This window comes from Variovorax sp. PBL-H6 (assembly GCF_901827155.1).
Classification (GTDB): domain Bacteria; phylum Pseudomonadota; class Gammaproteobacteria; order Burkholderiales; family Burkholderiaceae_C; genus Variovorax.
Genome location: NZ_LR594659.1, coordinates 4,048,476 through 4,104,760, shown reverse-complemented (window position 1 = coordinate 4,104,760; position 56,285 = coordinate 4,048,476). Strand labels below are relative to the sequence as shown.

The following is a 56,285-nucleotide window of genomic DNA, read 5'->3' as shown; positions in this document are numbered from 1 at the left end:
CGCCGGCGCAGTACGAGATGGACCATGCCGGCAATGTTGTCGAGCAACTGGTGCGGCCGACCGGCCTGATCGACCCGGAAGTCGAGGTCCGTCCCGCCACCCACCAGGTGGACGACGTGCTGCAGGAGATCAGGCTGCGCGTCGAGAAAAACGAGCGCGTGTTGATCACGACCCTGACCAAACGAATGGCCGAGCAGCTGACCGACTACCTGGGCGACAACGGCGTCAAGGTGCGTTACCTGCACAGCGACATCGATACGGTCGAGCGCGTCGAGATCCTGCGCGATCTGCGGCTCGGTACCTTCGACGTGCTCGTCGGCATCAATCTCCTGCGGGAAGGCCTGGACATTCCCGAGGTTTCGCTGGTCGCAATCCTCGATGCTGACAAGGAGGGCTTTCTACGCGCAGAGCGCTCGCTGATCCAGACCATCGGCCGCGCGGCACGCAACCTGAACGGCAAGGCCATCCTCTACGCCGACCGCATGACCGAGTCGATGAAAAAGGCAATCGGCGAGACCGAGCGGCGCCGTGCGCGGCAGATCGCCTACAACCAGGCGCACGGCATCACGCCGCGCAGCATCGTCAAGCAGGTGCGCGACCTGATCGACGGGGTGTACAGCGAGAAAGCGGGCAAGGAGGCCGCCAAGCTCGACCTTGAGCGCGCCAAGGTCGAGGACATGTCGGAAAAGGACATGGCCCGCGAGATCAAGCGGCTGGAAAAGCTGATGCTCGAACATGCGCGCAATCTCGAGTTCGAGAAGGCGGCGAGGGTACGCGATCAGCTGGCGCAGCTGAGGGAGCAGGCATTCGGTGCCCCCGGCAAGGACAACGTTGCTCCTTGAGCGCTGGACAGCGCACCGCCAGTGGGCCTCACGGACTGCAATCGGGTTTACCCGAGCAGACCTGAGGGCCTTCTGTTATACTTGACAGAAATAGTCAGGCAAAAAGAACTTCGCGATGAAGGACCGGCTCCTACCGATGGATCACCAGCGGACATGGGCCGGAAAGGGCGGAGACGGCGTCACCAAAGCCCACAACGCCAAGGTGTCTTTTCAACGGTAAGCACTCGAAGGAGCTTGCGATGCGTCTCACAACCAAAGGCCGTTTTGCGGTCACAGCCATGATCGATCTGGCGTTGCGCCAGAATACCGGCCCGGTCACCCTGGCCGCAATCAGCCAGCGTCAGCAGATCTCCCTGTCGTACCTCGAGCAGCTCTTCGGCAAGCTTCGGCGGCACGAGCTGGTCGAGTCGACTCGTGGCCCCGGGGGTGGTTATTCGCTGGGTCGCAAGGCATCGGAAATCACGGTGGCCGACATCATTGTTTCCGTCGATGAGCCCATCGACGCGACGCAATGCGGCGGCAAGGAAAACTGCCTGGGCGAGGCTGGCCGTTGCATGACCCACGAGCTCTGGGCTTCGTTGAACCAGCGGATGGTCGAGTTCCTGGATTCCGTCACCTTGCAAAAGCTGGTCGACGACCAGATCGCAAAGGGCGTGCAGATCGAGAACAAGCCGGCCGTCAAGCGGGCGATCTCGAGCCAGCCGGTGGTGAAGCCGATCCGGGTCAACGCGCCCAATTCGGTGTTCGCCCTCGGCAACGCCTTCGCCAAGTCCTGATTCGGCGGCGCCGCACGGCGCCGCGTCCAAGATTCCCAGAGAACGTCAACCCCACGCCAGCCCGAGCCAGCCATGGATGTCACTCCCCATTTCCCGATCTATCTCGACTACGGCGCCACAACGCCGGTCGATCCGCGCGTTGTCGACGCGATGATTCCGTGGCTGCGCGAGCACTTCGGCAATCCGGCGTCACGCAGCCACGCCTGGGGCTGGGAAGCGGAGGAGGCGGTGGAGAAAGCGCGCACCGAGGTGGCCGACCTGATCGGCGCCGATCCGCGCGAGATCGTCTGGACCTCAGGCGCCACCGAGTCGAACAACCTGGCGCTCAAGGGCGCAGCCCATTTCTACAAAGGCAAGGGCAAGCACCTGATCACGGTCAAGACCGAGCACAAGGCGGTGCTCGACACCATGCGCGAGCTCGAGCGCCAGGGCTTCGAGGTGACCTACATGGACGTGCAGGAAAACGGCTTGCTCGATCTGGACGCCTTCAAGGCCGCGATCCGTCCCGACACCATCCTGGCGAGCGTGATGTTCGTGAACAACGAGATCGGCGTCATCCAGGACGTTGTGGCATTGGGAACGATCTGCCGGGAAAAGGGCGTGATCTTCCACGTCGACGCGGCGCAGGCCACCGGCAAGGTCGAGATCGATGTCAAGGCGCTGCCGATCGATCTCATGAGCCTGGCTTCGCACAAGACCTACGGCCCCAAGGGCATTGGTGCCCTGTACGTGCGCCGAAAGCCGCGCATTCGGCTGGAAGCGCAGATGCACGGTGGTGGCCACGAGCGCGGCATGCGCTCCGGCACCTTGCCGACACACCAGATCGTCGGCATGGGCGAGGCGTTCCGCATTGCCAAGCTCGAGATGGAGCAGGACATCGCCAAGGCGCGCGCGCTGCAGCAGCGCCTGCTCGACGGCCTCAAGGACGTCGAGCAAGTCTTCATCAACGGCGACCTCGAGCACCGCGTCCCGCACAACCTCAACATGAGCTTCAACTATGTCGAGGGCGAGTCGCTGATCATGGGCATCAAGGGCCTTGCGGTGTCCAGCGGCTCGGCCTGCACCTCGGCCAGCCTGGAGCCCAGCTATGTGCTGCGCGCGCTTGGTCGCAGCGATGAGCTCGCGCACAGCAGCCTGCGCATGACCATTGGCCGCTTCACCACCGAGGAAGAGATCGATTACGCGGTCTCGACCATCAAGCACAACGTCGCCAAGCTCCGCGAACTGAGCCCGCTGTGGGAGATGTTCAAGGACGGCATCGACATCAGCGCGATCCAGTGGTCGGCGCATTGAACAAAGACTGAGAGGTACCCCATGGCATATTCATCCAAGGTCATTGACCACTATGAGAACCCCCGCAACGTCGGCTCCTTCGAAAAGGGCGATGATTCCGTGGGCACGGGCATGGTCGGCGCACCGGCGTGCGGCGATGTCATGAAGCTGCAGATCAAGGTCAACCCCGAGACGGGCGTCATCGAAGACGCGCGCTTCAAGACCTACGGTTGCGGCTCGGCGATCGCTTCTTCCTCGCTGGTGACCGAGTGGGTCAAGGGCAAGACGCTCGACGAGGCGGCCGCGCTCAAGAACGCGCAAATCGCCGAGGAACTGGCGCTGCCTCCGGTCAAGATCCATTGCTCGATCCTGGCGGAAGACGCTATCAAGGCCGCGGTCACCGACTACAAGGCCAAGCGCGGCGCAGCCGTCGGTACGACGACGGAAGCCGCAAACTGACATGGCTGTGACCCTGACCGAAGCTGCCGCGCGCCACGTCACCCGCTACCTCGGCAAGCGAGGCAAGGGCGTGGGCGTGCGGCTGGGCGTCAAGACCACGGGCTGCTCGGGCCTGGCCTACAAGCTCGAGTACGTGGACGAGATGGCGCCCGAGGACGTGGTCTTCGAGGACCACGGCGTGAAAGTGCTGGTCGACCCCAAGAGCCTTGCCTACATCGACGGCACGCAGCTCGACTTCGTGCGCGAGGGGCTGAACGAGGGTTTCAAGTTCATCAACCCGAACGAGCGCGACCGCTGCGGCTGCGGCGAAAGCTTCCGGATCTGACTTTCCACCGGCTTCCCGTCCAAGCCGCCACCACCCGGTCATGGGCTGGCGGCTTTTTGACGCCATGAACCTGAACGACACCGATTTCGAACTTTTCGCCGTGCCGGCGAGCTTTGCGCAGGACCGCACCACGCTCGACGCGCGCTGGAAAGAGCTGCAGCGCGAGGCGCATCCCGACCGCTTCGCAGCCCAGGGTGCTGCGGCGCAGCGTGTAGCCATGCAGTGGTCGGTGCGCGTCAATGAGGCCTACCAGCGGCTCAAGGACCCGATCAAGCGGGCGAGCTACCTGTGCGCGCTGAACGGCCACCCCATCGATGCCGAGAAGAACACAGCGATGCCACCCGAGTTCCTGGTGCAGCAGATGGAATGGCGCGAGGAGCTCGACGACGCCCGGGACGCCGCTGCTTTCGACAAGCTCCGCGCGGAGGTGGATGCCGCACGCGCCCATGCCCTCTCCTCGCTGGACTGGTTGATCGACGAAAAGCGCGACCATGCTGAGGCCGCGAAGCAGGTGAGAGCCCTCATGTTCATCGAGCGCTTTGCCGAGGACATCGAGGCCAAGTCCGAACCGTTGGGACAATAGCGTCATGGCATTGCTGCAGATTTCAGAACCCGGCTACGCGCCCGATCCGCACCGGCGGCGCATTGCAGTCGGTATCGACCTCGGGACCACTCACTCGCTGGTGGCGGCCGTTCGCAACGGCGTCGCCGAGTGCCTGCCCGATGCCGAGGGACGCGTCCTTCTCCCCTCGGCCGTGCGTTACCTCGACAAGGACCGCCGCCAGATCGGCTTCGAGGCGCTGGCCGCGCGCGCGGCCGATCCATCCAATGTCATCACCTCCGTGAAGCGCCTGATGGGCCGCGGTGTGCAGGATGTCGCCAACCGCGAGGCCATGGCCTACCGGCTGGGCGGCGATGTGGGCATGGCCCAGGTGCAGACGGCAGCCGGTTCCAAGTCGCCGGTCGAGGTGAGCGCCGAGATCCTCGCAACCCTGCGCTACCGCGCCGAGGACACCTTCGACGACGAGCTCTACGGTGCCGTGATCACGGTTCCGGCCTACTTTGATGAAGGCCAGCGCCAAGCCACCAAGGACGCGGCCCAGCTCGCCGGCATCAATCTGCTGCGCCTGATCAGCGAGCCGACGGCGGCTGCGATTGCCTACGGCCTCGACAACGCGAGCGAGGGTGTCTATGCGGTTTACGACCTCGGCGGGGGCACCTTCGACATTTCCATCCTGCGGCTGACGCAAGGCGTATTCGAGGTCATTGCCACCGGGGGCGATTCGGCGCTGGGGGGGGACGACTACGACCATGCGCTGGCGGCGCTGGCGCTCGCGCAGACCGGCTTCGAGGTCCGGAGCGATGCGGACAAGGCTGCACTGCTCGTTGCCTCGCGTGCAACGAAGGAAGCCCTCTCCGCCTCGGACGCAACCCTCTTCTCGGCCGTGCTGACTGGCGGCAAGCTGGAGCGGGAGGTCTCGCGTGCGCAGTTCGAAGCCGCGACCGCCGGCCTCACCGCCCGCACCATCGCCGCGGTGCGCAAGGCACTGCGCGACGCCCGACTGCGGCCGGCCGACCTGCAAGGCATCGTGCTGGTCGGCGGCGCCACCCGCATGCCTCAGATCCGGCACGCCGTGGCCGAGTTCTTCGGACGCGAGCCGCTGACCAACCTGAACCCTGACGAGGTCGTCGCGCTCGGCGCCGCGATCCAGGCGAACCAGCTGGCCGGCAATGGCGGCACCGACGATCTGCTCTTGCTGGACGTGATCCCGCTGTCGCTCGGTATCGAGACCATGGGCGGACTGGTCGAGCGCATCGTGCCGCGCAACCAGACCATTCCGACCGCGATGGCGCAGGACTTCACGACCTACCAGGATGGGCAGACTGCGCTGGCGTTGCATGTGGTTCAGGGCGAGCGCGATCTTGTCGCCGATTGCCGGAGTCTCGCGCGCTTCGAGCTGCGCGGCATCCCTCCGATGACCGCGGGGGCCGCGCGCATTCGGGTTACCTTTACCGTCGATGCCGACGGCCTGCTCAGCGTCAGCGCGAAGGAGCAGGGCAGCGGCGTGGAGGCGAGCGTGACGGTCAAGCCTTCCTATGGCCTGTCCGACGATCAGATCGCAAACATGCTCCAAGACAGCTTCTCCACCGCGCAGCAGGACATGCAGGCGCGCGCGCTGGTCGAGGCACGCGTGGACGCCGACCGCATGCTTCTGGCCACGCAGAGCGCGCTCGATGCCGACAGCGACCTGCTCGATGGCCAAAGCCGCGAAGCTATCGAAGCGCTGATGAGCGCTTTGCGGGCCGCACGCTCTGCCGATGACGCGGCCGCCATCGAAGCCGCGACCCAGGCCCTGGCCGACGGCACCGAAGCCTTCGCTGCGCAGCGCATGAATGCGGGCATTGCTCGCGCGCTCGCGGGCCGGCAGATCGAATCCCTCTAGAAGCCTCAATGCCAACGATCAAGATACTTCCCCATGCCGAGTACTGTCCCGAGGGCGCCGAGATCAGCGCTCCTGCCGGCACCTCGATCTGCGAGGCGTTGCTCGAGAATCACATCAACATCGAGCATGCCTGCGAGATGAGCTGCGCTTGCACGACCTGCCACGTGATCGTGCGCAAGGGCTTCGAATCGCTCAACGAATCGGAGGAGGGCGAGGACGACCTGCTCGATCGCGCCTGGGGCCTGGAGCCGCAATCGCGGCTCAGCTGCCAGGCGATACTCGCCCAGGCCGACCTCACGGTCGAGATCCCCAAGTACTCGATCAATCACGCCAAAGAAAACCACTGATGACGCGCCAAATCGTTCTCGACACCGAAACCACGGGCCTTTCGGCCGAGAACGGCGACCGCATCATCGAACTGGGGTGCGTGGAGCTGTTCAATCGCAAGCTCACCGGCAACGACCTGCACATCTACTTCAATCCGCAGCGCGAGAGCCACGATGACGCGCTGAAGGTGCACGGGCTGACGACGGACTTTCTGCGCGACAAGCCCAAGTTCGCAACGCTGGCGAACGACGTGGTCGAGTACCTGCGCGATGCCGAGCTGATCATCCACAACGCGGCCTTCGACGTCGGCTTTCTCAACAAGGAGTTCGAACTCGCCGGACTGCCCCCGTTGCGCAGCTTCGTCGGCGATGTCACCGACACACTGGCGTTGGCCAAAGCGGTCTACCCCGGCAAGCGCAATTCGCTCGATGCGCTGTGCGACCGTTTCGGTGTCGACCGCTCGAACCGGACCTTCCATGGCGCCAAGCTGGATGCGCAACTGCTGGCCGACGTCTACATCAATCTGACGCGCGGCCAGGACGCGTTGCTCATCGACGTTGCCGTCAACGAGCCGGTGCAGGGGGCGATCGTCGCGGTCGACCTGCGCAGCTTCATTCTGCCGGTGCTTACAGCTGCCGATCACGAACTCGCGGCGCACGAAGAGCTGCTGCTGCAGCTCGACAAGGCCAGCAATGGCCGGACGATCTTTCGGCAATCGGCCGAAATTGCTGTGGCATAATCGCAGGCTTCGCGCCAAGCGGCGCTGAAAAAATCCACCCGGTGTGACGCGCAAATCGCCGTCGTCCTGTCGGGAGGGGCGGTTAGCTCAGGGGTAGAGCACAGCATTCACACTGCTGGGGTCGGAGGTTCGAAACCTCCACCGCCCACCAACTTCCTTTCTCCTTCTTCCTTTCTGCTGGCTTGTCGGCCGGTCCCGACGCACACTGCGGTTTCGCGCCGCTTGACTCGCGCTCGAGTCCTTGTAAATACGGCGATGAAAGGAGAAAGCCCATGGCAACCAGCCCCGATCTTCCTCAGCCCATCACCTCGGACCCACCCGATGTGCCGGACCTGCCGGTCGAGCCCGATGAAGGCCCCGCCAAGCAGCCTGAACCATCCGATCCTGAGAAGCCGTTCTCGATCCAGCCCAAGTGAGTGCGGGCCGCTAAGCTCGCGGCATGGACGAAATCGATTGCGCCGTCATTGGTGCCGGCGTTGTGGGCTTGGCGGTTGCGCGTGCACTCGCCCTTGCAGGCCGTGAGGTGATCGTGCTGGAAGCCGAGGGTGCGATCGGCACCGGCACGAGTTCACGCAACAGCGAGGTGATTCACGCCGGTATCTACTACCCCGAGGGCTCGCTCAAGGCACGCCTGTGCGTAGAGGGCAAGCAGATGCTCTACGAGTACCTGGCACAGCGCGGGCTGCCGCATCGCCGTTGCGGCAAGCTCATCGTCGCCACGACACCGGCGCAGGTTCCGGAGCTGAGCGGGATTGCCGTCAAGGCTGCCGCCAATGGCGTTCACGACCTGATCATGCTGACGCGCGAGCAGGCGCGTGCGATGGAGCCGCAACTGGCGTGCGTTGCCGCGCTGCATTCGCCGAGCACGGGCATCGTCGACAGCCATGCGTTGATGCTGAGTTTGCAGGGCGATCTGGAGAGTGCCGGCGGCATGTTGGCGCTAAAGTCGCCAGTGGCTCGCGCTCAATGCGGCAGCGGAGCCATTGTCCTCGTCGCAGAGGACGGAACCATGCTGCGCTGTCGCAGTGTCGTCAATGCTGCCGGCCTGGTCGCACCGGCGCTCGCGCGGCGCTTCGAGGGGCTCCCCGCGAGCGCCGTCCCGCCGTCCTATTTCGCCAAGGGCAACTACTTCACGCTGGCCGGCCGAGCGCCCTTCAGCCGCCTGATCTACCCCGTGCCAGAAGCTGCCGGGCTGGGCGTGCATCTGACCCTCGACCTCGGAGGCCAGGCCAAGTTCGGCCCCGACGTCGAGTGGGTCGACTCCCCTGGCGATCTGGTGGTCGATCCGCGGCGCGGCGAAGGCTTCTATGCCGAGGTGCGCAAGTACTGGCCAGCCCTGGAAGATGGGGCGCTCATTCCGGGCTATGCCGGCATTCGGCCCAAGATATCCGGCCCGGGGGAGCCGCCCCGCGATTTCCTGATCGAGGGCCCCGCTGCGCACGGCGTCCCAGGCCTGGTCAATCTCTTCGGCATCGAGTCGCCGGGGCTCACCAGCAGTCTCGCGATCGGAAGCCATGTGGCGGCTTTGCTGCCCTAGGCGCACGCGGGCATGTACCATGGGACGCCACGCCACCGTCCGGCGTGAAGTCGCCGGCGCGGTGCCGGCGGGAATCACAGAGGGAAGATTTCAATGACTGCATCCTCCAACCTCGAAGCGGCGGCGAATGCCGTGGCGGAAGACATCGCCAGCGACGTCCGCGGCGTGCTTTCCAGCAAGGAACTCGACGCCCTGCCGCACATCAAGGCCTTGCGCCAGCGCATCGACAGCAAGCTGGCCATTGCGCGTGAACTCGCCGCCGAGAAGAGCAAGCTTGCGGCCAAGAAGGCGCGCGAGGCGGCCACCACGGCCAATGCCTACGCCCACGACGAACCTTGGCAGATCGCCGGCGCGGCACTGGCGGTGGGCGTGCTGGTGGGGCTGCTGCTTGGCCGCCGCTGAGCGCGAGCGGTCCGCGCGCCGGGGGCGGCACGAATGAGACTGCTGTCCTTGCTTGGGCTGGATAGGCGTTTGCGCCGGCTGCGCATCGCCGCCGGCGAGGGCGCCCTGGCCGCCGAGGACCGTGCAAAGCTGCTGAAGCTGGCGTGGGATGAGGAACGAGAGCGATTGCGGCAGGTGTTGGGCCTCATGGTTGCCGTGATCGGGTTGACGACCGTGACAGTGGCGCTGCTGTCGGTCGCGGTCGTCGTGCACTTCTGGGACACGCCGAACCGCGTCCCCGCAGCTTGGGCCGTGGCGGGGGTGTGGACCGCTCTGTGGCTGGTAGCCGTCGTCGCGCTGATGAACACGCTGCGGCGGGCATCGATTGCCTTCGAGCCGGCACGCCGCGAATTCGAGCGCGACTGGGAATGGGTGCAGGCGCATTTCCACTTGGGCGATGAGGACGAGGAGCGTGCGCGTGAGCGGCCTCTCACCCGCGAGGAACTGCTTGCACGGATCGCGCGCCAGCGGGAGCGGATTGCGACGCTCGAGGCCCCAGCGCCGGAGCCCGCAGAGCCAGCACCCGACGAGTCTGCCAGCGCTGCCGCGCTGCGGATTGCACGCGAGCACCCGGTTGCGACTGGCGCCGCGGCGGCTGCAGCTGCCGTGGTGATCGGCCCGCGCCGCCTGTTGCGCTGGGCGGCGGTGATCGGTCCCGTGCTGTGGCGAATGCGCTGAGCGCCGTCGCTCAGCGGCCACGCCGGCGCAGTGCCTGGGCAGCCTGGCGCACCAACGCAGGCCCCTTGTAGATCAGGCCCGTGTAGATCTGCACGAGGTCGGCGCCAGCGGCGATCTTGGCCTCGGCATCGGCCCCGCTGAGCACCCCGCCGACCCCGATGATCGGGAAATCGGCGCCCAGGGCCGATCGCAGTTGCCCGATCACCCGGTTGCTGGCCTCTCGCACCGGCGCTCCAGAAAGGCCACCGGCCTCGTCCGCATGCGGCAGGCCGGCGACGGCTTCGCGTGCCAGCGTGGTGTTGGTGGCGATCACGCCATCCATGCCGTGCCGGCGCAGCGTGGCAGCAATCACCTGGACCTGCGCTTCTTGAAGATCCGGCGCGATTTTCACGAACAACGGTACCCGCTTGCCGTGGCGCTGCGCCAGCGCCTCGCGCTTGTCGGCGACGGCGCCAAGCAGCGCATCGAGCGCCTGGTCGCTCTGCAGCGAGCGCAGATTGGCCGTGTTGGGGCTCGAGATGTTGATCGTCACGTAGTCGGCATGCGGGTACACGCCGTCCAGGCAGACCAGGTAGTCGTCGACGGCGCGTTCGATGGGCGTCGCAGCGTTCTTGCCGATGTTGAGGCCCAGCAGCATCGGCGCCTTGCCGGCATCGCGCCGGAAACGTGCGCGCTGCACATTGGCCACGAAGGCGTCCAGGCCTTCGTTGTTGAATCCCAGCCTGTTGATGAGGGCGTCGCGTTGCGGCAGCCTGAACATGCGCGGCTTGGGATTGCCGGGCTGCGCTTTCGGCGTCACGGTGCCGACCTCGACGAAGCCGAAGCCCATGGCAGCGAAGGCGTCGATGCAGCGGGCGTTCTTGTCCAGTCCTGCGGCCAGGCCGATCCGGTTTGGAAAACGCAGCCCCGCCAGCGTCAGGCGGTCGTCCACCCGCGGAGCGGCGTAGGCACAGGCGAGCGGTGTATTCTGGGTGCGCGCCAGCGCATCGAGTGTCAGCTCGTGGGCGTGCTCAGGGTCGAAACCGAAGAGGAAAGGTCGGGCGAGCGTGTAAAGCGAGGAGGGCAGCAGCAGGGACATCGGATAATTGCGGGCTTCGTCAGCCCAAGGATTGTCCCCGATGAATTCCCCCGCTTCCGCTCCGGCGCCGTCCCAGGATGAGCAGAAGGCGCAGGTCGGCCGCGCCGCACTCGCCCATGTAGGGCGAGGAGACATCGTCGGCGTCGGGACCGGGTCGACGGTGAACAAGTTCATCGACGCGCTGGCCACCATCAAGGACGACATCCGCGGTGCGGTGTCCAGCTCGGTGGCATCGACCGAGCGCCTGCGGGCGCTGGGCATCCCGGTATTCGACAGCAACGAGGTCGAGGAGCTCGCCGTCTACATCGACGGCGCCGACGAGATCGATGGGCGCGGCTACATGATCAAGGGCGGCGGCGCGGCGCTGACGCGCGAGAAGATCGTTGCGGCACAGTCCCGGCGCTTCATCTGCATCGCCGACGCCTCCAAACGCGTGAACACCCTTGGCGCCTTCCCGCTGCCCGTGGAGGTGATCCCGATGGCGGCACGGCGCGTGATCCGCCAGTTCGCACGCCTTGGCGGGGTGGCCCAGGTGCGCGAGAAGGACGGCGTGGCCCTGGTCACCGACAACGGCCAGCACATCATCGACGTGACGGGGCTGCGGATCACCGATCCACTGGGCTTCGAGTCGGAAGTGAATCAATGGCCCGGCGTCGTGACCGTCGGCGTTTTCGCGCACCAGCGCGCCAACATCTGCCTCCTGGGCACGGCGTCCGGCGTGCAGACGCTGCGCTTCGACTGAGCCCGGCGGCTGGAAATCAGAACTTGATGCCCGCCGGGTTGCTCGGCGTCGGGGCGCTTGCGGCGGCCGGCGCAGGCGCCGGTGCCGGCGCCGGCGCCGGCGCCGGGCTGGGTACGGCGGCGGCGGCAGGTGCAGCGGGCGCCGCCTGCAGGGCCACCAGCGGCTGTGCGGGCGGATTGCGGTAGCCCGCCGGCAGCTGGGCGCTCTTTGGATAGCCGGCCGCGTCGAGAAATTGCGACCACTGGGCATCCGAGAAGCCCTTGAGCTGCTGCGAGCCGATGGTGAGGAGCGGCAGCGAAACCTGGCCGCTGAGGCGCTGCAGCGCTTCGATGTCCTCGTTCGTCCTGACGGTGCGTTCCTCGAAAGGAATGCCGCGCGTCACCAGCAGCGAGCGTCCTGCGCCGCAGGGGTTGCATTCCTCGCTGGTGTAGATCGTGACGGGGTAGCGCTGCGCCACCTGCCGCAGCTCGTAGGGGAGAGCCGGCCCGGCACCGCCGGCGCTGGCGCCGCGCGGCGCGGCGGGCTGGGCATCGGCCGCCGGCGGCTGATCGGAGAAGGTGACCTTGCCGTTCTTGTCGACATGGCGATAGACCGGCTGCGCCAGCGCAGTGCCAGCGGCGAGCAGCAACAAGAGCGCGGAGCTCGCGAGACGTGGGTGAAGCATCATGGGTGGCTTTGGCTTTCGTGATCCAACGTCGCGGAGTATCTCAGGGCGGGTGGGCAGACCGCCAGATCAGGCCGGCTGGGCCACGGTCATCCCCTGGTGGCGCAGCAGCGCGTCGAGCTGCGGCTCGCGGCCGCGGAAGGCCTTGAAAGACTCCATCGCGGTGCGGCTGCCTCCAGCCTCGAGGATCGCCTTGCGGTAGCGACGGCCGGTCTCGATGCTCGGCTCGCCATTGGCGCCAGCGGTTTCCTCGAAGGCCGCATAGGCGTCGGCGCTCAGCACCTCGGCCCATTTGTAGCTGTAGTAGCCTGCCGCATAGCCGCCCGAGAAGATGTGGCTGAAGGTGTTTGGCGTGCGGCTGAAGGGCGGCGATGGCATCACCGCGACCTCGGCGCGCACCTTGGCGAGCAGTGCCATCACGTCGCCCGGCTTCGCGGTGGCCGCGTCGTACTCGGTGTGCAGCAGCATGTCGAACAGCGAGAACTCGATCTGTCGCAGCGTCTGCAGCCCGCTCTGGAAGTTCTTGGCCGCGATCATCTTGTCGAACAGCGTGCGCGGCAGCGGCTCGCCGGTGTCGACGTGCGCGGTCATGTGCGCGAGCACCTCCCACTCCCAGCAGAAGTTCTCCATGAACTGGCTGGGGAGTTCCACGGCATCCCATTCCACGCCGCTGATGCCGGAAACGTCGCGCTCGTTCACCTGCGTGAGCATGTGGTGCAGCCCGTGGCCGAACTCGTGGAACAGCGTGGTCACGTCGTCGTGCGTGAGCAGCGGCGGCTTGCCGTCGACGCCTTCGGCGAAGTTGCAGACCAGCTGCGCCACCGGCGTCTGCAGCGATCCGGTGTCGGGGCGCAGCCAGCGGGCACGCACGTCGTCCATCCAGGCGCCGCCGCGCTTGGCGGCGCGGGCGGACGGATCGAGGTAGAACTGGCCGACGATCTGCGGACCTTCCGAGGTTTGACGCTCGATGCGGTAGAACTCGACGCTGCGATGCCACACCGGCGCGCTGTCGCGGCGGATCGAGACCTCGAACAAGGTTTCGACGATCTTGAACAAGCCAGCCATCACCTTCGGTGCCGGGAAATACTGCTTGACCTCTTGTTCGCTGAAGGCGTAGCGCGCTTCCTTGAGCTTCTCGCCGATGTAGCTCCAGTCCCAAGGCTGCGGATCGTCGATGGACAGCTGCTGCGAGGCGAAGACCCGCAGGTCGGCCAGGTCGCGCTCGCCGAAAGGCCGGGCCTTGGTTGCGAGGTCGCGCAGGAACTTGATGACCTGATCGGCCGACTCGGCCATCTTCGGCACGATCGAGAGCTCGCCGAAATTCGGGTAGCCCAGGAGCTTTGCCTCCTCCTGGCGCAGCGCGAGGATCTCGCGAATCAGCCCGGTGTTGTCGAGCGCCGGATCGCCGAACTCGCTCGCCCGCGTGACGTAGGCGCGGTACAGCTTCTCGCGAAGTGCACTGCTCTTGGCGAACTGCATGACCGGCAGATACGAGGGCATCTTCAGCGTCAGCTTGTAGCCCTCCTTGCCTTCGGCTTCCGCCGCCGTGCGCGCGGCGCTGATCACATCCTCGGGCAGTCCGTCGAGCTCTCCGAGCTTTGCGTAATAGGCAAAGGCATCTGTGGCGTCCAGCGCGTTCTCGCTGAACTTCTGGCTCAGCTCGGCCTGGCGTTCCTGGATCTCGGCGAAGCGCTTCCTGGCCTCTCCTTGCAGCTCGGCGCCACCAAGCACGAAGTTGCGCACCGCGTTGCGATGCGCCTGGCGCTGCTCCGCATTCAGCGTCGTCGGGTCGATGGCCTTGTACTTGGCGTAGAGCCGCTCATCCGAGCCCAGGCGCGTCCAGAAGGCTGTGACGCGGGGCATGGCCTCGTTGTAGGCGACCCGCAGCTCGGCCGTATCGGCGACGGCGTTGAGATGCCCCACGGCGCCCCAGGCGCGGCTGAAGCGTTCCGAAGCGACATCCAGCACCTTCGCGATCGCGTTCCAGTCGGACGGGAACTCGGGCGCCGTGACCGTTTGCAGGGCGGCCTCGGCGTCGGCCAGCAGCACATCTACTGCGGGGGCGACATGCTTCGGCCTGATCTGATCGAACAACGGGAGATCCTGAAAGTCGAGGAGCGGATTGGTCATGGTCTGAAGCAGGTGGCGGTCGGTTCGAGAGAGTTCAAGTGCGCTCGGCTGCTTCGAGCGTGTTGACGAGCAGCATCGCGCGGGTCATCGGGCCGACGCCGCCCGGCACCGGCGTGATCCAGCCCGCCACTTCGCGCACGGCCGCGAAGTCGACGTCGCCGCAGAGTTTGCCTTCGTCGTTGCGGTTCATGCCCACGTCGATGATCACAGCGCCTGGTTTGACCATGTCCGCCGTGAGCACATTGCGCTTGCCGACCGCTGCGACCACCACATCCGCCTGCCGCGTGAAGGCACCGAGGTCTGGCGTGGCGCTGTGGCAGATGGTGACGGTGGCGCTCTTGGCCAGCAGCATCAGCGCCATCGGCTTGCCCACGATGTTGCTGCGGCCGATCACCACCGCGTGCTTGCCCCGCAGCTCGTAGCCGATGGATTCCAGCATCTTCATGCAGCCGTAGGGCGTGCAGGGCCAGAAGCCCGGCTGGCCAGTCACCAGCGCTCCGGCGCTGGCGACGTGGAAGCCGTCCACGTCCTTGGCGGGGGAGATCGATTCGATGACGCGGGCCGCGTCGATGTGCCTGGGCAGCGGCAATTGCACCAGGATGCCGTGGATGGCCGGGTCCTTGTTGAGCGCATCGATACGCGCGAGCAGGTCGGCTTCGGACAGCGTGGCCGGATGACGCTCCAGCACCGAATGCAGGCCCGCTTCCTCGCTATCCTTGACCTTGTGGCGCACGTAGACCTGGCTGGCCGGGTCCTCGCCCACCAGGATCACCGCAAGCCCCGGGGTGACGCCCCGCGCCTTGAGCGCTTGCACACGGCGCGAAACATCGGCCCGGGTGCGGGCCGCCAGCGCATTGCCGTCGATCAATTGAGCTGTCATCGTTTTCGATTCTCCAAGTAAAAACGCCCGCTTGCGCAGGCGTTCGATCTGATTGTGGCTATGGTTGCGATGGCCGTCAGGCTTTGGCCGGCGCCGCCTGGCCCAGGGCAATCTTGAGCAGGTCCGCCACGGTGTTGGCGTTGAGCTTTTCCATGATGTTGGCGCGATGCGCCTCGACCGTCTTGATGCTGATGCCCAGGTCGTCGGCGATCTGCTTGTTGAGCCGCCCGGCGACGATGCGCTCCAGCACCTGGGCTTCGCGGCCGGTCAGCTTGGACAGCAGTGCGTCGCGGCTGGCCGACTGCTGGTGTTGCGCGAAGGCGCCGCGCGCGTGTTCGAGCATGCGTTCGACCAGCGCCACCAGGGCCTCGTCGTTGAAGGGCTTCTGGATGAAGTCCATCGCACCCTTCTTCATGCTGTCGACCGCCATCGGGACATCGCCGTGGCCGGTGATGACGACGATGGGAAGCGGCGAGCGCCGCTCGATCAGCCGGTCCTGCAACTCGATGCCCGACATGCCGGCCATGCGGATGTCGACGATGAGGCAGGCGACCTCGCGGGGGTCGTAGCGCGAGAGGAAGGACTCTGCCGAATCGAAGCAGCGAACGCGGTAGTCCTTGCCTTCGAGCAGCCATTGCAACGAGTCGCGGACTGCTTCGTCGTCGTCGACGACATAGACCGTGCCCTTCTTCGGAATCAGACTCATGCGGGTACTTTCGCCTCGTTGCTTGCTACGGAATCAATAGCGTCCAACACCGGAATCCAGAAGGAAAAACGGCATCCGACCACGTCCGGGCCATTGTAGATGTTCTCCGCGCGCATCCGGCCGCGGTGCGACTCGACGATGGTGCGGCAAAGGTTGAGCCCGATGCCCATGCCTTCCGGCTTGGTGGAGAAGAAGGCCTCGTAGAGCCGGTCCATCACTTCCGGCGCCAGGCCCGTGCCGGTGTCCTGTACCGAGAACTCGATGGCGTTCTGGCCCTCGATGACCTTGGGCAGCACGCGCAGCTCGACGCTGCGGCGCGCCAGCGGCCGTTCGGCCAGGTCGATGGACTCGGCCGCGTTCTTCAGCAGGTTCACCATCACCTGCTCGATCAGGATCGGATCGACCCGCACCACCGGCAGCCGCGCAGCCACATAGTGGTTGAGGCGCACGTTGCGGCGCCTGAGCTCGATGCCCGCGAGCTCGACCGCCTCGCTCACCATGGTCGAGACCTCGGCCGGCGTGCGATTGGGCTCGCTGCGCTTCACGAAGGAGCGGATGCGCTGGATGATCTGGCCGGCGCGCTGCGCCTGCTTGGAGGTCTTGTCCAGCGCCGCGAGCAGGGCGTCCGAATCGATCTGCTGGCCGCGGATGCGCGACATCATCCCGTTGCAGTAATTGGTGATCGCGGTCAGCGGCTGGTTGAGCTCGTGGGCCACGCTTGACGCCATCTCGCCCATCGTGATGAGGCGGCTGGCAGCCTGCGCCCGGTCGGCCTGTGCGGCCGACAGGTCTTCGGCCATCCGGCGCGGCGTGATGTCGGTCGCGATCACCAGCTGCGCCAGGCGGCCATCGACCCAGGTCAGGTAGCGCGAGCGCACCTCAAGCCACTTGCCCAGCTCGGGCACGAAGATCTCGTTGTTGGCCGGCTGCGCCGCGGTCAACTGGTCGATCGGCAGTCCCGCGAACGGATCGACATCGTCGAGCGCATCGTCGTGTGCGTGCGAGGCCGGCACGCCGGCCTGCGCCACCATGCCCAGGTGACCCACGGTGTCGGAGCCGAACCAGAGCCGGTACAGCTTGTTGGCGAACAACAGCTCTTCGCTGCCGAGCGGCGCCACCGAGACCGACGCGTCCAGCGCTTCGAGCACGGTCGTGAAGCGTTCGTATGACGCCGAGAGCTGCTCGCGGATGCGCGTCGGTTCGGTGATGTCGGTCATCGACGTCATCCAGCCGGTCTGATGGCCGCGCGCGTCGATCAGCGGCGAGACGTAGAGGCGGGCGTTGAAGACCGTCCCGTTCTTGCGCTTGACGCGCACCTGGAAGCCGCCAGGCAAGGCGCGGCCGTGCAGCTCTTCCTCGAGCCGCTCGTTCATGATTTCGCGGTCGGATTCCAGCCAGTAGGGGAAGGGCGGCGTCTGGCCGACCAGCTCGCTTTCGTCCCAGCCCGTCATTGCGCAGAAGGCGGCATTGACGTAGGTGATGCGGCCCTCGAGATCGAGCACGCGCATGCCGGTGAGCATGGAGTTTTCCATGGCGCGCCGGAAGTTGGTCTCGGCCACCAGCGCCTGCTGGGCCTGCAGCCGCCGCCGCGTGTGGCGCCAGGTGCCGATCAGCATCCAGCTCGTGAGCACGCTGAGCGCGCCGACCAGCCAGAACAGCCCGTTGCCGACCACGCCCTGCGACGTGCGATAGGCCTGCGCCCGCAGCACCAGCGCATTGCCCACCGGCGACACCGGCACCTCGTATTCGTTGGTCTGCTCGGTCCAGGGCAGGAGGCGGGCCTCGGCCTCCCGGGGACTGGCGACGGTGTTGCCGGCGATCAACCCGCCCTTGGCGTCGAGCAGCGACACCGCATAGCGCGCCGAGACTTCCGAGGGCATGCCGTAGCGCAGGATGCCGTCGATCGAGAACTCGCCCAGCACTTCGCCCGCGAACAGCCCCTGGTCGAAGAAGGGGATGTGCAACTGCAGCATCGCCGTCGGATCGCCGCCCGCCACCGGTTGCGAGAACACCGGCTGGCGCAGCTCGCGCGCCAGTGCGTAGTTGCTTTCGATGTCGCCGGGCCGCAGCACGTCGCCCACCGCGTGCTGCTGCACCGGATGGACGCTGGGCGCCGCATAGCCGGACTTGAAGCGGCGGCGGTCGTCGATCCAGCTGATGGCCTGCAGCTCGGGGAATTGGCTGACCAGCGACTCTGCCCGGCTCGTGAACTCGGTCGCGTCGATCTCGCGGTTGGACGCATCGCGCGCAAGCCGCATCAGTTGCTCCTGCCGCTCGAGCAGGCGCAGGCGCACCCGCTGCTGGGCGTACTCGACGTCGCGCTTCACCGACTCCTGCTCGCGTTCCAACTCCTCCGCCCGGAGGTACCAGAAGGCCGCGACGATCGCGGCCAGGAACAGCAGCACCGCCGCCAGCGGCGCCAGCATCGCCACCGCGTCCTGCAGCACCGGCGTTTGCCGGCGCCACCAGCGCCGCCACCAGGACAGCGGCGATGCCTTGACGGCGCTGCGCGCCACCGCGATCGGGGAGGAGAAGGGCATCGCGCGAGTGTAGGGGAAGGCCCTCGACGGGCCTCGGGTGTGTTCCAGTGACATGGCTTGGAATGGGGCCGGAAGCGTTCGATTCTGCATTTATGAAATTCGATGAATTTCATATTAAGAAATCGATACGCATCATTTGAAATTGCGATATTTCTGTGAGAAACTCCCGCGCGCTGCCGGATCCGGCACTAAATTACCCAGCCACACCCCTCAAAAAGGAGACAAGCATGTCGGCAATTCCCGAGAACCGGTTCGGTTCCGCTGCGAACGACACTGACGCCCAGGAAACCCGCGAGTGGATGGACGCCCTGTCCGCCGTGATCGAGAGCGAGGGGCCCGATCGCGCGCACTTCCTGCTCGAGCAACTGCTGGAGCACGCGCGCCAGAGCAGCATCGACAAACCCTTCTCTGCCAACACCGCGTACGTCAACACCATCGAGCCCGACCAGGAAGAGCGCTGCCCGGGCAACCTCGAGATCGAGGAGCGCCTGCGCGCCTACATGCGCTGGAACGCGATGGCCATGGTCGTCAAGGCGAACCGCCACCATCCGCCCGAGGGAGGTGACCTGGGTGGCCACATCGGCTCCTTCGCCTCGCTGGCCAACATGTTCGGGGCCGGATTCAACCACTTCTGGCATGCCGAGAGCGAGAACCACGGCGGCGATTGCCTGTACATCCAGGGCCACGTCTCGCCCGGCATCTATGCGCGCGCCTACCTCGAAGGCCGCCTCAACGAGGAGCAACTGCTCAACTTCCGCCAGGAGGTCGACGGCAAGGGCCTGTCGAGCTACCCCCATCCGAAGCTGATGCCCGAGTTCTGGCAGTTCCCCACCGTCTCGATGGGCCTCGGCCCGCTGATGGCGATCTACCAGGCCCGCTTCCTCAAGTACCTGCATGCGCGCGGCATCGCCAATACCGAGAACCGCAAGGTCTGGGTGTTCTGCGGCGACGGCGAGATGGACGAGGTCGAGTCGCTGGGCGCCATCAGCCTGGCGGCCCGCGAGCGCCTGGACAACCTGATCTTCGTCATCAACTGCAACCTTCAGCGCCTCGATGGCCCGGTGCGCGGCAACGGCAAGATCATCCAGGAACTGGAAGGCGAGTTCCGCGGCTCTGGCTGGAACGTGGTCAAGCTGATCTGGGGCAGCAGCTGGGACACGCTGCTGGCGCGCGACAAGGAAGGCGCGCTGCGCAAGATCATGATGGAGACGAACGACGGCGACTACCAGTCGTTCAAGGCCAACGACGGCGCCTATGTGCGCAAGCACTTCTTCGGCCGTGATCCGCGCACGCTGGAGATGGTCGCCAAGATGAGCGACGACGAGATCTGGAACCTGCGCCGGGGCGGCCACGATTCGCAGAAGGTCTATGCGGCGTTCGCGGCGGCCGTGAAGCACACCGGTCAACCGACCGTACTGCTGATCAAGACCGTCAAGGGCTTCGGCATGGGCAAGATCGGCGAGGGCAAGAACACGGTCCACCAGACCAAGAAGCTCGGCGAAGAGGACATCAAGACCTTCCGCGACCGCTTCAACATCCCGATCCCCGACAGCCAGATCGCCGACCTGCCTTTCTACAAGCCGGCCGACGACACGCCGGAGATGAAGTACCTGCACGAGCGCCGCAAGGCGCTGGGCGGCTACCTCCCGCATCGGCGCACCAAGGCCGACGAGAGCTTCACCGTGCCTTCGCTCGACGTCTTCAAGGCGGTGCTCGAGCCCACGGCCGAGGGTCGCGAGATCTCCACCACCCAAGCCTACGTTCGCTTCCTCACGCAGCTGCTGCGTGACAAGGCGCTGGGCCCGCGCGTGGTGCCGATCCTGGTCGACGAGGCGCGCACCTTCGGCATGGAAGGCCTCTTCCGCCAGATCGGCATCTACAACCCCGATGGCCAGCAGTACACCCCGGTCGACAAGGACCAGGTCATGTACTACAAGGAGGACAAGGCGGGCCAGATCCTGCAGGAAGGCATCAACGAGGCGGGCGGCATGTCGAGCTGGATCGCGGCGGCCACCTCGTACAGCACCAACAATCGCATCATGGTGCCCTTCTACGTGTACTACTCGATGTTCGGCTTCCAGCGCATCGGCGACCTGGCCTGGGCCGCCGGCGACATGCAGGCACGCGGCTTCCTGCTGGGCGGCACCTCGGGGCGCACCACGCTCAACGGCGAGGGCCTGCAGCACGAGGACGGCCACAGCCACATCCTCGCCAACACGATTCCGAACTGCGTCAGCTACGACCCGACCTTTGCGCACGAGGTCGGCGTGATCCTGCACCACGGCCTGAAGCGCATGGTCGAGAAGCAGGACAACGTCTACTACTACCTCACGCTGCTCAACGAGAACTACACGATGCCCGGCCTGCAGCCCGGCACCGAGGAGCAGATCATCAAGGGCATGTACCTGTGCAAGCAGGCACCAGCGGTCAAGGCTGCCAAGGGCAAGGAAGCGCCGTCCGTGCAACTGCTCGGCAGCGGCACCATCCTGCGCGAGAGCATCGCGGCGCAGCAACTGCTCGCAGAGGACTGGGGCGTGGCCGCGTCGGTGTGGAGCTGCCCGAGCTTCAACGAGCTCACACGCGACGGCCAGGATGCCGACCGCTGGAACCTGCTGCATCCGGCCGAGACGCCGCGCGTGCCCTTCGTGACGGAGCAACTGTCCAAGACGGCGGGACCGGTCGTCGCGTCGACCGACTACATGAAGGCCTATGCCGAGCAGATTCGGCCTTTCATCCCGAAGAGCCGCAGCTACCGCGTGCTGGGCACCGACGGCTTCGGCCGCAGCGACTTCCGCAACAAGCTGCGCGAGCACTTCGAGGTCAATCGCCACTACATCGTGCTGGCCGCCCTCAAGGCGCTGGCCGACGACGGCGCCGTGCCCGCCTCCAAGGCTGAGGAAGCGATCAAGAAGTACGGCATCAACGCCGACAAGATCAATCCGCTCTACGCGTAGACCACAAGCAACAAGCAACAACCATCTGCGCCTCTGGGCGGGAGACACGACATGGCAACAGTGGAAGTGAAGGTGCCGGACATCGGCGATTTCGACGAGGTCGCGGTGATCGAAGTGCTGGTGAAGGTCGGCGACGCGGTGAAGCCCGAGCAGTCGCTCATCACAGTGGAGTCGGACAAGGCCTCGATGGAGATTCCATCGAGCGCAGCCGGCGTGGTGAAGGAACTCAAGGTGGGCGTGGGCAGCAAGGTCCGCGAAGGCTCGGTCGTGCTGGTGCTGGAAGGCGAGGGCGCTGCGGCTGCCTCCGCGCCGGCAGCCGCACCCGCGCCGGCGGCACCGGCGCCGGCCGCCGCTGCGCCCGCGCCGGCCCCGGCGGCTCCCACGGCTTCCGGGCCTGTGGAAGTCAAGGTGCCGGACATCGGCGACTTCAAGGATGTCGCTGTCATCGAGGTGCTGGTGAAACCCGGCGACACGATCACGGAAGAGCAGTCGCTGATCACGGTCGAGTCGGACAAGGCGTCCATGGAGATCCCGTCGTCCGCGGCCGGCGTGCTGAAGGAGCTCAAGGTCAAGGTCGGCGACAAGGTCAATGTGGGTGATCTGCTCGCGATCCTCGAAGGTTCCGCGGGCGCCACCGCGCCCGCAGCTTCGACCCCGGCCCCGACATCGGCATCGGCGCCGGCGAGCGCACCGGCGAGCGCGCAGGCCGCGGCACCTTCCGCGGCACAAGCCTCCTCGCCCGCTCCTGCAACGGCCGCCCCCCACGACCCGACCGTGGCGCCCAGCGGGAAGCTCCCTCATGCTTCACCTTCGGTGCGCAAGTTCGCCCGCGAACTCGGCGTGCCGCTCGAAGAGGTCAAGGGCAGCGGTCTCAAGGGCCGCATCACGCAGGAGGACGTGCAGAACTTCACCCGCAGTGTGATGAGCGGCGCCGCCAGCACCAAGGCCGCAGGCGCCAAGGCGCCCGCGGGCGGCAGCGGCGAAGCGCTGGGTCTCCTGCCCTGGCCCAAGGTCGACTTCACCAAGTTCGGCCAGGTCGAGCGCAAGGACCTGTCGCGCATCAAGAAGATCAGCGGCGCCAACCTGCACCGCAACTGGGTCATGATCCCGCACGTCACCAACAACGACGAGGCGGACATCACCGAGCTCGAGGCTTTCCGCGTCTCGACCAACAAGGAGAACGAGAAGTCCGGCATCAAGGTGACCATGCTGGCCTTCGTGATCAAGGCCGTCGTCTCGGCGCTGAAGAAGTTCCCCGAGTTCAACACCAGCCTCGACGGCGACCAGCTCGTCTACAAGCAGTATTTCCACATCGGCTTCGCGGCCGACACGCCCAACGGGCTCGTCGTTCCGGTGCTCCGGGACGCCGACAAGAAGGGCGTGCTGCAGATCAGCCAGGAAATGGGCGAGCTCGCCAAGAAGGCACGCGACGGCAAGCTGGGCGCGGCCGACATGACGGGCGGCTGCTTCTCCATCAGTTCGCTGGGTGGCATCGGCGGCACGCATTTCACGCCGATCATCAATGCGCCGGAGGTCGCGATCCTGGGCCTCTCCAAGAGCGCGATGAAGCCGGTGTGGGACGGCAAGCAGTTCGTGCCGCGGCTCACTCTGCCGCTGTCGCTGTCCTACGACCATCGCGTGATCGACGGCGCCTTGGCGGCGCGCTTCAACGCCTACCTCGGTCAGGTCCTCGCGGACTTCCGCCGTGTCCTTCTCTGAGGTATCGACCATGAGCGAAGTGCAAGTCAAGGTTCCGGACATCGGCGATTTCGCAGAGGTCGCGGTCATCGAGGTGCTCGTCAAGGCGGGCGACACCATCAAGGTCGAGCAGTCGCTGATCACCGTGGAGTCCGACAAGGCCTCGATGGAGATCCCGTCCTCGCATGCCGGCGTCGTCAAGTCGGTGGCGGTGAAGGTGGGCGACAAGGTGGGCGAAGGCTCCGTCGTGCTGACGGTGGATGCGGCTGAAGCGGGCGCTGCCGTGGCGGCACCCGCGCCCACTGCACCTGCACCTGCGCCGGCCGCACCGGCGCCCAAGGCCGCGGCGGCTGCGCTGGCGCCGGCACCTGTCGGCAGCTATTCCGGCGCGGTCGACCTCGAATGCGACCTGCTGGTGCTGGGCGCCGGCCCCGGCGGCTATTCGGCAGCTTTCCGAGCCGCGGATCTCGGGCTCAAGGTGGTGCTGGTCGAGCGCTACGCAACCCTCGGCGGCGTCTGCCTCAACGTCGGCTGCATTCCTTCGAAGGCGCTCCTTCACGTGGCGGCGGTGATGGACGAGGTCAAGCATTTCGCCGACTTCGGCGTTGCCTACAACGACCCCGTCATCGACCGCGCCAAGCTCCTTGCGCGCAAGAACAAGGTGGTCGGCAAGCTCACCGGCGGCCTGGCGGCAATGGCCAAGATGCGCAAGGTGACCACCGTGCGCGGCATCGGCGAGTTCGTCGATCCGTATCACGTCAAGGTGCAGGAAACCTCCGGCGACGGCAAGGACGCGAGCGGCAGCGCGAAGACCGTCAAGTTCCGCCACTGCATCATTGCGGCCGGCTCGCAGGCGGTGCATCTGCCCTTCATGCCCAAGGACCCCCGCGTCGTCGACTCCACCGGCGCGCTGGAGCTGGGCGTCGAGCCCAAGCGCATGCTGATCCTCGGCGGCGGAATCATCGGCCTCGAGATGGGTTCCGTGTATTCGACGCTCGGTGCGCGGCTCGACGTGGTCGAGATGCTCGACGGGCTGATGACCGGCGCCGACCGGGACCTGGTGAAGGTCTGGCAGAAGCTCAATGCGCCGCGCTTCGACAACATCATGCTCAAGACCAGGACCGTTGGCGCGGAGGCGACCAAGGACGGCATCCGCGTGATGTTCGAAGGCGAGCAGGCGCCGAAGGAGCCGCAGCTCTACGACTTGGTGCTCCAGGCGGTGGGCCGCAGCCCCAACGGCAGGAAGATCGGCGCCGAGAAGGCCGGCGTGGCTGTCAGCGACCGCGGCTTCATCCCGGTGGACATCCAGATGCGCACCAACGTGCCGCACATCTTCGCCGTGGGTGACATCGTGGGCCAGCCCATGCTGGAGCACAAGGCGGTGCACGAGGCGCATGTAGCGGCGGAGGTGATCGCCGGCGAGCAGAAGGGCGACAAGGAACTCGCGAGCGCGGCCTTCAACGCGCGCGTGATTCCGAGCGTGGCGTATACCGATCCTGAGGTGGCCTGGGTCGGCCTCACCGAAGATCAGGCCAAGGCCGAGGGTGTGAAGGTCGAGAAGGGCCTGTTCCCCTGGACCGCCTCCGGCCGCGCCATCGCCAACGGTCGCGACGAAGGCTTTACCAAGCTGCTGTTCGACAAGGAATCGCACCGCATCGTCGGCGGGGGCATCGTTGGCACGCATGCCGGCGACATGATCGGGGAAATTGCCCTGGCGATCGAGATGGGCGCTGATGCCATCGACATTGGCAAGACCATCCATCCGCATCCGACGCTGGGCGAAAGCATCGGCCTGGCGGCGGAGGCGGCGCATGGCAGCTGTACCGACCTGCCGCCGGTCAAGCGCAGCAGCTAGGCATCGCGTCCCAGCGCAGCAACAAAAAACCCGCCACTGGCGGGTTTTTGCATGGACGTCCGAGGCGCTCAGTCGCCGGTGCCGCCCTTGGCTTCGTCCTGCGTGGACAGAACGCGGCGGGCGCCACTGAAGCGGCGTTGCCAGTAGCTGCCGTTCATGCTCTCGACCCGCACTTCGGCGCCGGTCCGGGGCGCGTGGATAAATTTGCCGTCGCCAACGTAGATTCCGACATGGCTGAAGGCGCGGCGCATGGTGTTGAAGAACACCAGGTCGCCCGGCTTGAGGTCATCGCGGTCGATCTTCTGCGTGGCAGCGGCCTGCTCTTCGGCGCGGCGCGGCAGCAGGTGGCCCACCGTCTGGGTGTACATGGCGCGGACAAAGCCGCTGCAATCGAAGCCGGTTTCAGCCGTGTTGCCGCCACGGCGGTAAGGTACACCCAAGAATCCGATGGCCGTCACGACGAGGTCGGAAGTACGGGCCACCACGGTTTGCCGGACCTGGTGGAGTTGGCTGATGACGCCCTTGTCGGTCGCCATGGCCTCCAGCCCTTCGGGCGGCTCCTGTTGCGGCGTGGCGTGAGCCGCGAAGGCAATCAGGAGGCAGGCGGGTAGGAGAAATAAACGCATGGCGCGTAGGATATGGACGACAAAAAGCGATGTCAATTTCATGCGAAGTCGCGATTATGCACGTAACTCATTGTCACTCATGGACTTTTACGAGCCCGTAATTGCATGAATTGTAAAGTTCAAGTTATCACGCATAAGTTTTTACGAGGCTGTAATCCAAAAGTTTTGAATTGATGAGTTGCACTTGTACGAATTTTTTCTAGTACCGAGTTCGAAAGGGTTCCCATGTACTCGTTATTGCGAACCACGCTTCTGGCCTTCGGCTTCCTGCCTGCAGTCATTGGCACCGCAGCCGCGGCGCCTCGGCCGGAGGTGGTCGCTTCCGGCCTGCAAAACCCCTGGGGCGTGACCTTTCTTCCGTCGGGCCGTTTCCTCGTGACCGAAAAGGCGGGCCGCATGCGGGTGGTGGCGGCTGACGGGAAGCTGGGAGCGCCCCTCGCAGGACTCCCGCTCGTGGCGGCCGGTGGGCAGGGCGGCTTGCTGGACGTTCTGGCGGATTCGGATTTCGAAAAGAACCGCGGCCTCTATTTCTGCTTCTCAGAGCCCGAGGCAGGCGGCTCGGCGAACAGCACGGCGCTGGCGCGTGCGCAACTCTCGGCCGATGGCAGCCGGCTCGACGACGTGCGCATCATCTTCAGCCAGCGCCCCAAGGTCGCGAGCGGTGCCCACTTCGGCTGCCGCATCGTCGAGGCCCGGGATGGCACCCTGTTCCTGACGCTCGGCGATCGTTTCAGCCGCAAGGAAGACGCCCAGGCGCTCGACAACCACCTGGGCAAGCTGGTGCGCATCGACAAGAACGGCAAGGCGCCTGCAGACAACCCCTTCGTCGGCCGCCCCGGCGCCCTGCCCGAGATCTGGAGCTACGGACACCGCAACGGCCAGGGCGCGACACTGGCGCCGGACGGCAAGTTGTGGATGCACGAGCACGGGCCCCAGGGCGGCGACGAAATCAACGTTCCCGCGCCGGGCCGCAACTATGGATGGCCGGTGATCACCTACGGCGAGAACTACGGCGGCGGCAAGATCGGGGAGGGCCTCACGCGCAAGGACGGCATGGAGCAGCCACTGCACTACTGGGTACCCTCGATCGCGCCCTCGGGCATGGCTTTCCTGACCAGTGATCGCTACGGCGCGGCCTGGAAGGGCAACCTCTTCGTGGGTTCCCTCAAGTTCGGCTATCTCGACCGTATCGAGTTGCGCGACGGCAAGGTCGTGGCCGAGCACCGGCTGCTGGAGGGCCGAGCCCGTATCCGGGATGTCAAGCAGGGGCCGGATGGCCTGCTCTATGTCTTGACCGACGAATCCGACGGCAAGCTCATCCGCCTGCTGCCCGACTGAATCCGTTCGACAACCTGCAGCGGATGCGTCTGCCGTTGCCCGCCGCGTCACCCTTCGACGCACGCAAGGCCCGATCGGAACGCCCGCTTCAGTGGTACGGTCTGGGGCTTTCCGATCTTCTCTGCCGCTTGCCCGAAAGACCCGCTCCCCATGCTGCTCGATGCTTCGCAATCCCAACTGGTCCTGGTCGACTACCAGCAGCGGCTCATGCCCGCCATCTTCGAGGCGCAGGCCGTGCTCGCGAATGCGCTACGGCTGGGCCGCATCGCGCGCCTCCTGGATGTTCCGGTGTTCGGCACCGAGGAGAACCCGTCGAAGCTGGGTGAGAACGCGGCCGAGCTGCGTGCCCTCTGCCAGCGCACCTTGCCCAAGATGCATTTCAGCGGCGTGGAAGAAGGCCTGGCCGACTGGCTGCGCGCGCCGGCCAAGGCGCCGCAGGGCAATGCACGCAGCCTGCCGAAGCACCTGCAGAAGGCGCAGCAGCCCGCCGAGGAGCGCAACACGGTCGTGATCGCCGGCTGCGAAGCCCACGTCTGCCTGCTCCAGACGGCTTTGGATCTGCTCGAGGACGAGTTCGAGGTGTGGGTCGTGACCGACGCCTGCGGCTCCCGTACCGAACGCAACCGAGATGCCGCTTTCGACCGCCTGGCCGGCGCCGGCGCCGAGCTGGTGACCACCGAGATGGTCGGCTTCGAGTGGGTGCGCACCGCCGAGCACCCGCGCTTCAAGGACGTGCTGGCGCTGGTTCGTTAAGCCCGGCGCCGCGCCCGCACCGCCGCGGCGAGCGCCTGCAGGACCGGCACCGTCTGCGCGAAGCCGATGCATGCGTCGGTGACCGATACCCCGTGTTTCAGCGGTACGCCGGGCACCAGGTCCTGCCGGCCTTCCTCCAGGTGGCTTTCGATCATCACGCCGGCGATGCGGCGTTCGCCGCCTGCGATCTGCCCGGCCACATCGTCGGCAACCTCGACCTGGCGCCGGTGCTGCTTGCTGCTGTTGCCGTGGGAGAGATCGATCATTACCTGCTCGCGCAGGCCCAGTCCCCGCAGCACCTCGCAGGTCGCGGCCACGTCGGCGGCCGTGTAGTTCGGCGTCTTGCCGCCGCGCAGGATGACGTGGCAATCGTCATTGCCGCGGGTCTCGAAAATGGCGGCCATGCCCATCTTGGTCATGCCCATGAACGCGTGCGGCGCCCGCGCGGCGAGGATCGCGTCGGCCGCCACCTTGATGCTGCCGTCCGTGCCATTCTTGAAGCCCACCGGGCAGCTCAGCCCCGAGGCCAGCTGGCGATGGCTCTGGCTCTCCGTGGTCCGCGCCCCGATGGCGCCCCAGGCGATCAGGTCGGCGATGAACTGCGGGCTCAGCAGATCGAGGAACTCCGTGCCGGTCGGCAGGCCCATCGTCGTCAACTCCAGCAGCAGGCGCCGCGCGCGCTCGAGCCCTTCGTTGATCGCGAAGCTGCCGTCCAGATGCGGGTCGTTGATGTAGCCCTTCCAGCCCACCGTGGTGCGCGGCTTCTCGAAGTAGGTGCGCATCACGATCAGCAGGTCGCCCTGCAGCTCGTCGGCCACGGCCTTCAGCCGGTGGCCGTATTCGAGCGCCTGCTCGTGGTCGTGAATCGAGCAGGGCCCGACGACCACCACGAGCCGGTCGTCGCGGCCGTGCAGCACGTCGGCAATCGCTGCGCGGCTGGCCTCCACCAGCGCGAGCGTGTTGTCGCGCACCGGCACGCGCTCCTGGAGCAGCGCGGGCGTGATCAGGGGCCGGACGGCGCCGATGCGCACATCATCGATGCGGGTGGTGTCGAGCGTGCTGTCGCGGGAGCCGATCTCGGCATCGTGGAGGGGGTCGTCAAGTCGATTCATGGCACTGGCTGCGGCTGGCTCGAAGGTGAAGAGTCCCGGATTGTCCGCTCATAATCGTGCCGTTCGCTGCGCTCTCGCCGAGCGCATTCCCACTCCTGGAGTCACGCCATGTCCGATGTCATTCCCGCAACCCTGATCGCCGGGGACGGCATCGGCCCCGAGATCGTCGATGCGACGCTCGCCGCCCTCGACGCCCTGAAAGCGCCCTTCGCGTGGGATCGCCAGATTGCCGGGCTGGCTGGCGTGGAGCAGGCGGGCGACCCACTGCCCGCAGCCACCCTCGCCAGCATCCGCCGCACCCGCCTCGCACTCAAGGGACCACTGGAGACGCCATCCGGCGGCGGCTACCGGTCTTCCAACGTTCGGCTGCGGGAGGAGTTCGGGCTCTACGCCAACCTGCGCCCGGCACGCACCATCATCCCGGGCGGCCGTTTCGACAACATCGACCTGGTCGTCGTCCGCGAGAACCTCGAAGGGCTGTACATCGGCCACGAGCACTACATACCCATCGACGGCGATCCCCACGCGGTCGCGATGGCCACCGGCATCAACACGCGCCAGGGCAGCCGGCGCCTGCTGGAGTTCGCCTTCGACACCGCCGTCGCGACCGGGCGCAAGAAGGTCACGCTCGTGCACAAGGCCAACATCATGAAGGCGCTGACCGGCATCTTCCTGGAGACCGGCCTCGACCTGTACGAGCGCAAGTACAAGGGCAAGTTCGAGCTGGACACGGTCATCGTCGATGCCTGCGCGATGAAGCTGGTGCTCAATCCCTGGCAGTTCGACATGCTGGTCACGACCAACCTCTTCGGCGACATCCTGTCCGACCTGGTTGCGGGACTCGTGGGCGGCCTGGGCATGGCGCCCGGCGCCAACATCGGCGCCGAAGCGGCGATCTTCGAGGCCGTGCACGGCTCGGCGCCGGACATCGCCGGCAAGGGCATCGCGAACCCCACCGCCCTGCTGCTGGCTGCCGCCTTGATGCTCGACCACTGCCGGCTGCCGGACCTGGCGACGCGCCTGCGCAAGGCGATCGACGAGACGTTGAACATCGACAAGGTGCGCACCGGCGACCTGGGCGGCGGCGCCGGGACTGCGGCCTTCACCACGGCGCTGGTGAGCCGGATCGCCGGCGGCTGAGCGGGCACCGCCGCCCTGCGGCTACTTGCCGACGATCGTCAGCTCGCGGTCGTTGGCTGTCACGTCGAAGAGCGAGAGCAGTTCCGGCCCGAGCACGGCGTCCGTCGACTTGCTGCCGAGCGGGCCTACCACGATGGTCGCCTGCGGCACCCGGAAAGGTCCGAAGGTCAGGGGCACGCGCTCGATGCGGCGCGCGTCGGTGCCGGTCCCGGCGGTCTGGATGAAGGCCGGCGTACCGCCGATCAGGTTCGCCCGGGCCGCGAAGTCCTCGCTCACCGCGACACCGGCGTTGCCGGTCGAAGCGCGGTCGATCGCGAACTGCACCGGAAAGCCGTTGACCGTTCCGCGAACCCAGAACCGCCCGTCCTGGCCGACGGGAACGGTGATCGACCTCGAGCCGTCGAGCGAGATGTTCTCGCTCTTGGCCCTTGGCTGGACGCCGGTGTCGACCAGCATGCAGTCGCCGGAGCGCGCCTTCGCCGCTCCGCTGTCGGCCGGCACGTTGGTATAGGCCTTGCCGCACTTGAAGATCGGCTCTGCCGCTGCAGGCGGCAAGGCGAGAACCCCGAGCGCGATCGCCATTGCCATCTGCGTGCCGATGCGGCACAGCGCTCTTCCGGAATCAGTGGGGTCAAGCATGGCATCACCTCGCGCGAGTGAACGGGGATTCGACGATGCGCCTGTTGGCACAGGTCGGGTGTCATCCAAATCCGATGCCGGCTGAACGGTCTGCGCCAACCGATCGATGGCGCCCTGCAGTGCCTCGCGCTCCGGGGTGGCCGGACGGCCGGTGTAGACTGCGCGGTTTTTCACCGGCGGTATGGCGCAAGTCTCAAGGCGCACAGCTTTCACCGGCTCGACGCTCACTCGCTTGCTCGCCCGTCTGGCCGACATCGACGTTTCCGAGTCCAGGCATGCCTTCGCGGATCGGCTGAGCCAATGGCTCGGCTGGACGGACGCGATTTCGCTGTCCGGGGTACTGAACGGCAGTCCCGCGGTAGCGTCGGCCGGTGCTGGTGCCGCGCGCGCCAGCAGCGAGCAAGACGAATGCGTTCGCCTGCGCGGCGTGCTGGCGAAGGCCATTGCCGACGACGGCTCCCTGGCCGCCCAGAAGGAGCAACCGGGCACGGCCACCGACTTCGCGCCTTACCGCAGGCGCTATGTCGCCAGGCAGCAGACGATGGAAATGGCCATCGGCCCGTTGCGCGAGCGCCTGCGGGCGAGCCTGGCGGCGCGATCGCCGGCCATGGCGCAGCTCGCCGCCGTGGACGCGGTGATGGAGCAAGCCCTGGGCGCGCAGGAATACAGGCTGCTCTCGACGGTGCCCGGGCTGCTGGAAAAACACTTCAGGCGTTTGCGGCAGGCGCACCAGGCGGTGCCCAGCGAACCCGAGGGCGGGGCGCCGCAAGTGGCCTGGCAGGACATGTTCCGCAAGGACATGCAGGCCGTGCTGCTTGCCGAACTCGAACTTCGATTGCAACCGGTCGAGGGGCTGCTCGAAGCCCTTCGCAAGAGCTCATGAACAGATCACTTCACTACTTCGTTTTCTTCGTGGGGCTGGCAGCCGTGTGCTGGGTCGGCGCCGGGTACATCGGCACGAGTCCGCTGGCGCTGGCGATCACCGTGGTGGTTGGCGCGTTCTACCTGATCGGTGCGCTGGAACTGCAGCGCTTCCGGCAAGCTACTTCCACGCTGGAACGGGCCGTGGAGGACCTGTCCGACGCGCCGCCGAGCCTGGGCCAATGGCTCGAACGATTGCACCCGTCCTTGCGCAACGCGGTGCGCCTGCGCATCGAGGGCGAGCGTGTCGGCTTGCCGGGTCCGGCGCTCACGCCGTACCTCGCCGGGCTGCTGGTGCTGCTGGGGATGCTGGGCACCTTCCTGGGCATGGTCGTGACGCTGAACGGCACCGGCGCAGCGCTGGAGGGCGCAACCGACCTGCAGGCCATTCGCGCCTCGCTGTCCGCTCCGGTCAAGGGCCTGGGGCTGGCCTTCGGCACATCGGTGGCGGGCGTGGCAGCGTCCGCGATGCTGGGCCTGGCCTCCGCCTTGTGCCGGCGCGAGCGCCTGCAGGCCGGGCAGCTGCTCGACACCCGGATCGCGACCGCGTTGCGCCCTTGGTCGCGCGCGCATCAGCGCGAGGAGTCCATCAGCCTGCTGCAGCAACAGGTCCACGGCATGCCTCAACTGGTCGACCGGCTGCAGGCCATGATGACCATGATGGAAGGGCAGAGCCAAGCCTTGAGCGAGCGCCTGATCTCCAGCCAGGACAGCTTTCATGGCAAGGCCGAGGCCGCGTACACCGAGCTCGCTTCGTCCGTCGGCCGGTCGCTGAACGAGAGCCTCACCGAAAGCGCTCGCGTGGCCGGCGCCACCTTCCAGCCTGTCGTCGAAGCCGCCATGGCCGGGATCTCGCGCGAGGCGGCCGCGCTGCACGGCACCATCGAGCACAGCGTGCAGCGGCAGCTGGAGGGGCTGTCGACTCGGCTGGAAACCACCACCACAACAATGGCCGAGCTCTGGCAGGACGCACTCGCCGGGCACCGCCGCGATAGCGAGGCCCTGTCCCAGGATCTGCGCGGCACCTTCGACCAGTTCGCCAAGACTTTCGAGCAGCGTTCGGCGTCCTTGGTGGAGGGCGTGTCTGCGCGCCTCGAGACCACCGTCGGCAGCCTTTCGGAGAGCTGGCGCAATGCGCTCGCGCAGCAGGAGCGCGCCAGCGAGCGGCTGTCGGGCGACACGCACGAGGCTTTGACGGCGGCCGCGGCGACTTTCGAACAACACTCGGCTTCGCTGCTGCGCACCGTGGACCAGGCGCATGTGGCGCTGCAGGCGGAGGTGGCCTCGCGAGACGAGCAGCGCCTGGCAGCCTGGACGGATGCGCTTCAGGCGATGGCCGTGTCGCTCCAGCAGGAATGGCAGCAGGCAGGCGCCCGTGCCGAAGGCCAGCAGGAGGCAATCTGCACGACCCTGGCCGAGACCGCCCGCGACATCTCCGAGCGGACCGAAGCACAGGCGAGCCGCACGATCGCCGAGATCAACCAGCTCGTGCAAGCCGCCTCCGAAGCCCCGCGCGCTGCAGCCGAAGTCATCGGCGAGCTGCGTCAGAAACTGTCCGAGGGCATGGCCCGCGACAACGCGATGCTGGAGGAGCGCAGCCGTATTCTGGAAACGCTGGGGACCCTGCTCGACGCGGTGAACCATGCGTCTGCCGAGCAGCGCTCGGCCATCGACGCGCTGGTCTCCGCATCGGCGGAGCTGCTGGACCGCGTCGGCACGCGCTTCACCGAAAAGGTGGATGCCGAGGCCGGGAAGATGGCCGAGGTCACGGCCCAGCTCACCGGCAGTGCCGTCGAGGTGGCGAGCCTGGGCGAGGCCTTCGGCCTGGCCGTGCAGCTCTTCAGCCAATCGAACGACAAGCTCGTGACCCAGCTGCACCGCATCGAGGGCACGCTCGGCAAATCCATTGCGCGCAGCGACGAGCAGCTGGCCTACTACGTGGCGCAGGCGAGGGAGGTCATCGACCTGAGCATCATGTCGCAGAAGCAGATCGTCGAGGACCTGCAGCAGCTCGCCGCCAGCCGGGCAGCCGTGGGCAGCGAAGCGTGATGCACGAGGAACTCGATGCCGGCGTCGAGCCGAGCGTGCCGGTCTGGGCAGTCTTCGGCGACTTGATGGCCGGGCTGGTCGGCGCCTTCGTGCTGATACTCGTGTGTGCGCTGGGCATGCAGCTGGAACTCTCGACCCAGCTGCAGGCCGAGATCAAGAAGCGTGAGGCGCAGGCAGAGCGGCTGCAGGCTCTCGAGAAGGCCTTGGCCGTCCCGCTTGCGGCCGGCAGGGTGACGCTCAGCAATGGGCGCATCGGCATCAGCGGCAGCGTGCTGTTCGCCTCCAGCTCCGCGGAACTGCAGCCTGAGGGGCGGCACCTGCTCAGGAGCCTGAGCGCGCCGCTGACCGCCTACCTGCAGGCCCGCGACGAGGTGCTGATGGTGAGCGGCTTCACGGACGACCGGCAATTGCGTGATGGCAACCGCCGGTTTGCCGACAACTGGGAGCTCTCCGCGCAGCGTGCCTTGACCGTGACCCGTGCGCTGATCGAAGAGGGCATTCCATCGGCTTCGGTCTTCGCCGCGGCCTTCGGTTCCGAGCAAGCCGTAGCGTCCAATGCCGATGCCGACGGGCGTTCGAGGAACCGGCGTGTGGAAATGGCGCCGACGCCGCGGCAGCCCGGCGCGAGCGTGAAGCCTCGTGACTAGCGGTCGGACATCCAAAAACAGCGTGCCATCCGAGGCGTCGGTCATGGACGCGGGCGCGACGCTCGATGCCTGGCGCGAACGCGGCGATCACCGGCTCGATCCCGTGCGCTTCCGCTTCATCGAGGCGCTGGCCCGGCGCGCGGCCACCCACCAGGGCGAAGTGCGGCGCATCCTGGACGACAAGCTGCAGCAAGTGCTGGCGGCCTATGGCGAGAACGTCGAGAAGGTCCGGGGAGTGCCGGTTCCTTCTGCTCCAGCCAAGAAGGAAGACCGGCCCGATCCGAGACCGCTTGCGGGCCTGCTCGAGCACATCGCCCGGCACGCGCTGGCCCACGGGGAAGAGCCATCGCCCGGCGATGGCACGCCCACTCTCTCTGCAACGCCTCGCGAGCTGAAGACACTCGGGTATTTCAGAAGCACCTGGTCCCGCCTCAGTGCCGATCGACGGCTCACCCAGTCGCTGGCGGCGGTGCCGGAGAACGCCGGCCCGCTCAACTCGCACCAGCTCGTGCACCGCGCGCTCACCTTGATGCGTGAGCTGTCGCCCGAATATCTCCACCGGTTCATGTCGCACGTCGACACGCTGCTGTGGCTGGACGGCGCGAACGCCGGGAGTGCCGCGCCGGCCATGGACACCTCGCGCGCAGAAGGCCGCAAGAAGAGCGCGCGCGGCAAGGCCGGCTGAGTTTGCGAAGACGCAGGGCGATCCGATGGCTCGGGTAATCTCGCGCCATCGAAGATGCGACGAAGGCGGTCCACATGTACATGGAACAAGGCGGTCAAGGTCCGGACCTGCTCCTCATGCTGCACGGAATGGGCGCGACGGGGGCCGTGTGGTCGCCCATGTGCGCATCGGCCGGTGCCCGCTGGGCCGGCCGCTGGGTTGTCATGGATCTGCCGGGCCACGGGCAATCCGATCGCCAGGACACCTATGCCATCGGGCAGTACGCCGCATCTGTTGGACGCGCCGTGCTGCCGCACGTCGATCCGTTGGGCCGGCTCGTGGTGCTCGGACACTCGTTGGGCGGCGTGATCGCGCTCGCCTTGGCCTCCGGCTGGTTCGGCATCACGCCGCATCGGGTCTTCGGCGCGGGCATCAAGCTCGCGTGGAGTGACGATGAACTCCGCCGCATGGAGACTCTGGCATCCCAGCCTGCGAAGCGCTTCGCTACGGAAGAAGAGGCATGGGGCAGATACCTGAAGGTCTGCGGCCTTGCCGGGATCGCCGACGCAGCGGCACCCGTCATGGCCCGCGGCGTCCGGCGCGACACGGATGGATGGTGCCTCGCGATGGACCCTCGAGCGAATGGCGTCGGCAAGCCGCCCATGTCCGAACTGGCCGCCCTGGCTCGCTGCCCGGTCCATCTCGGCCGCGGGCGCGACGACGCATTGGTGACGATGGCGCAGACCCGCGCGCTCGATCCGGGTGCCTCGGACCTCGGCCAGCATGGCCACAACGTGATGGTCGAGGCGCCCGGGCGTGTCTGGGACTGGGTCACTTCGTACGAATGATTCGGGACGGCCATATGGTCATGGTCAAGGCCTGGCGCTGGCTCTACTCCAGCGCCGAGGCCGGCCCGAAGAACTCGTAGCGCACCTGCGTGTCCGGCACGCCCAGGGTGCGCAGCGCTGCCTTGACCTGCTGCATGAACGGCTTCGGGCCGAGCAGGTAGGCATCGACATCTGCGGTTCCGGCAGGTAGCCACTGAGACAGCGTTTGAAGATCCAGGCGGCCGACCGCATGCGGCAGTTCGGCACCGTCGTTCGCCTCGTCGTAGCAGTAGAAGCGCTTGAGTTGCGAGTGCTTCTCGGCCAAGGCCTCGATGGTGTGGCGAAAGGCGTGGACGCCACGGTTGCGCGCACAGTGGATGAAGTGCACGACGCGCGAAGTCTTCAACGCTGCATCGAGCATTGCAAGCGTCGGGGTAATGCCCACGCCTCCGCTGATCAACACCAGTGGCCGGTCGCCGGCCTGGAGCGTGAATGCGCCGGAGGGGGCGAACAACTCCACCTCGCTGCCTTCCTGCACGTGGTCATGCAGATGGCAGGAGGCGACGCCACCTTCTTCGCGCTTGACGCTGATGCGATAGGTCCTGCCGTTCGGCGCGGCGGACAGCGAGTAGTTGCGCCGGATGTCGTCGTCTCCGACGATCAGGCGGATGCCAATGTATTGGCCCGGCTGGAAGTCCATCACCGGCTGCTGGTCTGCAGGGGCAAAGTAGAAGGAGGCGATCTCGTCGCTTTCGACTTCCTTTCGCACGACCTTGAACGAGCGGCCGCCGCGCCAGCCGCCGGGGGTCTTCGCATTGCTGTCGTAGACCGACGCCTCTGCGCCGATGAGCAGGTCAGCGAGTTGGCCGTAGGCGGCAGCCCATGCTGCGATCACCTCGTCGGTGGCGATGTCCGGTCCGAGCACCTCGCGAATGGCACGCAGCAGGCATGCCCCGACCATGGGGTAGTGCTCGGGCTGCACCTGCAGCGCCACGTGCTTGTTGACGATCTGCTGCGCCAGCGGGCCCAGTGCCTCGAGCCGGTCGATATGCCTGGCGTACATCAGCACGCCGTTGGCAAGAGCTCGGGGCTGATCGCCGGATGCCTGGTGGGCCTGGTTGAAGAGGGGACGCACCTGCGGGTGCTCGCCGAGCAAGATGCGGTAGAAATGCGTGGTCAGCGCCTCGCCGCCGGTTTCGAGCAGGGGCACAGTGGCGGAGACGATCGACTTTTGTTCAGCTGTCAGCATGAGGGTCCTCGAGAGTGGAGTTGCATGCGCTCCAGTTCGCAAGGATCGTTCCAGCCCGGCGCCTCATACAAATCAAGGACTTGCCGGGTAAGGGGTTAAAACGACACGGATAGACTGATGTCAGATTGACATCGCATGAAGTCGGAATGACCAGTCACCCATTGCTCCAGGCGATCATCCCGCTCGTCGCTGACCTCGCACGCGAACTGCCGGCTACAGAGCGTTACCGCCGCCTGCTGGAGGCGCTGCGCGTGCTGTTGCCCTGCGATGCCGCGGCACTGCTGCGGCTGGAGGATGGCTGGCTCGTCCCGCTGGCGGTGGACGGGTTGAGCGGCGACACCCTGGGCAGGCGCTTCCGCGTCGAGGAGCATCCCCGCTTCGCTGCGCTGCTGGAGGCCGAAGGTCCGCTTCGATTTCCCCCTGACAGCACCTTGCCGGACCCCTACGATGGACTGGTCGAGAGCCACCGGGGACATCTGCCGGTGCACGATTGCGTGGGCTGTGCAGTCCGGTTCGACCACAAGCCATGGGGGCTCCTGACCCTCGACGATCTCGCGCCTGAACGCTTTTCCAGCCTCGATCTCGCTGTGCTGCAGTCGTTCGGCAGCCTCGCCGCCGCGACCGTCAGCGTTGCTGCGCGCATCGAGCAGCTCCACTCGCGTGCCGAGCATGAGAGCCTTCGCGCCGAAGGTTATCGACTGGCCGCAACGCCGCGCTCGCGCTCCTTGATTGGCCGCAGCCCGTCCATGCGGCAACTGCAGAAGGAAATCGAGCTCGTGGCGGCCAGCGAGCTGCCGGTCCTCATTCAAGGCGAGACCGGCGTGGGCAAGGAACTGGTTGCGGAGGCCCTGCATGCGCGCTCGGCGCGCGCATCCCGTCCGATGATCAGCCTCAACTGCGCGGCATTGCCCGATACGCTTGTAGAAAGCGAGCTCTTCGGTCACGTCAAGGGTGCGTTCACCGGCGCCATCGGCGAGCGCCCGGGCAAGTTCGAGTTGGCCGATGGCGGCACGCTGTTCCTCGACGAGGTCGGCGAGCTTGCGCTCAACGTGCAGGCCAAGCTGCTTCGCGTGCTGCAAAGCGGCCAGCTCCAGCGGCTGGGCTCCGACCGCGAGCACCGCGTCGACGTGCGGCTGATCGCCGCCAGCAACAGGAACCTGGCTGACGAGGTGAGGGAAGGTCGGCTGCGCGCGGACTTCTACCATCGGCTGAGTGTCTATCCGCTCCACGTGCCGCCTTTGCGGGAGCGCGGGCGAGACGTCCTGCTCCTGGGCGGCTTCTTTCTCGAAGAGAACCGGTCACGACTGGGCCTGGGCGGCCTGCGGCTGGACGCCGGCGCGCAGCAGGCGTTGCTGGCGCACGGCTGGCCCGGCAACGTGCGCGAGCTGGAGCACCTGCTGGGCCGCAGCGTGCTGAAGGCATTGGGCCGCCAGCCGAATCGTCCGCGCATCCTGAGCCTGACGGCTGAAGACCTCGACCTGCCGAAGACGCGGACCGAACCCGCGGTGCCGCCGGCCGAAGGGCACGCACCGGTCACGACAGCGCAGAACGTGAGCCTGCGCGAGGCCGTGGCCCAGCTCGAGCGCCGGCTTGTGACCGATACGCTGGCGCGGCATGGGTTCAACCGTGCGGCCGCGGCGCGCGCACTCGGCCTGGACCGCGCCAACCTGGCCCGGCTGGCCAAACGCCTCGGGGTGGCGGAGCTGCCTGGCAACGCCCGAGGCACAGGCCAGCGGGGCGCCAGCCGGTCTTCGGCGCCTCAGCGATCCTCGAGATAGTTGCCCGCGTCGAATACCCCCCGGTGGCGCGTCTTCGTCGAAGCTCACGCCTGCGCCCATCGCGCCCGACGCGCGGGCTCGGGATCATGCGCAGCGTCGGGATCGCGGCCTGGCTGATGCGCCGGAACACCTTGCCGTCGGGCAGCTGCCGCACGGAACGCATTCGCATGCAGGGATCGATCTCGCGGGTGCGCGCACGATCTTCATGTGGTGGGCCTGCGGCGCGCCTGGAGAACTCTCGAAAGTTGGGCTGCGCGCATCAGGATCCGACGCGGATCAGGTCCAGTCGGTGGTGATCTCGGTCTTGACTTCGCTCATGAGCCTGTGTAGCGGACACTTGCCGGCGACCCGGAGCAACTCGGCCCTTTGCGCATCGCTCAGGTCGCCTGTCACGCGCAGCGAGGTCTTCAGGCGATAGGTGCCTTGGCGCTCCTCGCTGTCGTCGCGGTCGACGGTGACTTCGACGTCTTCCAGCGGCATGCCCTTGCGTTGGGCATAGACCACCATGGTCAGGGCCTTGCAGGCGGCGAGCGCCGCGTCGTACAGGTCGTGGGGCGTCGGGCCCGCGTCCGTGCCGCCTGCGCCGGGCCCCGGGTCGACCGGAAACTCGTGTGCGCGAATCTTGACGATGTGCCGGGTGCCTGCAATGCCGTCGCGCCGGACCGTGATGCTCATGGAAAGCTCCTCTGCTGAATAAGCGGATTGTGTCAGCCGTGTCCGCGCTTGCGGCGTCAGCTTCCAGCAAGCGATCGGCTCATACTAGTGAATCCCAGTTCCGCCCTGGACCCGAACCTCACCCGGAGACAAAGATCATGAGCCGATATGCAGAGTTCCATCGTCGTTCCATCGACGAGCCGGAGGCGTTCTGGGCCGAGCAGGCCGAACTCATCGATTGGCAGACGCCGCCCCGCCAGATCCTCGACGCCGGCCAGGCCCCCTTCGTGCAATGGTTCGCGGGCGGAACCACCAATCTCTGCCACAACGCGGTCGATCGCCATCTCGCCACGCGTGGCGACCAGCCGGCGCTGATCGCGGTCTCGACCGAGACGGGCATGGAGAGGAGCTACAGCTTCAGGGAGCTGCATGCCGAGGTACAGCGCGTCGCGGCTTCGCTGATGGAACTCGGTATCGGCAAGGGCGATCGCGTGCTGATCTACATGCCGATGATTCCCGAGGCGGCCTTCACCATGCTCGCCTGCGCGCGGCTGGGCGCGATCCACTGCGTGGTGTTCGGCGGCTTCGCCAGTGCATCGCTGGCTTCGCGCATCGAGGATGCGACGCCCAAGGTCGTCGTCAGCGCCGACGCGGGGTCGCGCGGCGGAAAGGTGATCGCATACAAGCCGCTGCTGGATGAAGCGATCCGCCTCTCCGGGCACAAGCCGGATGCAGTGCTGCTGTTCGACCGCGGACTCGCGCCCATGGCGCCGATCGAGGGCCGCGACCACTCGGCAGCCCGGCTGATGGAGAAGCACCGCGACGCCCAGGTGCCCTGTACGTGGCTCGACGCCACCGACATCAGCTACATCATCTACACCAGCGGCACCACCGGCCGGCCCAAGGGCGTGCAGCGCGACACGGGTGGCTATGCGGTGGCGCTGGCGGCAAGCATGAAGTACATCTTCGATGGCAGGGCGGGCGAGACCTACTTCTCGACCAGCGATATCGGCTGGGTGGTGGGGCACAGCTACATCGTCTACGGACCGCTGATTGCAGGCATGGCGACCATCATGTACGAGGGCCTGCCCACGCAGGGGCTCGACCGGCAGCCCGACGGCGGCATCTGGTGGCAACTGGTCGAGAAGTACAAGGTCACCGCGATGTTCAGCGCACCGACTGCAGTGCGCGTACTCAAGAAGCAGGATGCGGCATTGCTCAAGAAGTACGACCTGTCGAGCCTGCGCGCGCTCTTCCTGGCCGGGGAGCCGCTCGACGAGCCGACGGCGCGCTGGATCAGCGACGGCCTGGGGGTGCCGATCATCGACAACTACTGGCAGACCGAGTCGGGCTGGCCGATCCTCACCGTGGCCAATGGCGTGGAACGCACGCCCAGCAAGTTCGGCAGCCCGGGCGTGGCGATGTACGGCTACAAGATCAAGATCCTGGACGAGACCACCGGCAAGGAGCTGGAGGGCGCCAACGAGAAAGGCGTCGTCGTGATCGAGGGCCCGACGCCGCCGGGCTTCATGCAGACAGTGTGGCGCGACGACGAGCGCTTCGTCGACACCTACTGGAAGTCTGTCCCGGGCAAGCTGGTCTACTCCACCTTCGACTGGGGCATCCGCGACGAGGAGGGCTACTACTACATCCTCGGCCGCACCGACGATGTGATCAACGTCGCCGGCCACCGCCTCGGCACGCGCGAGATCGAGGAGAGCATTTCGGGGCACGCCAAGGTCGCGGAAGTCGCGGTGGTCGGCGTGGCCGATGCGCTCAAGGGGCAGGTGGCAAACGCCTTCGTGGTGCCGAAGGACGGGTCCGTGCTCGGCGATGCCCAGGCGGCCCTGTCGCTGGAAGGGGAAATCATGAAGCAGGTGGCCGACCAGCTTGGCGCCCTGGCCCGGCCCGCACGCGTCCTCTTCGTCGGCGCACTGCCGAAGACGCGCAGCGGAAAGCTGCTGCGGCGCGCGATCCAGGCCGTGTGCGAGGGGCGCGATGCGGGTGACCTGACCACCATCGAGGACCCGGGGGCCCTCCAGCAGATCAGGCAGTCGCTCGCTCCGAAGGGGTAGCCTCTCCTTTGGCAGGCAGGGCTTGCGCTGGCGCCTTCTGCCGTCACATAGTGGCCATGGCACAATGCCCAGGTACTCCGGCCCTTCCCCAGCCACAGTCGCATCCGCCAACCGGTTCAGCCGTGTCGCGGAAGGTTTCTCAAACCAGCTAATGCTTCCCACAGGGAAGCGAAGGTCAGCGCAACATGAGCGATTCGACGTCCTCCGCGTCCATCTATCACGCCTACCAAGGCAACACCTACCTCTTCGGCGGCAATGCGCCATACGTCGAAGAGATGTACGAGAACTATCTGGCCCACCCGGGCAGCGTGCCGGACAACTGGCGCTCCTACTTCGATGCGCTGCAGAACGTGCCGGCCACCGATGGCAGCACCACCCGCGACGTTCCGCATCAGCCCGTCATCAACGCCTTTGCCGAGCGCGCCAAGCAGGGCACGACCAAGGTGGTGCAGGCCAGCGGAGCCGATTCCGAGCTCGGCCGTCAGCGTACGGCGGTCCAGCAGCTGATCGCCGCCTATCGCAACGTCGGCGCGCGCTGGGCCGACCTCGATCCGCTCAAGCGCACCGAGCGCCCCGCGATTCCCGAGCTGGAGCCCTCGTTCTACGGCTTCACCGATGGCGACCTCGAGACGGTGTTCAACACGAGCAACACCTTCTTCGGCAAAGACACGATGTCGCTGCGCGACCTGCTCAACGCGCTGCGCGAGACCTACTGCGGCACGATCGGCGCCGAGTACATGTACATGACCGACCAGGGGCAGAAGCGCTGGTGGCAGCAGCGGCTCGAAAGCGCGCGGACCAACCCCAAGTTGAGCACCGACGAGAAAAAGCGCGTCCTCGAGCGCCTGACGGCCGCCGAGGGCCTGGAGCGCTTCCTCCACACCAAGTACGTCGGCCAGAAGCGCTTCTCGCTCGAAGGCGGCGAGAGCTTCATCGTTTCGATGGACGAGCTGATCAGCCAGGCGGGCATCAAGGGCGTGCAGGAGATCGTGATCGGCATGGCCCACCGCGGCCGCCTCAACGTGCTGGTCAATTCGCTCGGCAAGATGCCGGCCGACCTGTTCGCCGAGTTCGACCACACCGCGCCCGAGGAGCTGCCGAGCGGCGACGTCAAGTACCACCAGGGTTTCAGCTCCGACGTCTCGACGCCCGGCGGCCCGGTTCACCTGAGCCTGGCCTTCAATCCCTCGCACCTCGAGATCGTGAATCCGGTGGTCGAAGGCTCGGTACGCGCCCGCATGGACCGGCGCGCCGATCCGCTGGGCAAGCAGGTGCTGCCGGTGATCGTGCATGGCGATGCCGCCTTCGCGGGGCAGGGCGTGGTGATGGAAACACTGGCGCTGGCCGAAACCCGCGGCTACTCCACGGGCGGCACGGTGCACATCGTGATCAACAACCAGATCGGCTTCACCACCAGCGATCCGCGCGACAGCCGCTCGACGCTGTATTGCACCGACATCGTCAAGATGATCGAGGCGCCTGTGCTGCACGTGAACGGCGACGACCCCGAAGCCGTGGTGCTGGCGACCCAGCTGGCCCTGGAGTTCCGCATGGAGTTCCAGAAGGACGTGGTGGTCGACATCGTCTGCTTCCGCAAGCTGGGCCACAACGAGCAGGACACCCCTTCGCTCACCCAGCCGTTGATGTACAAGAAGATCGCGGCCCACCCCGGCACGCGCAGGCTCTACGCCGACAAGCTTGCAACGCAAGGCCTCGGCGACACGCTCGGCGACGACCTGGTGAAGGCGCAGCGGGCCGCGTTCGACGCCGGCAAGAACACCTCGGACCCCGTGCTGACCAACTTCAAGAGCAAGTACGCGGTCGACTGGAGTCCCTTCCTCAACAAGAAGTGGACCGACGCCGGCGACACCGCCATTCCGATGGCGGAGTGGAAGCGCCTTGCCGAGCGCATCACCAAGGCGCCCGATAACTTCACCGTGCACCCGCTGGTGAAGAAGGTGCTGGACGACCGGGCGGCCATGGGCCGGGGCGAGATCAATGTCGACTGGGGCCTGGGCGAGCACATGGCCTTCGCCTCGCTGGTGGCCAGCGGCTATCCGGTGCGCCTTTCGGGCGAAGACAGCGGCCGCGGCACCTTCACCCACCGCCATGCCGTGCTGCACGACCAGAACCGCGAGAAGTTCGATGTAGGCACCTACGTTCCGCTGCAGAACGTGGCAGACAACCAGGCGCCCTTCGTCGTCATCGACTCCATCCTGTCGGAAGAGGCGGTGCTGGCCTTCGAATACGGCTATGCCTCGAACGACCCCAACACGCTGGTGATCTGGGAGGCGCAGTTCGGCGACTTCGCCAACGGCGCGCAGGTCGTGATCGACCAGTTCATCGCTTCGGGCGAGGTGAAGTGGGGCCGCGTCAACGGCATCACCCTGATGCTGCCGCACGGCTACGAAGGGCAGGGCCCCGAGCACAGCTCGGCGCGCCTGGAGCGCTTCATGCAGCTGTCGGCCGACACCAACATGCAGGTCGTGCAGCCCACCACCGCGAGCCAGATCTTCCACGTGCTGCGCCGCCAGATGGTGCGCAGCCTGCGCAAGCCGCTGATCATCATGACGCCGAAGTCGCTGCTGCGGAACAAGGACGCGACCTCGCCGCTGTCGGAGTTCACCAAGGGCAGCTTCCAGACCGTCATTCCCGACAGCAAGGACCTGAAGGCCGACAAGGTCAAGCGCGTGATCGCCTGCTCGGGCAAGGTCTACTACGACCTGGCGAAGAAGCGCGAGGAGAAGGGCACCGACGACGTGGCGATCATCCGCGTCGAGCAACTCTATCCCTTCCCGCACAAGGCCTTCAGCGCCGAACTGAAGAAGTACCCGAATCTCGTCGACGTGGTGTGGTCGCAGGACGAGCCGCAGAACCAGGGCGCCTGGTTCTTCGTGCAGCACAACATCCACGAGAACCTGCAGGAAGGCCAGAAGCTCGGCTACTCGGGTCGCGCCGCCTCGGCGTCGCCCGCGGTCGGCTACTCGCACCTGCACCAGGAGCAGCAGAAGGCGCTGGTCGACGGCGCCTTCGCCAAGCTCAAGGGCTTCGTGCTGACCAAGTAAAACAACCTCACTCAAGAAACACGAAGCGGAGCGAATCCAAAAATGTCTATCGTTGAAGTCAAAGTTCCCCAGTTGTCCGAATCGGTGGCCGAGGCCACGATGCTGCAATGGAAGAAGAAGCCCGGTGAAGCCGTCGCGATCGATGAAATCCTGATCGAGATCGAGACCGACAAGGTCGTGCTGGAGGTGCCGGCACCTTCCGCCGGCGTGCTGGCCGAGATCGTCGCCGGCGACGGCGCCACAGTCGTTGCCGAGCAGGTGATCGCGAAGATCGACACCGACGCCAAGGCCGCCGCGGCTTCGCCTGCCGCGGCTGCGCCAGCACCTGCGGCGGCTGCCCCGGCGGCGGCACCCGCAGCCGCAGCAACCGCTGCCACGGCCGGCTCGAAGTCCGACGTTGCCATGCCGGCGGCCGCCAAGCTGCTGGCCGACAACAAGCTGACGACCGGCGACGTGAGCGGCACCGGCAAGGACGGCCGCGTTACCAAGGGCGACGTGCTGGGCGCGGTCGCGGGCGGCGCCACCGCCAAGGTCGCCGCGCCGGTCGCGATACCCACAGGCGCTCCCAAGGCTGCGCTGCCGCAGGTCGCCTCTCCGGCCGCGGCACCGGATCTCGGCGAGCGTCCGGAAGAGCGCGTGCCGATGAGCCGCCTGCGCGCGCGTATCGCCGAGCGCCTGCTGCAGTCGCAGTCCACCAACGCCATCCTGACCACTTTCAACGAGGTCAACATGGCGCCCGTGATGGAGATGCGCAAGCGCTACCAGGAGAAGTTCGAGAAGGAGCACGGCGTGAAGATCGGCTTCATGAGCTTCTTCGTGAAGGCGGCGGTGCATGCGCTCAAGAAGTACCCGGTGATCAACGCCTCCGTCGACGGGAACGACATCGTCTACCACGGCTACTTCGACATCGGCATCGCGGTGGGTTCGCCGCGCGGCCTGGTGGTGCCGATCTTGCGTAATGCCGACCAGATGAGCTTTGCGGACATCGAGAAGAAGATCGCCGAGTACGGCCAGAAGGCCAAGGACGGCAAGCTGGGCATCGAGGAGATGACCGGCGGCACCTTCTCCATCTCCAACGGCGGCGTGTTCGGCTCGATGCTGTCGACGCCCATCATCAACCCGCCGCAGTCGGCCATTCTTGGCGTGCACGCCACCAAGGACCGTGCCGTGGTCGAGAACGGGCAGGTCGTCGTGCGGCCAATGAACTATCTCGCGATGTCCTATGACCACCGCATCATCGACGGCCGCGAGGCCGTGCTGGGCCTGGTCGCCATGAAGGAGGCGCTCGAAGACCCCGCTCGCCTGCTGTTCGATATTTGACCCACCCCCGTTGCTTGCTCACTTCGTGTAGCCGCCTCCCCCCTCAAGGGGGCAACCCCAGCGGCCCGGCAAAGCCGGTTCCGCGGGGTCTCCCGAACGGGCCTCGCTGCGCTTGCCGTGTGTGATCCGGGGCGACGGACGCGAACAACTTCTGAAAGAAAAATCAATGGCCAACAAGCAATTCGACGTCATCGTCATCGGTGGCGGCCCCGGCGGCTACGTCGCGGCCATCCGCGCAGCGCAGCTCGGCTTCAACGTCGCCTGCATCGACGAGTGGAAGAACGGCAAGGGCGGCCCCGCCCTGGGCGGCACCTGCACCAACATCGGCTGCATTCCCTCGAAGGCGCTGCTGCAGTCCTCCGAACATTTCGAGCATGCGGGCAAGCACTTTGCCGACCACGGCATCAAGGTCGAAGGCCTGGGCCTGGACATCGACAAGATGCTGGGCCGCAAGGATGCGGTCGTGAAGCAGAACAACGACGGCATCACCTACCTGTTCAAGAAGAACAAGATCACCTTCTTCCACGGCCGAGGCGCCTTTGCGAAGGCATCCGGCGCGGGCTACGAGCTGAAGGTGACCGGCGCGGCCGAGGAGACCATCGAAGGCAAGCACATCATCGTGGCGACGGGCTCCAACCCGCGCGCGCTGCCGGGCGCCGACTTCGACGAGGAGAGCATCCTCTCGAACGACGGCGCGCTGCGCATCCCCTCGGTGCCGAAGAAGCTGGGCCTGATCGGCTCCGGCGTGATCGGGCTCGAGATGGGTTCGGTCTGGCGCCGGCTGGGCTCGGAGGTCACCGTGCTCGAGGCGCTACCGACCTTCCTGGGCGCGGTGGACGAGCAGATCGCCAAGGAGGCGCACAAGGCCTTCGTCAAGCAGGGCCTGAAAATCGAGCTCGGCGTCAAGGTGGGCGAAGTCAAGTCCGGCAAGAAGGGCGTGACGGTTGCGTGGACCAATGCCAAGGGCGAGGCTCAGACGCTGGAGGTCGACAAGCTGATCGTCTCGATCGGCCGGGTGCCCAACACCATCGGCCTCAACCCCGAGGCGGTGGGCTTGAAGCTCGACGAGCGCGGCGCGATCTTGGTCGACGACGAGTGCCGGACCAGCCTGCCCAATGTGTGGGCCATCGGCGACGTGGTGCGCGGCCCGATGCTCGCGCACAAGGCGGAAGAGGAAGGCGTGGCGGTGGCGGAGCGCATCGCGGGCCAGCATGGCCACGTGAACTTCAACACCATTCCGTGGGTGATCTACACCTCGCCCGAGATTGCCTGGGTCGGCCAGACGGAGCAGCAGCTCAAGGCCGAGGGGCGCGCCTACAAGGCCGGCACCTTCCCCTTCCTGGCCAACGGGCGTGCCCGCGCGCTGGGCGACACCACCGGCATGGTCAAGTTCCTGGCCGATGCGACGACCGACGAGATCCTCGGCGTCCACATCGTCGGCCCGATGGCCAGCGAGCTGATCTCCGAGGCCGTCGTGGCGATGGAGTTCAAGGCCAGCGCCGAGGACATCGCGCGCATCTGCCATGCGCATCCCTCGCTCTCCGAAGCGACGAAGGAAGCGGCGCTCGCGGTGGACAAGCGCACGCTTAACTTCTGACCCCTTGAGCGTCAAACAGGCCTACGAAGCGGAGCTGGTTGCGCGGGGGTACCAGAGCGACCCCGCGCAGCTGCGCGCCGTGGAGGCGCTCGACCGCTGCGCCAGCGAATGGGCGGCGTACAAATCGCAGCGCTCCAACGCCTTCAAGAAGCTCATCAACCGGCCCGAGATTCCGCGCGGCGTCTACATGTACGGTGGGGTAGGGCGCGGCAAGAGCTTCCTGATGGACTGCTTCTTCAATGCAGTGCCGCTGCGGCGCAAGACGCGGCTGCACTTCCACGAGTTCATGCGCGAGGTGCACCGCGAGCTGACCGAACTGCAAGGCACGGTCAACCCGCTGGACGAGCTTGGCCGCCGAATCGCCAAGCGCTACAAGCTGATCTGCTTCGACGAGTTCCACGTCGCGGACATCACCGACGCGATGATCCTGCACCGGCTGCTCGTGGCGCTGTTCGACAACGACGTCGGCTTCGTGACCACCTCCAACTTCAGGCCCGACGACCTCTATCCGGGCGGCCTGCACCGCGACCGCATCTTGCCCGCGATCGAGCTGCTCAACCAGCGCCTCGAAGTGGTCAACGTGGACAACGGCACCGACTATCGCCGCCGCACGCTGGAGCAGGTCAAGCTCTACCTCACGCCGAACGGCGCGGCGGCCGACAAGGAGATGCGCCACGCCTTCGAGCGCCTCGCCGAGAGCGCCGACGAAAACCCGGTGCTGCACATCGAAGCCCGCGAGATCCATGCGCGACGCAAGGCCGGTGGCGTGGTCTGGTTCGACTTCAAGACCCTGTGCGGCGGCCCCCGCTCGCAGAACGACTATCTCGAGATCGCCAGTCAGTTCCACACGGTTCTGCTGTCCGACGTGCCCCACATGCCGGTGCGAATGGCCTCCGAAGCACGTCGTTTCACATGGCTGATCGACGTGTTCTACGATCGGCGAGTGAAACTCATCATGTCGGCCGAGGTTCCCCCCGAGGCCCTGTACACCGAAGGGCCCCTGGCCCACGAGTTCCCGCGCACCGTCTCGAGGCTCAACGAGATGCGGTCGACCGAGTTCCTGGCGCAGGAGCGACGCATCGTGGACACCCGTCTCACATGAATAAGCTGCTCTTTTCCCTGATGATCGTCCTCGGCGCCGCGCCTCTATGGGCGCAGACCACCGCCACCAGCGGTGACGCGGATTTCGCGGCCGAGCGCGCGCGCCTGGAGCAGGAGCGCAAGACGGTCGATGAGCGCTTCGCCTCCGAACAGGCCGCCTGCTACCAGAAGTTCGCCGTCCAGGGCTGCCTGGACGACAGCCGTCGCCGCCGCAGGGAGGACACCGAGAACATCAAGCGACAGGAGGCGGCGATGAACGACATCGAGCGCAAGCGGCGCGGCGCGGCCGCGCTCGATCGGCTCGAGGACAAGAAGGCGAACCCGCGCGCCCAGGATACGGCAGCGGAGCGGGAGAAATCGCTGAAGTCCCAGCAGGAGCGCGAGCAGCGCGCCGCGGACCATGCGCAGGACCGCGCCCGCCTCGCCTCCGAAGAGGCCGAAAAGCGGCGCCAGTCCGAAGACAGGCAGCGGGCGCACGCCGAGGAGCAGGCCAAGGCTGCGAGCCGGCGCGCCGAAGGCCCGGCCAATCGCGAGGCCCACGAGCGCAGGCTCGAACGGGCGGAGCAGCATCGCCGCGATCGCGAGCGGCGCAACGCCGAGAACACCAAGCCGCGCTCGGCGCCGCTTCCAGCGGCACCCTGAAGGCCGGCGCGCAAGAGTTCAGTCTTCTTCCGCCTCGTGCGGGTCGGGGAGGGCTTCGAGCTTGAGGATGGCCAGCGAAATGTTGTCGCCGGTCCCGCGGGCCCGCTTGCGTGCCTCGGCCACCAGCAGCTCCGCGGCGCTGCGCGGGGATTGCTCAGCCAGCACGCGCCCCATTTCCTCCTGCGTGAAGTAGTGCCAGAGCCCGTCGCTGCAGGCCAACAGCAGATCGTCTGGCTCCAGCTTGGGGACGAGGTGGATCTCGACAGGCGGAGGCATGGACTTCATGCCGAGGCAGCCGAGCAGGATGTTGCTTTGGGGGTGGATGTTGGCTTCCGCCTCGCTGATCTCGCCGCGGTCGACCAGCGCCTGCACGTAGGAGTGGTCCTTGGTGCGCTTGACCAGCTGGCCGCGCCGGAAGTGATAGATGCGCGAGTCGCCGGCATGGATCCAGGCGCAGTCGCCCTCAGGGTTCATGAGGAAGGCGGCCAGGGTGCTGTGCGGCTCCTGCTCGCTGGAGAGGGCGGTCAGTTTGATGACGGTGTTGGCGTCCTCGAGCAGCTGCCGCAGCACGTGCACCGCTTCGTCGCGTCCCGGCTTGTAGCGGGCGAACAGCTGGCGCGCTGTCATCAGCACCTGGTCAGAGGCCTTGCGTCCGCCGCTGCGGCCCCCCATCCCGTCGGCGATCACGCCGAGCACGCAGCCCGCCGCCCGCGGGTGGTTCATCACCAGGACCTGGTCCTGCTGGTACGGGCGGTCGCCCTTGTGGAGGCCGGTCGCGGCTGCGAGCCGAAAGCCTCGGGTCGGGGGCGCGACTGTGCTGGCGGAGTCCTGCATGGGGCCTGGCGGGTGGGAACGAGGACGTACATTATCGAGTCAACCCGAGCGAAGCCGGAAAGCACTCCGTCACGCATTCGCATCATCCCTTGGACCTCAATCTCCACTCCTTCTCTCGCCAGCTGATCGAACTGCGCATGGAGCATGCCGACCTGAATGCCACCATTGACCGGCTCGCAGAGACCCTCGAGCCGCGCGACGATCTGCTGCTGCGTCGACTTAAAAAGAAGCGCCTCTTCCTGCGCGATTGCATCGCGCGGCTGGAGCGGCTGCTCGAACCGCAAGAGCCTGCCTGATGTCGATCGTCGATTGGCCCGAAGACTTCGAGGCGGACGCCGCATCCGAGGAGCCTGTCCGCGCGGCGCGGGAGGAGGGCTACCTGGCGGCGGAAGTCCAGGCCGCCTTCGCCGAGCACGGGGTGCTCTCGCAGGCGGCCGAGCACTTCCGCGAGCGAGAGGGCCAGACCCAGATGGCGTTGGCTGTGGCCCGCGCCATCGACCAGGGCGGCGTGCTGGTGGTGGAGGCAGGCACCGGCGTCGGCAAGACCTTCTCGTACCTGGTACCGGCGCTGCTGAGTGGCGAGCGCGTGCTGCTGTCGACTGCGACCAAGGCCCTGCAGGACCAGCTCTTCGGCCGTGACCTCCCGCGCCTGGTCGAGGCACTGGGCCTGCCGTTGCGCACGGCCCTGCTCAAGGGCCGCGCCAGCTACCTGTGCCTGCACCGGCTCGACCAGGCGCGCCACGACGCAAGCCTGCCCGAGCGCGGCAGCCTGCGCACGCTGGCAAAGATCGAGCAATGGTCCAAGGCCACCCGCACCGGTGACCTCGCCGAGCTGCCGGGCCTGGACGAGCGCTCGCCGCTGATTCCGCTGGTTACCTCCACCCGCGACAACTGCCTGGGCGCGCAGTGCCCGCAGTTCAAGCCTTGCCACGTCAACCTGGCCCGGCGGGAAGCCATGGCCGCCGACGTGGTGGTGATCAACCATCACCTGTTTTTCGCCGACCTCGCCGTGCGCGAATCGGGCATGGCCGAATTGCTGCCGACCGTGCGCGTGGTGGTGTTCGACGAGGCCCACCAGCTCAATGAGACCGGCGTGCAGTTTCTTGGCGTGCAGCTGAGCAGCGGACAGGCGCTGGACTTCGCGCGCGACATGCTGGCGGCTGGCCTGCAGCACGCGCGCGGCCTGGTCGACTGGCAGCAACTGGTTGGAGCGACCGAGCATGCCGCCCGGGAGCTCCGCTTGGCTGCCGGCAAGCAATGGCCAGGGACCAAGCTGCGCTGGGCCGGCCCAGCGCCGGAAGGGGTGCCTGCCGAAGACTGGCAAGCCGCGCTCGATGCGCTGAAGCACGCCTTCGCGGAAGCCGCCCGAGGCCTGGACACAGTGAGCGAACTCTCGCCTGATTTCGTGCGGCTGCACGATCGCGCCGAGCAGCTGGCCGAACGCGCGGCGCGCTTCGCGAAGCCCTGCGCCCCGGAGTCGGTGCGCTGGGTGGACGTGGGCACGCAGCTGAGACTGATCGAGTCGCCGCTGGACATCGCCGAGGCGGTGCGTACGCGGGTCCTCAAGACCGGACAGGGCGATGCGCAGGAGCACGGGCGCGCCTGGGTGTTCACCTCGGCCACGTTGGGCGACGACCCGAAGCTGCGCTGGTTCACCGAGCCCTGCGGCCTCGAGAGCGCCGAAGTGCTGCGCGTGCAGAGTCCCTTCGACTATGCGCGCCAGGCCGCGCTCTACGTCCCGCGTGCGTTTCCCAAGCCGAGCGACCCGACGCACAGCGCGCAGGTGGCGCGGCTCGCCGCCCAGGGGGCAGCCGTGCTGGGCGGGCGCACCCTCGTGCTGACGACCACGTTGCGCGCCCTCCGTACCATTGGCGACGCCATCCGCCAGCACTTCGAGCCCATCGATGCCGCGCGCAGGCCCGAGCTGCTGGTGCAAGGCGAGCTGCCCAAGCGGGTCCTGATGGAGCGCTTCCGCGAGGGTGCCTCGCACGGCCGCGTGGGCTGCGTGCTGGTCGCCTCGGCCTCGTTCTGGGAGGGCTTCGACGCGCCCGGCGACGCTCTGCAGCTGGTGGTCATCGACAAACTACCGTTCCCGCCCCCCAACGATCCACTCGTCGAGGCGCGCTCGCAGCGCCTGGAATCGCAGGGCCGCAGCGCCTTCGGCGACTATTCGCTTCCGGAAGCGGCGGTTGCGCTCAAGCAGGGTGCTGGCCGGCTGATCCGGCGCGAGACCGACCGCGGCGTGCTGGCGATCTGCGATACGCGGCTGGTTGCAATGGGCTACGGGCGCCGGCTGCTGTCCGCCTTGCCGCCGATGCGACGGCTGGAAGACGAGGCCGCCTTCGAGGCGGCGCTGCGCGAGCTCGTCACGCCCTGAAAAAAGGAAAAGGCCCGGATCGGGCCTTTTTTCGCGCTACCAAAGCTTCCACCACGGGTCGTCCTTGCCGCGGAAGCCGCGCGAAAGGTACTCGCTCTGGGGATAGTTGGTGGTCAGCACGCGTTTCGCGTCGTCGCGGAGGTCGGCCATGCCGAGCGCGTCGTACGACTGGACCATGATGTAGAGCGCCTCTTCGAGCGCCGGCACTTCGCGGTAGTCCGCGAGCGCGAGCTGCGCCCGGTTGATCGCGGCCAGGTAGGCACCGCGGCTGTAGTAGTAGCGTGCGACGTGCACCTCGTACTGGGCCAGCGAGTTGACGATGTAGTTCATGCGCTGACGCGCATCGGGCGTGTAGCGTGACCCCGGGAAACGGGTGACCAGTTCCTTGAAGGCCTCGAAGGATTCCTTGGCCGCCTTCTGGTCGCGTTCCGACAGGTCCTGCCGCGTCAGCCAGCCGAACATGCCGAGGTCGTCGTTGAAGTTGATGACGCCCTTGAGATAGAGCGCGTAATCCATCGCCGGACTGGCCGGATGCAGCTTCATGAAGCGGTCGAGGGTCGCGATGGCTGCGGCCTTGTCGCCGGACTTGTATTGTGCGAAGGCCTTGTCCAGTTGCGCCTGCTGCGCGAGGGGCGTGCCGGCGGCGCGCCCCTCGAGCTTTTCGAACAACGGAACCGCCTTGTCGTAGGCACCGGAGTCCGCTTCCTCCTTGGCTTCGGAGTAGATGCGGTTGGGACTCCAGTTCGCGGTCTTGTCGGCCGAGGTCGACGAGCAGCCGGCCACCAGCCATGCGGCCGAGCACAAGGCCAGCCAGGCGGGGACAACCGATAATTTGGCGCGACTCATCAAATCAGGCTTTCGTGAAAACAGTGCCTTCAATTATATCGACCACCCCCCTCGGCGAGCCTCCGGACGGGGTCGAGCACGAGGAGGGCGACGAGCCGACCGAGCCCAGCGAGACCCGCAGCTTCCTCATCCACGAGGCGCAGCACGGGCAGCGCCTCGACCGCGCGCTGGCGGCGCTCGTGCCCGAGTTCTCGCGCAGCTATCTGCAGCAGCTGATCGAGGCAGGCGCGGTCGCGATCCAGCATCGCGTCGCCAACAAGGCCGCCGCGACGGTCCATGCCGGCGAGATCGGCAGCATCGAACTTCGGCCTACGCCGCAGAGCCAGGCCTTCAAAGCGGAGCACATGCCGATCACGGTGGTGCACGAGGACGAGCACCTGCGCATCATCGACAAGCCGGCGGGCCTCGTCGTCCACCCCGCGCCGGGCCATTGGAGCGGTACGCTGCTCAACGGGCTGCTCGCGCTGGACCCGCGGGCCGCGCTGCTGCCGCGCGCGGGCATCGTCCACCGGCTGGACCGCGACACCAGCGGCCTCATGGTGGTGGCCCGCAGCCGCGCAGCGATGGATGCACTCGTGGCGCTCATCGCCGCCCGCGAGGTCAAGCGCCAGTATCTCGCGCTCGCGCACCGCAGCTGGGAGGGGGCTGCCGCGCGCCATGTGGATGCGGCGATCGGGCGCGATCCGCGAAACCGGTTGCGCATGGCCGTCGTCGACTTGCAGCGCCACTCCGGAAAGCCGGCGCGCACACTGATCGAGGCCCTGGACAGCAACGATCGGGGCTGCACCGTGCGCTGCACGCTGGAGACCGGGCGCACGCACCAGATCCGCGTGCACATGGCCTCCATCGGCCATCCGCTGGTGGCGGACACGGTCTATGGCGGCCTCTCCGCCGCGGGGCTGGCGCGGCAGGCGCTGCATGCCTTCAGGCTCGCATTCGTGCATCCGGTCACCGGCGCGCCGATGGAGTTCCTGTGCGCACCGCCTCCCGACCTGGTGCAGGCTATGCAGGCCTGGGGGCTGGATTACAATCGCGCCTGACGGCCCGAGGGCCGCGCCGGCCCTCGATGCCGGCTTCGCTGTCAATCGCCCGAGAGCCGGCAGCGCCTTCTTCCATCCTTCTGAAAAACAAGCGTCTGCAAGGCGCCTTTTCCCGGATACCGCGAACCATGAATACGGCGGATGCCAAGCGCATTCTCGAAACCGCCTTGATCTGTTCGACCCAGCCCTTGCCGGTGCGCGAACTGCGCCTGCTGTTCGATGACGAGCTGGGCGCCGACACGATCAAGTCGCTGTTGCACGAACTGCAGGAAGACTGGTCGCAACGCGGCCTGGAGCTCGTGAGCGTGGCCAACGGCTGGCGTTTCCAGAGCCGTCCCGAGCTGCGCGACCATCTCGACCGCCTGCACCCCGAGAAGCCTCCGCGCTACACGCGCGCCGCGCTGGAGACGCTGGCCATCATCGCCTATCGCCAGCCGGTCACGCGCGGCGACATGGAAGACATCCGCGGTGTCACCATCAACTCGCTGATCCTGAAGCAGCTCGAAGACCGCAACTGGGTCGAGGTCATCGGCCACCGCGAAACGGTGGGCCGCCCGGCGCTCTACGCAACCACGCGCCAGTTCCTCGACGACCTCGGCCTGGAATCGCTCGACCGACTCCCGGTGATCGAGACGCCGGCCCAGCAGGCCAGCCTGGCCGAGGCCCTGGCCCAGGCCGCCGACCGGCAACCCGGCCTGCCGATCGACGAGCCCGCGGCCGAGATCGCTGCCGGCCTGGAGAGCGAGGCCGGTCCCGAGCAGATGCAAGCCGAGGTGCAGCCCGAGGTTGCGCTGCATGTCCAAGATGCGGTCGACGAGGCGCTGTCGACCGAGATGGCACCAGGCGCGGAAGCAGAGGCCGAGGCCCGGGCCGAACCCAGCCGCCAGGCAGAGGGTGAAGCAGGGCCCGCGGCAGAGTCCGAGGTGCAGCCGGAACCCGAATCCCAAGCAGCGCCCGAACTCGAGCCCGACGATGACCTGCAGGCCGCCCCCGCCGTTCCCGAGCTCGAGTCCGAGCTCCAGTCCTCTTCTGGCCATGGCGCGGATGCCGATGAGGAAGACACCCCCGCCGTTCGTTCCGGAACCCGACCATGAGCCCATCCGATCCTGAAGACGCAGCGATGCTGCCGCCCGGACCCGCGTCCGACGAAGAACTGGCGGTGTCCCCCGCGCGGCCGGCCGGAGACGGCGCCGAACCAGCGGGCGAAGCGGCCGCAGAGGCACCTCGCAAGCGTCGGCCGCGCCGCCGCAAGCCAGTCGAGGAGGCGCCGGGCGCGGAGACCGATGAGACCGAAACGCCGGTCGTGCTGGTTGCACAGGACGCGCCAGAAGTGCCAGAAGTGCCAGAAGTGCCAGAAGTGCCAGAAGTGCCAGAAGTGCCAGCCGTAGCTGTCGAAGCACCTCCTGCGGCCGAACCCCAGGCATTCATGGCGGACCGGGTCCGGGATGAGGATGTGGACGTGGACGAAGAAGAAGACCAGGACGAGGAGCCGGACGAGGAGGAAGACGACCTGGATCGCGCCCGCCGCGCTGCCGAGCGCGAGCAGCGCAACGCGCCGCCGCCCGAGCCGATCCGCTTCGTCGATGTCGTCTCGGGCCAGTTCGACGCCGACGAAGACAGCCCCGAGGTGCCGCCGCTCAAGCGTGTGCTGCTGCCCGAAGCCGACTCGCCGAAGCTGCACAAGGTGTTGGCGCAGGCCGGCCTCGGCTCGCGGCTCGAGATGGAACAGCTCATTCTGCAGGGGCGCATCTCGGTCAACAACGAGCCGGCGCACATCGGCCAGCGAATCCAGTTCGGCGATCAGGTCAAGCTCAACGGCAAGCCCATCCGCTATCGCATCGCGCCGCCGCCGGCGCGCGTGATCGCCTACCACAAGCCTGTCGGCGAGGTCGTCACGCACGACG

The 56,285-nt window shown here is 66.8% G+C and carries 50 protein-coding genes and 1 tRNA gene (2 of these 51 cut by a window edge); 38 read left to right on the top strand and 13 right to left on the bottom strand.

The features are described from left to right. From uvrB to G3W89_RS19380, 14 genes are all read left to right on the top strand, one after another. Window positions 1-842, top strand: partial view of an excinuclease ABC subunit UvrB gene (gene uvrB / locus G3W89_RS19445; protein WP_162575718.1) — the 3' portion only. Its footprint begins 1,267 nt before the window's first position; the window shows 842 of its 2,109 coding nt (coding positions 1,268-2,109); its start codon lies off the left edge, out of view; it ends in the stop codon at window positions 840-842. Between the two features lie 239 nt (window positions 843-1,081). Beyond that, entirely contained in the window at window positions 1,082-1,618 is a 537-nt protein-coding gene (gene iscR / locus G3W89_RS19440) for a Fe-S cluster assembly transcriptional regulator IscR (protein ID WP_068672852.1), read from the top strand. A 72-nt stretch (window positions 1,619-1,690) separates the two neighbouring features. Next, window positions 1,691-2,911, top strand: a complete 1,221-nt coding sequence (locus G3W89_RS19435) for an IscS subfamily cysteine desulfurase (protein WP_162575717.1) — start codon at window positions 1,691-1,693, stop codon at window positions 2,909-2,911. A gap of 21 nt (window positions 2,912-2,932) precedes the next feature. Beyond that, entirely contained in the window at window positions 2,933-3,349 is a 417-nt protein-coding gene (iscU, locus tag G3W89_RS19430; protein WP_162575716.1) for a Fe-S cluster assembly scaffold IscU, read from the top strand. A 1-nt stretch (window position 3,350) separates the two neighbouring features. Beyond that, on the top strand, window positions 3,351-3,674 hold the full coding sequence (iscA, locus tag G3W89_RS19425; protein ID WP_162575715.1) for an iron-sulfur cluster assembly protein IscA: 324 nt from the start codon (window positions 3,351-3,353) through the stop codon (window positions 3,672-3,674). 64 nt (window positions 3,675-3,738) lie between these two features. Further along, window positions 3,739-4,257, top strand: coding sequence for a Fe-S protein assembly co-chaperone HscB (gene hscB, locus G3W89_RS19420; RefSeq protein WP_162575714.1), 519 nt, complete (start codon window positions 3,739-3,741; stop codon window positions 4,255-4,257). Window positions 4,258-4,261: 4 nt separating this feature from the next. Continuing rightward, complete coding sequence (gene hscA, locus G3W89_RS19415) at window positions 4,262-6,118, top strand: Fe-S protein assembly chaperone HscA (RefSeq protein ID WP_162575713.1); 1,857 nt, start codon at window positions 4,262-4,264, stop codon at window positions 6,116-6,118. An 8-nt stretch (window positions 6,119-6,126) separates the two neighbouring features. Beyond that, window positions 6,127-6,465: an ISC system 2Fe-2S type ferredoxin gene (gene fdx / locus G3W89_RS19410; protein WP_162575712.1), complete on the top strand. Its 339-nt coding sequence runs from the start codon at window positions 6,127-6,129 to the stop codon at window positions 6,463-6,465. Then, entirely contained in the window at window positions 6,465-7,184 is a 720-nt protein-coding gene (gene dnaQ, locus G3W89_RS19405) for a DNA polymerase III subunit epsilon (protein ID WP_162575711.1), read from the top strand. The genes fdx and dnaQ overlap by 1 nt, the downstream gene beginning before the upstream one ends. 76 nt (window positions 7,185-7,260) lie before the next feature. Beyond that, window positions 7,261-7,335 (top strand) — tRNA-Val (locus G3W89_RS19400). Window positions 7,336-7,456: 121 nt separating this feature from the next. After that, complete coding sequence (locus tag G3W89_RS19395) at window positions 7,457-7,600, top strand: stereocilin (RefSeq protein WP_162575710.1); 144 nt, start codon at window positions 7,457-7,459, stop codon at window positions 7,598-7,600. A 23-nt stretch (window positions 7,601-7,623) separates the two neighbouring features. After that, window positions 7,624-8,721, top strand: a complete 1,098-nt coding sequence (locus G3W89_RS19390; protein WP_162575709.1) for an NAD(P)/FAD-dependent oxidoreductase — start codon at window positions 7,624-7,626, stop codon at window positions 8,719-8,721. 93 nt (window positions 8,722-8,814) lie between these two features. Then, window positions 8,815-9,123: a glycine zipper domain-containing protein gene (locus tag G3W89_RS19385; RefSeq protein WP_162575708.1), complete on the top strand. Its 309-nt coding sequence runs from the start codon at window positions 8,815-8,817 to the stop codon at window positions 9,121-9,123. Window positions 9,124-9,156: 33 nt separating this feature from the next. Further along, the gene (locus G3W89_RS19380) at window positions 9,157-9,840 is read left to right on the top strand and encodes a phage holin family protein (protein ID WP_162575707.1); all 684 of its coding nucleotides are present in this window, start codon (window positions 9,157-9,159) and stop codon (window positions 9,838-9,840) included. A 10-nt stretch (window positions 9,841-9,850) separates the two neighbouring features. Here G3W89_RS19380 and G3W89_RS19375 read toward each other — a convergent pair whose 3' ends face one another. Further along, window positions 9,851-10,918 (bottom strand): quinone-dependent dihydroorotate dehydrogenase, encoded by a 1,068-nt coding sequence (locus G3W89_RS19375; RefSeq protein WP_162575706.1) that lies wholly within the window; start codon window positions 10,916-10,918, stop codon window positions 9,851-9,853. Between the two features lie 40 nt (window positions 10,919-10,958). On the opposite strand from G3W89_RS19375, the gene rpiA reads away from it, so the two are divergent. Next, window positions 10,959-11,660, top strand: a complete 702-nt coding sequence (gene rpiA / locus G3W89_RS19370; protein ID WP_162575705.1) for a ribose-5-phosphate isomerase RpiA — start codon at window positions 10,959-10,961, stop codon at window positions 11,658-11,660. 16 nt (window positions 11,661-11,676) lie between these two features. On the opposite strand, the gene G3W89_RS19365 is transcribed toward rpiA, so the two are convergent. From G3W89_RS19365 to G3W89_RS19345, 5 genes are all read right to left on the bottom strand, one after another. Then, window positions 11,677-12,324 (bottom strand): glutaredoxin family protein, encoded by a 648-nt coding sequence (locus tag G3W89_RS19365; RefSeq protein WP_162577553.1) that lies wholly within the window; start codon window positions 12,322-12,324, stop codon window positions 11,677-11,679. Between the two features lie 69 nt (window positions 12,325-12,393). Then, window positions 12,394-14,454: a M3 family metallopeptidase gene (locus G3W89_RS19360; protein WP_162575704.1), complete on the bottom strand. Its 2,061-nt coding sequence runs from the start codon at window positions 14,452-14,454 to the stop codon at window positions 12,394-12,396. Window positions 14,455-14,488: 34 nt separating this feature from the next. Continuing rightward, window positions 14,489-15,334 carry a bifunctional methylenetetrahydrofolate dehydrogenase/methenyltetrahydrofolate cyclohydrolase FolD gene (gene folD / locus G3W89_RS19355; RefSeq protein WP_162575703.1) on the bottom strand — a complete coding sequence of 282 codons (846 nt, stop codon included), beginning with the start codon at window positions 15,332-15,334 and terminating at the stop codon, window positions 14,489-14,491. Window positions 15,335-15,410: 76 nt separating this feature from the next. Next, window positions 15,411-16,040, bottom strand: coding sequence for a response regulator transcription factor (locus G3W89_RS19350; protein WP_068672826.1), 630 nt, complete (start codon window positions 16,038-16,040; stop codon window positions 15,411-15,413). Continuing rightward, entirely contained in the window at window positions 16,037-18,580 is a 2,544-nt protein-coding gene (locus G3W89_RS19345) for a PAS domain-containing sensor histidine kinase (protein WP_162575702.1), read from the bottom strand. The genes G3W89_RS19350 and G3W89_RS19345 overlap by 4 nt, the downstream gene beginning before the upstream one ends. Before the next feature lie 227 nt (window positions 18,581-18,807). On the opposite strand from G3W89_RS19345, the gene aceE reads away from it, so the two are divergent. The 3 genes from aceE to lpdA (G3W89_RS19330) are packed head-to-tail and all read left to right on the top strand — an operon-like array spanning window position 18,808 to window position 25,087. Further along, window positions 18,808-21,534: a pyruvate dehydrogenase (acetyl-transferring), homodimeric type gene (gene aceE / locus G3W89_RS19340; protein ID WP_162575701.1), complete on the top strand. Its 2,727-nt coding sequence runs from the start codon at window positions 18,808-18,810 to the stop codon at window positions 21,532-21,534. A 51-nt stretch (window positions 21,535-21,585) separates the two neighbouring features. Further along, window positions 21,586-23,253 carry a dihydrolipoyllysine-residue acetyltransferase gene (gene aceF, locus G3W89_RS19335; RefSeq protein ID WP_162575700.1) on the top strand — a complete coding sequence of 556 codons (1,668 nt, stop codon included), beginning with the start codon at window positions 21,586-21,588 and terminating at the stop codon, window positions 23,251-23,253. Between the two features lie 10 nt (window positions 23,254-23,263). Further along, on the top strand, window positions 23,264-25,087 hold the full coding sequence (lpdA, locus tag G3W89_RS19330) for a dihydrolipoyl dehydrogenase (RefSeq protein ID WP_162575699.1): 1,824 nt from the start codon (window positions 23,264-23,266) through the stop codon (window positions 25,085-25,087). A gap of 68 nt (window positions 25,088-25,155) precedes the next feature. Here the strand turns inward: lpdA (G3W89_RS19330) and G3W89_RS19325 are convergent, their stop codons facing one another. Beyond that, entirely contained in the window at window positions 25,156-25,713 is a 558-nt protein-coding gene (locus G3W89_RS19325) for a C40 family peptidase (protein ID WP_162575698.1), read from the bottom strand. A gap of 225 nt (window positions 25,714-25,938) precedes the next feature. On the opposite strand from G3W89_RS19325, the gene G3W89_RS19320 reads away from it, so the two are divergent. Beyond that, window positions 25,939-27,051, top strand: a complete 1,113-nt coding sequence (locus G3W89_RS19320) for a PQQ-dependent sugar dehydrogenase (protein WP_162575697.1) — start codon at window positions 25,939-25,941, stop codon at window positions 27,049-27,051. Window positions 27,052-27,201: 150 nt separating this feature from the next. Beyond that, window positions 27,202-27,804: an isochorismatase family protein gene (locus G3W89_RS19315; protein WP_162575696.1), complete on the top strand. Its 603-nt coding sequence runs from the start codon at window positions 27,202-27,204 to the stop codon at window positions 27,802-27,804. Here G3W89_RS19315 and G3W89_RS19310 read toward each other — a convergent pair. After that, window positions 27,801-28,916 (bottom strand): 3-deoxy-7-phosphoheptulonate synthase, encoded by a 1,116-nt coding sequence (locus tag G3W89_RS19310; RefSeq protein WP_162575695.1) that lies wholly within the window; start codon window positions 28,914-28,916, stop codon window positions 27,801-27,803. The two genes, G3W89_RS19315 and G3W89_RS19310, sit on opposite strands and share 4 nt — an antisense overlap. A 108-nt stretch (window positions 28,917-29,024) precedes the next feature. On the opposite strand from G3W89_RS19310, the gene G3W89_RS19305 reads away from it, so the two are divergent. Further along, entirely contained in the window at window positions 29,025-30,056 is a 1,032-nt protein-coding gene (locus G3W89_RS19305; protein WP_162575694.1) for an isocitrate/isopropylmalate dehydrogenase family protein, read from the top strand. Window positions 30,057-30,077: 21 nt separating this feature from the next. Here the strand turns inward: G3W89_RS19305 and G3W89_RS19300 are convergent, their stop codons facing one another. After that, on the bottom strand, window positions 30,078-30,695 hold the full coding sequence (locus G3W89_RS19300) for a retroviral-like aspartic protease family protein (protein WP_162575693.1): 618 nt from the start codon (window positions 30,693-30,695) through the stop codon (window positions 30,078-30,080). Window positions 30,696-30,876: 181 nt separating this feature from the next. On the opposite strand from G3W89_RS19300, the gene G3W89_RS19295 reads away from it, so the two are divergent. The 5 genes from G3W89_RS19295 to G3W89_RS19275 all read left to right on the top strand — a co-directional run bounded on the left by G3W89_RS19295 (window position 30,877) and on the right by G3W89_RS19275 (window position 35,824). Continuing rightward, window positions 30,877-31,578 (top strand): DUF3348 domain-containing protein, encoded by a 702-nt coding sequence (locus G3W89_RS19295; protein ID WP_162575692.1) that lies wholly within the window; start codon window positions 30,877-30,879, stop codon window positions 31,576-31,578. Then, on the top strand, window positions 31,575-33,665 hold the full coding sequence (locus G3W89_RS19290) for a DUF802 domain-containing protein (RefSeq protein WP_162575691.1): 2,091 nt from the start codon (window positions 31,575-31,577) through the stop codon (window positions 33,663-33,665). Before G3W89_RS19295 ends, G3W89_RS19290 begins: the two co-directional genes overlap by 4 nt. Further along, the gene (locus tag G3W89_RS19285) at window positions 33,665-34,312 is read left to right on the top strand and encodes an OmpA family protein (RefSeq protein WP_162575690.1); all 648 of its coding nucleotides are present in this window, start codon (window positions 33,665-33,667) and stop codon (window positions 34,310-34,312) included. The genes G3W89_RS19290 and G3W89_RS19285 overlap by 1 nt, the downstream gene beginning before the upstream one ends. A 43-nt stretch (window positions 34,313-34,355) precedes the next feature. Beyond that, the gene (locus G3W89_RS19280) at window positions 34,356-34,997 is read left to right on the top strand and encodes a DUF2894 domain-containing protein (RefSeq protein ID WP_162575689.1); all 642 of its coding nucleotides are present in this window, start codon (window positions 34,356-34,358) and stop codon (window positions 34,995-34,997) included. 74 nt (window positions 34,998-35,071) lie between these two features. Next, window positions 35,072-35,824, top strand: a complete 753-nt coding sequence (locus G3W89_RS19275) for an alpha/beta fold hydrolase (RefSeq protein ID WP_162575688.1) — start codon at window positions 35,072-35,074, stop codon at window positions 35,822-35,824. 43 nt (window positions 35,825-35,867) lie between these two features. Here the strand turns inward: G3W89_RS19275 and hmpA are convergent, their stop codons facing one another. Next, on the bottom strand, window positions 35,868-37,052 hold the full coding sequence (hmpA, locus tag G3W89_RS19270; protein ID WP_162575687.1) for an NO-inducible flavohemoprotein: 1,185 nt from the start codon (window positions 37,050-37,052) through the stop codon (window positions 35,868-35,870). Window positions 37,053-37,198: 146 nt separating this feature from the next. Here hmpA and norR point away from each other — a divergent pair, with 146 nt between their 5' ends. Further along, a complete protein-coding gene (gene norR / locus G3W89_RS19265; RefSeq protein ID WP_162575686.1) occupies window positions 37,199-38,830 on the top strand; it encodes a nitric oxide reductase transcriptional regulator NorR in 1,632 nt (543 codons plus the stop codon). A gap of 276 nt (window positions 38,831-39,106) precedes the next feature. Here the strand turns inward: norR and G3W89_RS19260 are convergent, their stop codons facing one another. Then, window positions 39,107-39,505 carry an OsmC family protein gene (locus G3W89_RS19260; protein ID WP_162575685.1) on the bottom strand — a complete coding sequence of 133 codons (399 nt, stop codon included), beginning with the start codon at window positions 39,503-39,505 and terminating at the stop codon, window positions 39,107-39,109. 29 nt (window positions 39,506-39,534) lie between these two features. Here G3W89_RS19260 and G3W89_RS19255 point away from each other — a divergent pair, with 29 nt between their 5' ends. The 6 genes from G3W89_RS19255 (at window position 39,535) to G3W89_RS19230 (ending at window position 49,284) form a co-directional block, all read left to right on the top strand. Then, the gene (locus G3W89_RS19255) at window positions 39,535-41,559 is read left to right on the top strand and encodes a propionate--CoA ligase (protein WP_332107447.1); all 2,025 of its coding nucleotides are present in this window, start codon (window positions 39,535-39,537) and stop codon (window positions 41,557-41,559) included. A gap of 185 nt (window positions 41,560-41,744) precedes the next feature. Next, complete coding sequence (locus G3W89_RS19250) at window positions 41,745-44,624, top strand: 2-oxoglutarate dehydrogenase E1 component (protein ID WP_162575684.1); 2,880 nt, start codon at window positions 41,745-41,747, stop codon at window positions 44,622-44,624. A 42-nt stretch (window positions 44,625-44,666) separates the two neighbouring features. Further along, window positions 44,667-45,944 carry a 2-oxoglutarate dehydrogenase complex dihydrolipoyllysine-residue succinyltransferase gene (gene odhB, locus G3W89_RS19245; RefSeq protein ID WP_162575683.1) on the top strand — a complete coding sequence of 426 codons (1,278 nt, stop codon included), beginning with the start codon at window positions 44,667-44,669 and terminating at the stop codon, window positions 45,942-45,944. Between the two features lie 166 nt (window positions 45,945-46,110). Continuing rightward, a complete protein-coding gene (lpdA, locus tag G3W89_RS19240) occupies window positions 46,111-47,541 on the top strand; it encodes a dihydrolipoyl dehydrogenase (RefSeq protein ID WP_162575682.1) in 1,431 nt (476 codons plus the stop codon). Window positions 47,542-47,545: 4 nt separating this feature from the next. Beyond that, window positions 47,546-48,643 carry a cell division protein ZapE gene (gene zapE / locus G3W89_RS19235; RefSeq protein ID WP_162575681.1) on the top strand — a complete coding sequence of 366 codons (1,098 nt, stop codon included), beginning with the start codon at window positions 47,546-47,548 and terminating at the stop codon, window positions 48,641-48,643. 20 nt (window positions 48,644-48,663) lie between these two features. Further along, window positions 48,664-49,284, top strand: a complete 621-nt coding sequence (locus G3W89_RS19230) for a hypothetical protein (RefSeq protein ID WP_232076634.1) — start codon at window positions 48,664-48,666, stop codon at window positions 49,282-49,284. Window positions 49,285-49,302: 18 nt separating this feature from the next. Here the strand turns inward: G3W89_RS19230 and G3W89_RS19225 are convergent, their stop codons facing one another. After that, window positions 49,303-50,118, bottom strand: a complete 816-nt coding sequence (locus tag G3W89_RS19225) for a PP2C family protein-serine/threonine phosphatase (protein WP_162575679.1) — start codon at window positions 50,116-50,118, stop codon at window positions 49,303-49,305. Window positions 50,119-50,207: 89 nt separating this feature from the next. Between G3W89_RS19225 and G3W89_RS19220 the strand changes: the two genes are divergently transcribed. Together G3W89_RS19220 and G3W89_RS19215 are read left to right on the top strand one after the other, a co-directional pair. Next, window positions 50,208-50,414 (top strand): DUF465 domain-containing protein, encoded by a 207-nt coding sequence (locus tag G3W89_RS19220; protein WP_162575678.1) that lies wholly within the window; start codon window positions 50,208-50,210, stop codon window positions 50,412-50,414. Beyond that, a complete protein-coding gene (locus G3W89_RS19215) occupies window positions 50,414-52,495 on the top strand; it encodes an ATP-dependent DNA helicase (protein WP_162575677.1) in 2,082 nt (693 codons plus the stop codon). The genes G3W89_RS19220 and G3W89_RS19215 overlap by 1 nt, the downstream gene beginning before the upstream one ends. Window positions 52,496-52,531: 36 nt before the next feature. On the opposite strand, the gene G3W89_RS19210 is transcribed toward G3W89_RS19215, so the two are convergent. Then, window positions 52,532-53,341 (bottom strand): outer membrane protein assembly factor BamD, encoded by an 810-nt coding sequence (locus tag G3W89_RS19210; RefSeq protein ID WP_162575676.1) that lies wholly within the window; start codon window positions 53,339-53,341, stop codon window positions 52,532-52,534. Window positions 53,342-53,355: 14 nt separating this feature from the next. Here G3W89_RS19210 and G3W89_RS19205 point away from each other — a divergent pair, with 14 nt between their 5' ends. The 3 genes from G3W89_RS19205 to G3W89_RS19195 all read left to right on the top strand — a co-directional run. Continuing rightward, window positions 53,356-54,381: an RluA family pseudouridine synthase gene (locus tag G3W89_RS19205; RefSeq protein WP_232076632.1), complete on the top strand. Its 1,026-nt coding sequence runs from the start codon at window positions 53,356-53,358 to the stop codon at window positions 54,379-54,381. 128 nt (window positions 54,382-54,509) lie between these two features. Beyond that, on the top strand, window positions 54,510-55,475 hold the full coding sequence (scpB, locus tag G3W89_RS19200) for an SMC-Scp complex subunit ScpB (protein WP_162575674.1): 966 nt from the start codon (window positions 54,510-54,512) through the stop codon (window positions 55,473-55,475). Continuing rightward, window positions 55,472-56,285 carry the 5' portion of a pseudouridine synthase gene (locus tag G3W89_RS19195; RefSeq protein ID WP_162575673.1) on the top strand. Its footprint extends 923 nt past the window's final position, so only the first 814 of its 1,737 coding nucleotides appear in the window; the start codon lies at window positions 55,472-55,474; its stop codon lies off the right edge, out of view. The genes scpB and G3W89_RS19195 overlap by 4 nt, the downstream gene beginning before the upstream one ends.

Excerpts from the sequence above, each read along its gene's own strand:
- iscR (WP_068672852.1), top strand. The coding sequence starts at position 1,082 with ATGCGTCTCACAACCAAAGGCCGTTTTGCGGTCACAGCCATGATCGAT.
- G3W89_RS19435 (WP_162575717.1), top strand. The coding sequence starts at position 1,691 with ATGGATGTCACTCCCCATTTCCCGATCTATCTCGACTACGGCGCCACA.
- iscU (WP_162575716.1), top strand. The coding sequence starts at position 2,933 with ATGGCATATTCATCCAAGGTCATTGACCACTATGAGAACCCCCGCAAC.
- iscA (WP_162575715.1), top strand. The coding sequence starts at position 3,351 with ATGGCTGTGACCCTGACCGAAGCTGCCGCGCGCCACGTCACCCGCTAC.
- hscB (WP_162575714.1), top strand. The coding sequence starts at position 3,739 with ATGAACCTGAACGACACCGATTTCGAACTTTTCGCCGTGCCGGCGAGC.
- hscA (WP_162575713.1), top strand. The coding sequence starts at position 4,262 with ATGGCATTGCTGCAGATTTCAGAACCCGGCTACGCGCCCGATCCGCAC.
- fdx (WP_162575712.1), top strand. The coding sequence starts at position 6,127 with ATGCCAACGATCAAGATACTTCCCCATGCCGAGTACTGTCCCGAGGGC.
- dnaQ (WP_162575711.1), top strand. The coding sequence starts at position 6,465 with ATGACGCGCCAAATCGTTCTCGACACCGAAACCACGGGCCTTTCGGCC.
- G3W89_RS19395 (WP_162575710.1), top strand. The coding sequence starts at position 7,457 with ATGGCAACCAGCCCCGATCTTCCTCAGCCCATCACCTCGGACCCACCC.
- G3W89_RS19390 (WP_162575709.1), top strand. The coding sequence starts at position 7,624 with ATGGACGAAATCGATTGCGCCGTCATTGGTGCCGGCGTTGTGGGCTTG.
- G3W89_RS19385 (WP_162575708.1), top strand. The coding sequence starts at position 8,815 with ATGACTGCATCCTCCAACCTCGAAGCGGCGGCGAATGCCGTGGCGGAA.
- G3W89_RS19380 (WP_162575707.1), top strand. The coding sequence starts at position 9,157 with ATGAGACTGCTGTCCTTGCTTGGGCTGGATAGGCGTTTGCGCCGGCTG.
- G3W89_RS19375 (WP_162575706.1), bottom strand. The coding sequence starts at position 10,918 with ATGTCCCTGCTGCTGCCCTCCTCGCTTTACACGCTCGCCCGACCTTTC.
- rpiA (WP_162575705.1), top strand. The coding sequence starts at position 10,959 with ATGAATTCCCCCGCTTCCGCTCCGGCGCCGTCCCAGGATGAGCAGAAG.
- G3W89_RS19365 (WP_162577553.1), bottom strand. The coding sequence starts at position 12,324 with ATGCTTCACCCACGTCTCGCGAGCTCCGCGCTCTTGTTGCTGCTCGCC.
- G3W89_RS19360 (WP_162575704.1), bottom strand. The coding sequence starts at position 14,454 with ATGACCAATCCGCTCCTCGACTTTCAGGATCTCCCGTTGTTCGATCAG.
- folD (WP_162575703.1), bottom strand. The coding sequence starts at position 15,334 with ATGACAGCTCAATTGATCGACGGCAATGCGCTGGCGGCCCGCACCCGG.
- G3W89_RS19350 (WP_068672826.1), bottom strand. The coding sequence starts at position 16,040 with ATGAGTCTGATTCCGAAGAAGGGCACGGTCTATGTCGTCGACGACGAC.
- G3W89_RS19345 (WP_162575702.1), bottom strand. The coding sequence starts at position 18,580 with ATGCCCTTCTCCTCCCCGATCGCGGTGGCGCGCAGCGCCGTCAAGGCA.
- aceE (WP_162575701.1), top strand. The coding sequence starts at position 18,808 with ATGTCGGCAATTCCCGAGAACCGGTTCGGTTCCGCTGCGAACGACACT.
- aceF (WP_162575700.1), top strand. The coding sequence starts at position 21,586 with ATGGCAACAGTGGAAGTGAAGGTGCCGGACATCGGCGATTTCGACGAG.
- lpdA (WP_162575699.1), top strand. The coding sequence starts at position 23,264 with ATGAGCGAAGTGCAAGTCAAGGTTCCGGACATCGGCGATTTCGCAGAG.
- G3W89_RS19325 (WP_162575698.1), bottom strand. The coding sequence starts at position 25,713 with ATGCGTTTATTTCTCCTACCCGCCTGCCTCCTGATTGCCTTCGCGGCT.
- G3W89_RS19320 (WP_162575697.1), top strand. The coding sequence starts at position 25,939 with ATGTACTCGTTATTGCGAACCACGCTTCTGGCCTTCGGCTTCCTGCCT.
- G3W89_RS19315 (WP_162575696.1), top strand. The coding sequence starts at position 27,202 with ATGCTGCTCGATGCTTCGCAATCCCAACTGGTCCTGGTCGACTACCAG.
- G3W89_RS19310 (WP_162575695.1), bottom strand. The coding sequence starts at position 28,916 with ATGAATCGACTTGACGACCCCCTCCACGATGCCGAGATCGGCTCCCGC.
- G3W89_RS19305 (WP_162575694.1), top strand. The coding sequence starts at position 29,025 with ATGTCCGATGTCATTCCCGCAACCCTGATCGCCGGGGACGGCATCGGC.
- G3W89_RS19300 (WP_162575693.1), bottom strand. The coding sequence starts at position 30,695 with ATGCTTGACCCCACTGATTCCGGAAGAGCGCTGTGCCGCATCGGCACG.
- G3W89_RS19295 (WP_162575692.1), top strand. The coding sequence starts at position 30,877 with ATGGCGCAAGTCTCAAGGCGCACAGCTTTCACCGGCTCGACGCTCACT.
- G3W89_RS19290 (WP_162575691.1), top strand. The coding sequence starts at position 31,575 with ATGAACAGATCACTTCACTACTTCGTTTTCTTCGTGGGGCTGGCAGCC.
- G3W89_RS19285 (WP_162575690.1), top strand. The coding sequence starts at position 33,665 with ATGCACGAGGAACTCGATGCCGGCGTCGAGCCGAGCGTGCCGGTCTGG.
- G3W89_RS19280 (WP_162575689.1), top strand. The coding sequence starts at position 34,356 with ATGGACGCGGGCGCGACGCTCGATGCCTGGCGCGAACGCGGCGATCAC.
- G3W89_RS19275 (WP_162575688.1), top strand. The coding sequence starts at position 35,072 with ATGTACATGGAACAAGGCGGTCAAGGTCCGGACCTGCTCCTCATGCTG.
- hmpA (WP_162575687.1), bottom strand. The coding sequence starts at position 37,052 with ATGCTGACAGCTGAACAAAAGTCGATCGTCTCCGCCACTGTGCCCCTG.
- norR (WP_162575686.1), top strand. The coding sequence starts at position 37,199 with ATGACCAGTCACCCATTGCTCCAGGCGATCATCCCGCTCGTCGCTGAC.
- G3W89_RS19260 (WP_162575685.1), bottom strand. The coding sequence starts at position 39,505 with ATGAGCATCACGGTCCGGCGCGACGGCATTGCAGGCACCCGGCACATC.
- G3W89_RS19250 (WP_162575684.1), top strand. The coding sequence starts at position 41,745 with ATGAGCGATTCGACGTCCTCCGCGTCCATCTATCACGCCTACCAAGGC.
- odhB (WP_162575683.1), top strand. The coding sequence starts at position 44,667 with ATGTCTATCGTTGAAGTCAAAGTTCCCCAGTTGTCCGAATCGGTGGCC.
- lpdA (WP_162575682.1), top strand. The coding sequence starts at position 46,111 with ATGGCCAACAAGCAATTCGACGTCATCGTCATCGGTGGCGGCCCCGGC.
- G3W89_RS19230 (WP_232076634.1), top strand. The coding sequence starts at position 48,664 with ATGATCGTCCTCGGCGCCGCGCCTCTATGGGCGCAGACCACCGCCACC.
- G3W89_RS19225 (WP_162575679.1), bottom strand. The coding sequence starts at position 50,118 with ATGCAGGACTCCGCCAGCACAGTCGCGCCCCCGACCCGAGGCTTTCGG.
- G3W89_RS19215 (WP_162575677.1), top strand. The coding sequence starts at position 50,414 with ATGTCGATCGTCGATTGGCCCGAAGACTTCGAGGCGGACGCCGCATCC.
- G3W89_RS19210 (WP_162575676.1), bottom strand. The coding sequence starts at position 53,341 with ATGAGTCGCGCCAAATTATCGGTTGTCCCCGCCTGGCTGGCCTTGTGC.
- scpB (WP_162575674.1), top strand. The coding sequence starts at position 54,510 with ATGAATACGGCGGATGCCAAGCGCATTCTCGAAACCGCCTTGATCTGT.